Consider the following 57,671-nt stretch of genomic DNA (forward strand, 5'->3'; position numbering starts at 1 on the left):
TGTCCGCCGCGACGCGAATCACGACTTTGCCGAAGTTTTTGCCTTCAAGCAGCCCAATCAACGCCTCGGGTGCGTTTTCGAGTCCGTCAGTAACCTGTTCGCGATAATGGATTTTACCTTCCTGTACCCAACGCCCCATCTCGTCCTGGAACTCTTTAATACGATGTCCGTAGTCCTGGCCGATGATAAAGCCCTGCATGCGAATGCGTTTCTTCAGCAGGGTTGCCATCAACAGCGGCAAACGATCCGGGCCGTCCGGCAGACCGGTTGCGTTGTAGCCGCTGACCAGCCCACATACCGGCACGCGCGCGGCGGTATTCAGTAGCGGCAGTACGGCATCAAAGACTTTCCCGCCAACGTTTTCATAATAAACATCTATTCCCTGCGGGCAGGCTGCTGCCAGCTGCGCGTCAAAATCCGCAGCATGATGATCCAGGCACTGGTCGAATCCCAATACCTCGACAGCATGGCGGCATTTTTCAGCACCACCCGCGACACCGATAACCCGGCAGCCTTTAATCTTGCCAATTTGCCCGACCGTTGCCCCAACCGGCCCGGTCGCCGCAGCCACCACCAGCGTTTCACCGGCTTTTGGCTGACCGATATCCAGCAGGCCCATATAGGCGGTAAAGCCCGGCATCCCGAGCACGCCAAGCGCCCATGATGGGTGCGAAGGGTTTTCTCCCAGCTTGACCAGGCCGCTGCCGTCCGAGAGTTCATACTCCTGCCAGCCGCTATAGCCCAGCACCCATTCACCCGGTTTGAAATCCGGGTGGTTCGACTGCTCAACCCGGCTTACCGTACCGCCCACCATTACCGCGCCAATCTCAACGGGCGGCGAATAGGAAGGCGCATCGCTCATGCGGCCGCGCATATACGGGTCCAGCGAGAGCCACACCGTGCGTAATAGCACTTGTCCCTCTGTCAGAGCGGGCAGCGGCTGTTCTTCTAAACGGAAGTTCTTCGCCACTGGCGCGCCGTGTGGGCGCGAGGCCAAAAGCCAGCGACGGTTTCGCGTGGAAGATTGACTCATAAATCACTCCTTTCTCGTGCAAATGTCTCTTGAGACTAGTCCCTTATCTGGCATGATGCTTTGACATTACGAGCCAGACTGATTGAGGCGGACAACCAGATAAATGCAGGTTTCATCGGTCTCATTAATAAACCGACAGTCATTGGGCGGCCCCAGTTCGAGACAATCTCCGGCCTTCATTTCATGCCGGGTATCCCCTTCCTGAAACACCAGCTCGCCAGACTGCAGCCAGATCAGCTGACGTGCCAGCGCGTAAGACGATGCGGGCATCGGCACATCGCTGCCGGGGGGAAGTTCCACCTGCACGAGATCGATAGGCAAATCGGTGCGCGGCGACACATGACGCCGCACGTAATGCGTTTGCGGATCGCGCCAGACCGGTTGATTCGCCAGGCGCAGGAGTTTGCCCTCCTGCATTTCCGCCCGCGCGATTAACGTGGACATGCTGATGCCAAAGGCACCCGATAACCGGGCGAGCAGCGTCGCCGTAGGGCTACTGTCCCCACGCTCTATCTTATGGATCATCGCGCGCGATACGCCTGCCCGTTCGGCCAGCTCGCTCAGGGACCAGCCTCGCGACTCACGTTCGATACGAATACGCGCGCTAATCCGTTGATTCATATTGTCTGTCATAGTATTCATCACGTCATACTATAGTGTATGAACAGTATTTCAATGGCAGTTTTTATAACAAAAAAATAGGGTATATACCGTAGCCGTAAGACGGCACTTTTGTGTACTATAGTGACATAAGCGTACCACTATAGTGAACAGTTCAGCCTGAGGGTTAATCATGATCGTTCGTCATGCCAGTAAAGAAGATTGCGCCGCCATCGGTGAAATATACAACCACGCGGTCCTGCATACGGCCGCCATCTGGAACGATAAAACGGTGGATACCGATAACCGAATCGCGTGGTTTGAAGCGCGCACGCTGGTGGGTTATCCCGTGCTGGTCAGCGAAGACGATGGCGTAGTAACGGGATATGCCTCCTTCGGCGACTGGCGGGCGTTCGACGGTTTTCGCCACACCGTTGAGCACTCCGTCTACGTCCACCCGGACCACCAGGGTAAAGGCATCGGGCGGTTGTTGATGAAGGCGTTGATTATTGAAGCGCGAAAAATTGGCAAACACGTCATGGTGGCGGGGATCGAAGCGCAAAACCATACCTCCATTCATCTTCATGAGACGCTGGGGTTTGTCACCACGGGACAGATGCCGCAGGTGGGGACCAAGTTTGGTCGCTGGCTGGATTTAACCTTCATGCAGCTGCAGCTTGACGAGCGCAGCGAACCGGATGCACTCCCATGAATCAATCGCTCACGCTGGCGTTCCTGGTTGCCGCGGGTATTGGGCTGGTGGTGCAGAACACGTTGATGGTGCGCATCACTCAAAGCTCGTCCACCATTCTCATCGCCATGCTGTTGAACTCGCTGGTTGGCATTGTGCTGTTTGTCAGCATTTTGTTGATTAAGCAGGGGTTCACCGGCTTTCATGAACTGGCGTCAACGGTTCGCTGGTGGACGTTGATCCCGGGCCTGCTGGGCTCGTTTTTTGTTTTTGCCAGCATTAGCGGGTACCAGAATGTGGGGGCGGCAACCACCATTGCGGTGCTGGTGGCAAGCCAGCTGATTGGCGGGCTGGTGCTGGACGTGCTGAGAAGCCACGGCATTCCGCTGCGCGCGCTGATCGGCCCGGTGTGCGGCGCGGTGATGCTGGTGGTGGGGGCCTGGCTGGTGGCCCGCCGCCAGTTTTGATCGTTACAGTATGGTGCCGCCTTTAGTTAGCTGTTCCTCACGCGCATCCATCTCTTCTTTGTGCTGCTTACCGTGGTGTGAAATCGCGGTGCGCAGGCGCTGCTGCTGGGTATAGCGGTCTTCCCGGCTCAGCTCTGCATCATCGCTTAATTCAATCAGCAATTCGTTCATGTGGGTAATCACGCTCTCTTTGATGGCGGCATCCACACGGGCTGTTACGTCGTTTAAATGTGACATTGTCACTCCTTGTTATTGCCGGGTGGCGGCTACGCCTTACCCGGCCTGATTTAGATCTGTAGGCCCGGTAAGCGCAGCGCCACCGGGCAACATTGTCAATTCAGCTTCGCTTTGGAGAAATCGCTGCCCATCAGGCTCACGCTGTAACCCGTCACGTTGCTTCGGGTCGCGAAGAAGGTTTTGCCGTTCGCGAGGGCAATCCACGGCGCCTGCTGGTAGAAAATCTCCTGCGCCTGGCCGTAGAGTTTCGCACGTTCGGCCGGATTGCTGGTCAGCTTCGCTTTATTCACCAGAGCGTCATAACCCTTGTCGCACCAGCGTGCGGCGTTGGATCCGGTTTTGATGCTGTCACAGCCCAGCAGCACGTCGGCGAAGTTATCCGGGTCGCCGTTGTCGGACATCCAGCCAAACAGCGCGGAGTCGTGCTCGCCCTTACGCATGCCGGAGAGATACTCGCCCCACTCGTAAGAGACAATTTTCGCCTTCACGCCCACTTTCGCCCAGTCGGCCTGAATCATCTCAGCGATACGTCGCGAGTTCGGGTTATACGGACGCTGAACCGGCATTGACCACAGGGTCACTTCTGCGCCCTTCTCCAGTCCGGCCTGTTTCAGTAATGCTTTCGCTTTTTCTGGATCGTAGCTGTAATCCTTCAAATCTTTGTTGAAGCCCAGCATATTTGGCGGGATCGGCGATTTTGCCACCGTACCCGAACCCATAAACACCGCGTTCACGATCGCCTTTTTGTCGGTCGCATAGTTCAGCGCCTGACGCACCAGCACGTTATCGAACGGTTTTTTCTCGGTGTTGAACGCCAGATAGCCGACGTTAAGCGCGTCGATTGAATGCAGCGTCAGGTCTTTGTTTTTCTTAATGACGTCAAACTGAACAGGCGACGGAGCCGGGATAATCTGGCATTCGTTGGTCTGCAGTTTCGCCAGACGGGTTTCTACGTTTGGCGTGATAGAGAAAATCAGGTGCTTGGTCGGGACCGCGCCGTCCCAGTAGTTCGGGTTTGCGACGTAGCGGATAAGCGAGTCCACCTTATACTGCTGAAGTACGTAAGGCCCGGTGCCGATTGGCCACGTATCGACGTTCTCAGGCGTGCCCTTTTTCAGCATCGTATCGGCATATTCGGCGGACAGGATAGAGGCAAAATCCATCCCCCAGTCGGCCAGAAACGCGGCGTTCGGTTCGCTAAGCGTAAACTGGACGTGGTAATCATCGACCTTTTTCACGTCCTGAATCAGCTTATCCAGCCCCACGTCGTTAAAGTATTCGTAATTGCCCTGCGAGACGTTGTGATACGGATGCTTAGGGTCTTTCTGACGCAAGACCGAAAAAATTACGTCATCCGCGTTAAAGTCACGGGTCGGCTTGAAGAATTTATTACTGTTAAACTTCACCCCTTTGCGCAGGGTGAACGTATAGGTCTTGCCGTCCGGAGAAATGGTCCATGACTCCGCCAGCGACGGAACCGGGGTGTTTTTCACTGGGTCAAAATTGATCAGACGGTTATACAGTACCTGAGAACTGGCGACAAAAGACGGGCCCGAACTGGCGATTTGCGGGTTAAACGACTCGGGTGAAGCCTCGGAGCAGTAAATAATGGTATCGGTGTTTGCCGCCCATGCGGCCCCTGCCGGTAAAAGCGTGCTCAACGCGAGAGCAAGCAGTGTTTTCCCTGTAGACATGGTTATAACCCTTTCAGTTTTATTATTGTGAACAGTAATAACAGCACAGCTGTTTTGACCTGACAAATAACGAAACACTATCAGGTTATTCTAAAGCAGAGTTTATTGCTGCTTTTCCAGTCAAGAAAAAAGGCGATTTGCCTTAAGTGCCATTATTCGTCAAGCACAACCGTCGCGATCAATGCCGTAAGAAATCGGCCCTTTTGGCGTCTCCTCAGCCGTTTGTTTGCGTCCCGGTTTCGTTAAAGTAACGGTGTGAAGAAGTCTATGGGATCAAATCGTGGCAAAAACACTTTTACGCAGCGGTAATCTGGATGATTTTCAGGCCGTTGGCGGCGGCGGACAGGCCGTTTTTGAATCAGCGTTGCAAATCCGTGAAGCGCTTCGGCTGCGCAAACAGCAGGCTATTGTCGACTGCCTGGCCATTCCTCAGGTGAACGATGGCGGCGATCGCGTTGACTGGTACTCCCCCGTTGACGGAACGGTATCCAGCTGGAAAGCCGCAGAGGAAGATGAACGTTACCGCGCCCTGCGCTACCTGGAAAACACCCTGGCCAGCGTAGAATCGCTGAGTAAAAAGTGTCTGCAGTCACCGAAAACCGCGCAACAGCTGTTTGGTTCCCTGCTGTCAAAAACCTTCCAGTTCCCCGGCGAAAACTTCCTCTATCTGGTCGATGGCAAACCGGTGATCTGCTTCTGGGGCTTCGTGAACCTTAACGAAAACGCCCGTGACGACGTGCTTGATTGCCTGAGGGAATCGCTGATCCCGGAACCTGCGCCCGTTGTCATTGACGATCCCGAGCCAGAGCCCGAGCCCACGCCGGTGATTACCTTTGAACAAGCCGATGAGCCGCTCGTGACGCCCGCGACCAGCGTGCGCATCACCGAGGACGCGCTGTACGAACCAGAACCGCCTCGCGTGATTGTGCCGACTGTAGCAGAAGAACCGGTCCCCGAAATTGTGCCGAAAAAGCGCCGCATCCCCCTGTGGTCATTGCCCGTCGCAGCGGTGATTGTTGCGGCAATAGCGACCCCATTACTCTGGCCAAAACAGGCACCCTCTGCTGAACCTGTCGCCGTACCGGCAGCACCTGTTGCCATTGCGCCAAAACCCATTAAGCCGGTGGAACAGCTTGCCATGAACCTGCCTCTGCACCAGGCCGAAGTGCTGGAGCCGAAGGTACAAGCGCCCGTCGCAAAACCAGAGCCTGTCGTGATTGCCGCGATCCCGAAAGATGCCATGGTGATGGAGGCAAATCAGGTCAAAGCAGGCTCGACACGGTTCCTGAACGGAACCTGGCGCGCCCTTCTCGACGTGAAAGATCCGGTCACCGGCAAGCCGCCGTCACTGCGCTACCAAATACAGAATAATAAAGGCACCGCACGCGTGGTTCACGGCGACAACATCGTTTGCCGCGTCGAGGTGTTCTCCGGGCTGCACAGCAACGGTGAGTTACTGATTAAAACGCGCGGCAACGCCCGCTGCACGGACGGCTCACGCTATCCCATGCCTGAAGTCGCCTGCAAAGCAGGCACCAGCGATGTGGCGGAATGTAGCGCACGTTATGATGCCAACACCGTCGTTCCACTGACGTTCAAGAAAGCAGGTGCGTGATCCTATGCTGGTAACTCTTTGCGACTATAAACAGAGCGTCACGCTCATTGCTAACAGCGGCGTACAGTTCCTTGATTTTGGCCTGACCCCGCAGGACACCGCCAGCAATGGTCGTTTCGTGCGTAAAACGGCAAATGGCCCGCTGCTGCGCCTTGATTTCGACCTGGTGAACGGCCGTTACACGCTCCCGGCAAGCGGCGGCAGTCAGCCGGAGGTGGTGAAGCCGGAAAGCACCATTCCACTGCATCAGTCTCTGACGGTACTGGACGGTGTCTGGCTCCCGCTACCGTTCCTGCGCTTTAATCCTCCGCGCACCTTCGTTGATGGCCCGGACAACTGGGCTCGCGTGCAGGTGCGTAAACTGGATACCCCGGATGCGGCAGGCAATACGCATCGCGTGACCCTCGCGCTCGACAGCCAGATTGCAGAACACGCCACTTCCGCGCTGTCGCCTGTCGAAAACGACATTCTGAACGGCACCCGTTTCGCCCTCGCCTGGCGCGATGAGGAAGTGGAAAACTTCCTCGATCAGACCTGGATTGACGGCTGGCTGCGCGAAGCCTTTACCCAGTTTGCGGACGGCGTTGAAAAACGCTCTGAGCGCGAGTTGTACCAGGCAATGCGCAGCTTTGAATATCAGGCACACTGGCTCAATCTCCTGTCGATGCTCGGCGAGCAGTTGACCGTGCCTGAAGTGAAATTTGTCACCCACACGCTCAGCACCCCTGCCATTCCGGTCGACCTGATCCTCGACGTGGGCAACACCCACACCTGCGGCGTCATTATTGAAGATCATGGCGATGCGAACGATGGGCTACGCCAGACCGCCGAGCTGCAGGTCCGCTCGCTAAGCGAACCGCAGTTCCTGAATGAGCCGCTCTTCACCAGCCGCCTGGAGTTCTCCGAAGCGCGTTTCGGCAAGCAGCACTTCTCCGTGGAAAGCGGCCGTGAAGATGCCTTCGTCTGGCCGTCAATCGTGCGCGTGGGAGACGAAGCGCGCAAACTGGCGATGCAGCGCCTGGGTACCGAAGGTAACAGCGGTATCTCCAGCCCGCGTCGCTACCTGTGGGACGAAACCCCGGTGGTTCAGGACTGGCGCTTCAGCCAGATGAACAGCAAAACCCAGCGTGAACCGCTGGCGACCGCCTTCCCGCTGATGAACCTGATGAACGATGACGGTGAGCCGCTCTTCACCCTGCCTCAGGATGAACGTCTGCCGGTATTTTCCCCGCAGTACAGCCGCAGCACGTTAATGACCCATATGCTCTGTGAGCTGCTGGCACAGGCGCTGGGGCAGATCAACAGCGTCGCCACGCGCTTGCGCCTGGGCTTCCCGGCGTCTCCGCGTCAGCTGCGCACGCTCATTCTTACCCTGCCCTCGGCCATGCCGAAACAGGAGCGTGAGATTTTCCGTCGTCGCATGTTTGAAGCCATTGCTATCGTCTGGAAAGCGATGGGCTGGCACCCGCAGGATGAAGATTTTGCCAGCCGCAAACAGCAGGAAAAAAGCGTGGTGCCGGTACCTGAAATTCAGATGGAATGGGACGAAGCCAGCTGCGGCCAGCTGGTCTGGCTGTATAACGAAGCCATCTCCCATTTCGGCGGCCAGACAGAAGCGTTCTTCGCTTCCCTCGCCCGTCCGGATCGAGAGCCTGAACCGGGCATTCAACCCGGGCGTTCACTGCGCGTGGCCTCCATTGATATTGGCGGCGGTACGACGGATATGGCGATTACGCACTATCAGTTAGACGACGGTTCCGGTAACAACGTCAAAATTACCCCGCAGCTGCTGTTCCGCGAAGGGTTTAAGGTCGCCGGAGACGACACGCTGCTGGACGTGATCCAGCGCTATGTGCTGCCTGCGCTGCAAACCCAGCTGCAGAAGTCCGGGATTGCGGACGCTTCCCTGCTGATGGCGTCGCTGTTTGGCGATTCCGGACGCATTGACACGCAGGCCGTGCTGCGCCAGCAAACGGCGCTTCAGCTGTTTATGCCGATTGGACATGCGATCCTCGCCGCGTGGGAATCCAGCGACATTGACGATCCGCTGGCCGGACTGCATGCCACCTTCGGCGATCTCCTTGCGCAAAAACCGACGCGCAACGTCCTGAACTATCTGCAGCAGGCGATCGACCATGCGCTGCCCGCGGGGTCAGAAGCGTTCGATCTCTTTGCCGTTCCGCTGCACGTTAATTTCCGCGAGATGCAGGATGCCATGCTGGCCGGACAGTTCACGCTGGCGTCTCCCCTTCATGCGGTGTGCGAGGCCATTTCCCATTACAGCTGCGATATTTTGCTGATCACGGGCCGCCCGGGCTGCCTGCCGGGTGTCCAGGCGCTCATCCGCCACCTGCAGCCGGTGCCGGTCAACCGCATCGTCTGGCTGGATAAGTATCAGGTGCATGAATGGTATCCATTCAGCCAGCAGGGGCGTATCGGCAATCCTAAATCTACTGCCGCCGTCGGTGCGATGCTGTGCAGCCTGGCGCTGGATCTTCGCCTGCCGCGTTTCAACTTTAAGGCAGCCGACATTGGCGCATACTCGACGGTTCGTTATCTGGGCGTGCTGGATAACACCATAAATACCCTGCGCGAAGAGAACGTCTGGTACCAGGATATCGATCTCGATAAGCCGGGCGCGAAGCTGGATGCCCGTCTCCATTTCCCGCTACGCGGGAACGTCACGCTCGGCTTCCGTCAGCTTGCAAACGCCCGCTGGCCAGCGACGCCGCTGTATACCCTGAGCATTAACTCTGCTGAACTGGCAAAAGCCATTGCAGGCGACGGCGTGCTTAACGTTCGCCTGAAGCTGCGCGGCGGCAGCAAGCACGAAGGGCCGGAGTCCTTCGAGCTCAGCGACGCCTGGCTACAGGACGGCACGCCGGTTCCCCCGGACGCACTGACCTTTAAACTGAATACCCTGGCCGATCGCCGACACAGCGGCAGCCACTACTGGATTGACAGCGGGAGCGTATACCTGAAATGACTGTGACGACTGCCACCACTCAGGCCTTAATCGGGTGGATTAACGACACGCGCCTGCACGCTCCCATGCTGGATAACGATGCTGATGCCCTGCTGTCACGGGTCACGTCCGCCCAGGCGCGTGAGCAGGCCATTGACCGTGCCCTCCTGAGCCAGAGCAGCATCGGGCTGTACGGCCATTCCCAGGCGGCGAAATCGCATTTACTCACGTCATTGTGCGGCAGCGGTAATGGTCGTCTGAACGTGTCACCCGGCCAGCGCACGTTCGACTATTTTTCGCATATCAATCCCGGCCATGCGGCAACGAATATGGCCATTCGCTTCACCCGCGAACAGCGGGATATTGCCGATGAGGCGTTTCCGCTGCGTCTGCGACTGGTGACCGAAGCCGAACTGGCCCAGCTGTTTATTGCGCGCATCACCCTGCACCCGCAGATCCGCCCGGTGGATAAATCCGTGATTGAAACGCGGCTGGAGAAGTGGCGCGCCTTGCGTCAACCGCAGGGCGTTCCGGGGATCACCGCACAGGAAGTGGGTGCAATCGCCCGTTTCTGGCAGAGCACCGTTCCCGGCGGGAAACAGCATATGGACGATGCCCTGTGGCACCAGTTCGCACTGCTGATCCCTTCGCTCGATCTCAGCACGCGCGCCAGCGTCTGGTCACTGCTGTGGGGAGAACAACAGGAGTTAACCCAACAGTGGCTTAAGCTCGCCCACGTTCTGCATCAAACCAGCCATGCCACGCTGCTTGCGGCCCCCCTTAGCCTGCTGGTGGATAATTTTGGTCTGCCGAGTGAAGGTTTCCTGACTCACGGGGCGTTAACCGCGCCGGAGGCGCAGGAAGCGCTGCTGCACCCGATCAGCGACGGTGACGTGCTAAATGCCATCAGCATTCCAGTTGATATCCTCGCCTTCCTTACCCGTGAGCTGGTGCTGCCGGTAGAGGGATGCGTCATTGATAATGTAGATATTATTGATATTCCTGCGCTGTCTGACGACGGAGCATCGTTGATGACGCAGGCCAAATGCCTGTGGCTGCTGGAACATTATCGTCAGCAGCTACAGCCCGATGTACTGGTCATCTGTAACGCCACCGCACATCATCAGCAGACGGCTAAAGCTGCGCGAACCCTTCAGAACTGGGTCAAAGAGACGCAGCCTGCGGAAGAATCCGCTCTCCCGGGTCTCGTGTGGGCAATTACGCCGCACGACGCGCGTTTTACGACGAAACAGAATCTGGATGAAGCCGTCCAGCACCTGCTGGGCCAGCCGGGTCTGCGCTGGGGTACGCTGCAGGCGCTGGACAGCCACAGCATGCAGCGCATGATTGAGTGGCTTTCTCAGGCCACGCTGCCGTCTCAGCGTCACAAGCGGCTCCATAAGCTAAAAACGCTTTTACAGCAGGATCAGGCGGCACTCATGCAACCTTATCTTGCCCCGGTCACTCAGGATGCAGGGGAAAGACGTTCTCAGGCCGAAAATATGGTGAGAATGCTGCCAAGCAGCGCCGCACGACACGGTGAACTGCTTGAAGGGCTTTTACCGCCGCTCAAAGCCTTTGAAACGCTGCTGGCAGTACAGCAGCCGCGCGAGGAGCAGGTCAACGGGTTGTTCACCGACGTTATTGACCTGTTCGCGGAAAATACGCAGGAAAGCACCGGTACCGTTCAGACCAAAGATAAAGCACGCCTCGCGCACAAGGTGTGGATTAACCATCTGCGTCAATGGAGTCGCAACGATGCCGCCGCCGCCCGGTTAGGCCTTGAACCGGCGGTTTTACAGCAGGTTGCCGATGTACTCATCGTCGCCAGTTATCGTCTGGATTTACCTCAGCAACTGCAGCGGATCGTTGAGACGGATAAAAGTAGCGCCGCGCAACTGCATGCGGTGATGGGCAATTTCATTGGCTGGCTGGGTTACGACAAAATGCCGGTTACTGGGCGTCCTGCAAGCCGCATCCGTAAAGGCAAGGCAATCTTTGTTACACCCATCGTGAGCAGTGCCACCCCGCGTCTCGCGCGTCTGGGCGAGCAACCCATACATGCCGCAACAGCATATGTGTACGACTGGCTGGTTGCGCTTTATAGCCGCGCGATAGAGAACATTGATTACCAGCATCCGCATGATGTCCAGCCTGGCGCGCGTCAGGCCTTACAGGCATTATTGCGCTGAACGCTGATTAACAATGTAGCCGCCTTTCTTGCCGGGTGGCGTGGCGCTGCGCTTACCTGGCCTACATTCTTCACCGTAGTAGGCCCGCGCAAGCGTCGCGCCGCGCTCATCACTCCGTCATACAACCGGCTCGCGTCTGCGCCAGCGCAGATGGATTTTCCCACGACATTGAGTGCCCCGCCGCAGGGATGATTTTCACCTCAACGCCCTTCTGCTTCAGATTCTCCACGTCGCCATCAGGCAGCGACTGCTCGCCGAAAATCAACGTAACCGGACAGGCAAGCGACAGGAATTGTGTTGCCCAGTCAGGTTCAACACCGTGCACGAGACTCGACGCGCCTCGCCAGACGGCATAAGGCGCATTGCTTTTCAGGCAACCCGCCCACGCCGTCGTTTCCGCGCTCAGCATCACGTCATAACCCTGCGTCAGAAACTGTTGCTCGGTTTGTGCGGCAATTGACCGGCTGCACATTCCCCCACCCGCATGAAAATTGGGTTCTGAGACCATCAGTCCCTTCACGCGCGTTGCCAGCAGCCCCGCCGTTTCGATAGCAATGCTGCCGCCCATGCTGTGGCCGTATAACCAGAAGGCATCCAGTTTAAGGTGATCAATCAATTCCGCCACAACGTACGCCTGCTCGGTAGTTTTATAGCTGTAGTGCTCAGGCTTATCGCTGTAGCCGCTGCCGGGCAAATCGATGAGAATCGCTCTGCGCGCGCCAAAAAGCGGGTCATGAACGACACGGGGATATTCATAGGAAGAGGCGCAGCCCAGCCCGTGAATGAACACCACGGGATCGTCGGTGCCGGGCAAGTCATGCCAGCGCACGGTGCAACCGGCCTGCTGCGAGTAAAAACTGTTCATAAGCACTCCTTTCACGATGCACTGTGTATTTATACAGTTATCGCATCTGGAATGCCATATTCATCTTTTAAAAATGGAAGCGTGCTTCAGAAAAGCGAGATCAACAGCGCAACGGGAAAGCTCATTGGCCACGTCGAGCCCACCAGAAAAGCGCTGAGCAGGCGGATACGTTTGCGGTCTTTGGAGAGGAACCAAGTAATTAATGCGCAGATAGAAGCCATGATTGCGTAAAAAACCAACATCTTTTGATACAACGTCATTCTGTATACCAGAGCCGAAAAAATAACCGCACGCAATATGCGTCATATGTTGATACAGATCAAGTTTTTTCGTTACAGAATAACCACTTAAAATTTATGGATAATAACAATTGAGTATCTTGCGTAACAAACAGGGAGAGCAGGCAATACTCCTTACCTATAACACGCATATTAAATGCACTTTTTGACAAATCCTCTGTTTTTGAAAGGCGTCTAATAAAGGCAGACATTCATGGGAGGCCAAATGCTACGCATTCCGCAGAGTTGTATTCATACCCGTTCCACCCCTTTCTGGAATCGAGACACCGCCCCTGCCGGGATCTTTCAGCGTCATCTCGACACGGGTACCCGTCCGGGCGTTTATCCGCGCCTTTCCGTTATGCAAGGCGCCGTACGCTACTTAGGCTACGCCGATGAACTGACGCCCGAGCCTGACAGCACATTGATTATCAAGGCCGGGCACTTCGGTGTTTTTCCGCCGGAGAAATGGCATCACATCGAAGTTATGTCCGATGACACGCTGTTCAACATCGACTTTTTCGTCGAACCCGAGGCACTGAGGTCGCTTTAAGTGGCTTTCACTTAAGAGGAAATCATTATGCTACGTATTCCTGAGAATTTTGTTCATACCCGCTCCACGCCATTCTGGGATAAAGACTCAGCACCAAAAGCCCTTTTCACTCATCATAATACTAAAGCCAGCGTCTACGGCCGTTTGTCCGTGATGCAGGGCGCGGTGCGCTATTTTGGCTTCCCGGATGCAGATGCAACAGAACCGGATTTGGAACAGGTGATCGAGGCGGGATCGTTTGGCATCTCACCGCCGGAAAAATGGCATCGCATTGAGTTATTGACCGACGATACCTATTTCAATATCGACTTTTTTGCCGATCCTGACGTTACGCTTCAGGGCGCAGGTATCGGGAAAGTTGTTAATACAAATAAGGAGTAATGTCGTGAGTAAAGCAACGTACACCGTGACCGTGACCAACAACAGCAACGGCGTCTCGGTGGATTATGAAACTGACGCACCAATGGAGTTGCTCATCCCCGACGTCGCCGCAGACGTGGTGAAAGATTTGGTGAATACCGTCCGCGCTTACGATACGGAAAACGAGCACGAGGTATGTGGCTGGTAAATAAAATGCCCGGCGATACTGGCCGCCGGGCAGGGTTTTTAGTGTTTTATCATCACATGCCGGACAACCGTATAATCCTCAAGCCCGTAGACCGACATATCTTTGCCGTAGCCGGATAATTTCATCCCCCCGTGCGGCATTTCGCTCACCAGCATAAAATGGGTATTCACCCAGGTGCAGCCGTACTGCAGGCGCGCACTCAGGCGATGGGCGCGGCCCACGTCTTTGGTCCAGACTGATGATGCCAGACCATATTGCGAATCGTTGGCCCAGGCAAGTACCTGCGCTTCGTCGTCGAATTCCGTCACGCTGACGACCGGACCAAACACCTCGCGTTGAACAATTGCATCTTCTTGTTTCGCCCCAGCCAACAGGGTTGGCTGGAAGTAGTAGCCCGCCCCCTCGTGTTTACTCCCGCCGGTCACCACACGGATATGGCTCAGCGCTTTTGCCTCGTCAACCGCGTTGCACACGCGTGACAGGTGTGCGGCAGAACTGAGTGGGCCAAGTTCTGTCGACTCGTCCTCCGGCGCCCCCATTTTCAGGCTGGCGACGGCGGCCCCCAACTTCTCAACCAGCGCGGCGTAAATGCCCTTCTGGGCATAGATACGGCAGGCAGCGGTGCAGTCTTGTCCGGCGTTGTAGAAACCGAACGTGCGCACGCCTTCCACCACGGCGTCCAGATCGGCATCGTCAAAAACAATCACCGGTGCTTTGCCGCCCAGCTCCATATGGGTGCGCTTAATTGAGGAAGCCGTGTGGCTGATAATATGCTCGCCCGTGGCAATCGACCCGGTGAGTGAGACCATGCGGACTTTTTCATGCCCGGTGAGCGGGTCGCCGACGGTTTTACCGCGACCAAAGAGAACGTTAAGTACGCCTGCCGGGAAGATGTCTCTGGCCAGCTCGGCCAACTTTAAGGCCGTCAACGGGGTAATTTCAGAAGGTTTGATCACCACGCAGTTGCCTGCCGCCAGCGCGGGGGCCAGCTTCCAGGCAGCCATCATCAGCGGGTAGTTCCACGGCGCAATGGACGCGACGACGCCGATCGGGTCGCGGCGGATCATTGACGTATGCCCTTCAAGATACTCGCCGGCGGCCAGTCCATTCAGGCAGCGAGCCGCGCCCGCAAAGAAGCGAAACACGTCGACCACCGCCGGGATTTCGTCCCCCAGAGCGCAGTACAGAGGCTTTCCACAATTAAGGGATTCGAGCCGGGCGAACGCTTCAGCATGCGCTTCAATGGCATCAGCCAGCTTCAACAAACACTCGGCGCGGGTTTTAGGCGTCGTTTGCCCCCATTCCCCGAACGCGCGATCCGCAGCCTGAACGGCCGCATCGACCTGCGCCGCTGACGCTTCAGCAATATCCAGCAGTACGTCGCCGGTGGCAGGGTTATAGACCGGCTGCGTTTCCCCTTCACCGGCCACCAGTTCACCATTAATCAGCAGTAGTTTTTGCATAGCATTGTCCTGTTGAAATCAATGTTATTTCCCGCTTTCGGCACCGTTTTCGCCGTCGCGGGTTAGCCACCAGGCTCCCAGAATGGGGATGGTTGTGACCAGCATCACCAGCAGTGCAACAACGTTGGTGACCGGTACGTCACGCGGACGACCGAGCTGGTTGAGCAACCACAGCGGTAACGTGCGCTCGTGTCCCGCCGTAAATGTCGTCACGATAATTTCGTCAAACGACAGCGCAAACGCCAGCATCCCTCCGGCCAGCAGCGCCGAGCCAAGGTTAGGCAGCACCACATAGCGAAAGGTTTGCCAGCCGTCTGCACCCAAATCCATCGACGCTTCCACCAGACTCCAGGACGTGCGCCGGAACCGGGCAATCACGTTGTTGAAAACCACCACCACGCAGAAAGTGGCGTGTCCTACAACGATGGTGAAAAATCCCGGCTCAAGGTTGATGGTTTTGAATGCCGTCAGCAGCGCCAGGCCGGTGATAATCCCCGGCAGGGCAATCGGCAACAGCAGCAGCAGAGAGATCGCGTTTTTACCAAAGAACTCGCTGCGCCACAGTGCCGCTGCAGCAAGCGTGCCAAGCACGAGTGAAATACCGGTTGATAAGCTGGCGATTTTAAGTGACAACGTCACTGATTCAAGAATATCCCCACGCCCTGCCGCCACGCTGAACCACTTGAGCGTTAGCCCCTGCGGCGGGAAGCTGAAAGCCGCGTCCTCGGTATTGAACGCATAGATCGCGATAATCAGCAGCGGGAAGTGGAGGAAGATAACCCCGCCCCACGCGGCCACTTTCAGGAACAACGGTGCGCGATCAGAGTGCATCGAATGCTCCCAGGCGTTTCACGAACGCCAGATAAAGCGAGATCAGCACAATCGGAACCAGCGTGAATGCGGCAGCCATGGGCATATTCCCAATGGCCCCCTGCTGGGCGTAGACCATGTTTCCGATGAAATATCCCGGCGGCCCCACCAACTGCGGCACGATAAAATCCCCGAGCGTCAGCGAGAAGGTAAATATTGATCCTGCCGCAATCCCCGGAATAGCCAGCGGCAGAACCACGTAGCGGAAGGTTTGGCGCGGCCGCGCGCCCAGATCGGCAGACGCCTGTAGCAGAGAAGCGGGCAACCTCTCCAGCGCCGCCTGCACGGGTAGGATCATAAACGGCAGCCAGATATAGACGAAGACCAGAAAGCGGCCCAGCCCTGATGTCGACAATGTGTTACCGCCAATCGCCGGTAGCGTAAGCAGAGAAATCAGGAGCGGCTCAAGCCCCAAATGGCTGAGAAACCACTGTGCCACCCCATCTTTCGCCAGCAGCAGCGTCCAGGCGTAAGCCTTAACGATATAACTCGCCCACATGGGTAGCATCACCGCGATGTAGAAAAAGGCTTTCCACTTACCGCGGGTATAACGCGCCATATACCACGCCATCGGAAACGCGAGGATCGCGCTGGCGACAGTGACCGCAAGAGCCATCACCAGCGTGCGCAAGATGATGTCGTAGTTCGCCGGGTTGAAAAGTGCCTGAATGTTCGCAAAGGTGAGATCGGGCGTCACCGACATGGTGAAGTCGTCGAACGTATAGAAACCCTGCCACAGCAGCGTCAGAAGCGAACCCAAATAGACGATGCCAAACCACATCAGCGGCGCGAGAAGGAGCAGGAACAGGCCAAGCGACGGTTTGCGCCAGAACAAGGCGGTAATACGGCCTAACCTACCGTGCGGCGCGGGCGTGGGTGAAACGCTCATGTCCATTTCACCTCTCCTCATGAAGCAACACCATGGCCTCGCGTGACCACGAGGCCAGCACCTGCTGTCCGGGCGCAATCCCTGCCGGGAGCGCGCCTCCGGTAAGGTTTGCCTGGCTGACGAGCAGTTTCGCACCGTCAGCCAGACGCAGCTCGAAGCGCGTGGCCGCGCCCTGATACTGTACCGCCTGTACCACGCCCTGCACCTGAACGTCACCGCCCTCATTGAGACGAATATGTTCCGGGCGCAGCGAATACATCCCCTCCATCCCACAGACCTGACGGGCCAATGCGGTATCAAAAACGTTAGAGGTGCCAACAAAACTGGCGACAAACGGCGTGCGAGGACGCATGTAAAGTTCGCGCGGGGTCTCAACCTGCTCGATACGCCCGTTGTTGAAGACGGCCACCCGATCCGACATGGACAGGGCTTCTCCCTGATCGTGGGTGACGAAAATAAAGGTAATGCCCAGCTCCTGCTGAAGCTTTTTCAGCTCGAACTGCATTTGTTCGCGCAGTTTAAGGTCGAGCGCGCCTAGCGGTTCGTCCAGCAGCAGCACGCGGGGTTCGTTCACCAGCGCGCGGGCAATCGCCACGCGCTGACGCTGGCCGCCGGAGAGCTGTGAAGGCTTACGCGCGACGGCAAAACTCAGGCCGACCTTCTCCAGCGCCTGACCGGCCAGCGCGTAGCGTTTTTTCTTGTCGATACCTTTAACCATCAGCCCGTACGCTACGTTGTCGAGGATCGACATGTGCGGAAACAGCGCGCAATCCTGAAATACGGTGTTGACGTCGCGCTCCCAGGGAGGCAATTCGCTGGCTTCTTTACCGAAGATTTTTATCGCGCCGCCGCTCAGCTGTTCAAAACCGGCAATCAGGCGCAGGCAGGTCGTTTTGCCGGAGCCCGAAGGCCCCAGCATGGAGAAAAACTCCCCGTCACGAATGCCAATAGTCACCCCATCCACCGCTCGTACGTCGCCGTACAGACGGGAAACGTCATTAAACTCTACTGCGTACGTCATGTTCTGCTCCCGGACGTTCAACGACCGCCCATGATGGCAATGTAATCCTGCGTCCAGCGGCTGTAAGGGACAAATTTCCCCCCTTCCGCAATCGGCGTTTTCCAGAACATGATTTTTTCGAACTCGTTATAACCGTTTGTTTCGCAGCCTTTATCACCGAGCAGCGTGCTGGCTTTACAGCCTTCCGCGACCACCGGCAGCGAGCCAAACCAGGCCGCCAGATCGCCCTGCACTTTTGGCGTCAGCGACCAGTTCATCCATTTGTAGGCGCACATTGGGTGTTTTGCCTGCGCGTGCAGCATGGTGGTGTCCGCCCAGCCGGTCACCCCTTCTTTCGGGAAGACGGTGGCAACGGGCTGGTTCTCTGCCTTGAGGGCATTCGCCTGATATGGCCAGGCGCTGGAGGCCACCACGCCTTCATTTTTAAAGTCGCTCATCTGAACGGTGGTGTCATGCCAGTAGCGGTGGATAAGCGCGTGCTGATCGCGCAGCACCTTGAGCACAGCGGCGTACTGCTCTTCGGTGAGCTGGTACGGGTCTTTAATACCTAACTGCGGCTGAGTGGCTTTGACGAACAGCGCGGCATCGGCGATATAAATCGGGCCGTCGTACGCCTGCACGCGTCCCTGGTTGGTTTTACCGTCAGGCAAATTCTGTTTGGTGAATACCACGCTCCAGCTGTCCGGCGGCGTCGGGAAAGTTTTGGTGTTGTACATCAGCAGGTTTGGCCCCCACTGATACGGCGTGCCGTAGACTTTGCCGTCAACGTTAAACCATTCCCCTTTCACAATCCGTGCGTCGAGGGTTTTCCAGTTGGGGATCAGATCGGGGTTAATCGGCTGAACGCGTTTCCCCATGATCAGGCGCAGCGAGGCGTCACCGGAGGCCGTGACCAGGTCATATCCCCCTTTCGCCATCAGGCTGACCATCTCATCGGATGTGGCCGCCGTTTTGACGTTGACGGCACACCCGGTCTCTTTTTCAAACTGGGTCACCCAGTCATAATTTTTATCCGTCTGACCGCGTTCGATGTACCCCGGCCAGGCAATAATATCCAGTCGTCCTTCCCCGTTACCGATGGCCTTCGGCGGTTCGGCGGCTTGCGCGGTCATGATTGTCATGCCAAGCGCATACAGGCTGCTGCGGGCAAAATTTTTGCTCATTAGATATACTCCAGTCGCAATGAAATTTAGCGGCAGCCTTGCCGTAAAAATATCTCCTTAATTAAACGTAGACCGCGCAAATGCGCCGCACCTTTCGGCTAAAGGAAATTTCATCAAGGTGTGACCGAGGGCGCATTCCCCGTTAACTGGATTATAGACAAGGAGTTAGCAGAGGAAGGGAGTATGCAGATTTCCTATGATGCGGCGCTGAGAGATATTCGCAGCGCCGTCATAAAGATAAGGAAGGATTATTTAAAAGCCGACTACGCGATTTATTCCAGCATCTCGCTAATTAATTTTCCCAACTGAATAACAGCCTGTTCTTCCCGTTCTCCCCACGCCCAGGAGGTATTAAACCGGAAAAACGGCGTCCAGCTGTCTGAGGTTGAAAACATCTTACCTGGCGCAATGCTGATGTGGTGGACTAACGCTTTCTCGCTCAGCAGCCCGGCATCCAGCTGTGCCGGAAGCTCCAGCCATAAAAAATAGCCGCTGTCGTTGTGATGGATTTTGACGCCAGCAGGCATATGGCGCAAAAGCGACTGCCACCCCTGCTGTTTGCGCTCGGCCAGCGTGCGTCGCAGGCGGCGAAGATGGGCGTCATATCGTTTGGTCGCCAGATAATCCACCAGCGCCAGCTGCATGGGTGAGCTGGTTGATAAGGTGCTCATGAGCTGCAGCTGCTGAATGCGGCGCGCATGCTTTCCCGCCGCTACCCATCCGATGCGAAAACCGGCCACCAGACATTTTGAAAATGAGGAGCAGTGCAGCGTCATGTCCTGCCTGTCCCAGGCCTTGGCCGGAAGCGGTTTTTCACGGCCAAAATAGAGCTCGCTGTAGACGTCGTCCTCAATCAGGGTGACGTTATGCTTCGTTAGCAGCGCCACCAGCAGCGCCTTTTTCTCCGCACTCAGCGTGAAGCCAAGCGGGTTTTGACTGTTGGTCATTAGCCAGCAGGCTTTTACCGGATAATCATTCAGGGCCTGTTCAAGGGCATTCAGGTCGATCCCCTCGCGCACGTCGGTCGCTATCGACAGGGCCTTCAGCTTCAGACGTTCAAGCGCCTGGAGAGCACCATAAAAACAGGGATTTTCAACGATTACCCAGTCACCGGGTTCGGTGACTGCCTGAAGGCTTAGATTCAGCGCCTCAAGCGCGCCTGCGGTAATGACAATCTCTTCAGGAGAGATGTTCATCCCCTGCTGCGCGTAGCGGCGGGCAATGGCGTGGCGTAGATCGACGTTACCCGGCGGCAGGTTTTCAATCACGCTCATCGCGGTGGCGGTTTTACTGACGTTCGCCAGCGAGCGGTTAAGCTGCTGAAGCGGAAAGAGGCGCGGATCGGGAAATGCGGAAGCAAACGGCACGACGGAGGGATCGCGGCTGGCCTGCAGTACATCGAAGATATAGGTGTTGATGTCGACCACTTCATCGCGCATCACCTGAGCCGGAGGAGCAGGCTGTTGCGCAGTCGGGCGCGAGGCAACATAATAGCCCGATTGCGGTCTGGCGACAATGCGCCCCTGGCTTTCCAGCATCTGATACGCGTGGCCCACGGTCATGAAACTCATGCCACTGCTCGCCACCTGCTCTCGCAGTGAAGGCAGCTTATCGCCCGGCAGCCATACGCCAAGCTCAATCTGCGAGATAATTTGTTGCGCCAGACGCTGGTATTTTTTCATCAGATTCTCCTTATTGCCGACAGTGTATATCAGCAGGAGAAAAAGAGAAGATTTTGCTAACTGTTATGGAAAGCGTTGTTAATTACTTGCGGTACTCAGTGATATGGCTCTGGGCAGAACGTGCTGCGGCCAGGTGATCGAGCGTAACCATCGACGATTTGCAAAAAATGCATTTCGCGCCGTGAGGATTTTTCTCAGACACATCAAAAACTGAAGTACGGTACTGCGAGCCATGACAGCATGGGCAGCGAAAATGGATATAAGAAGTCATAGGATTCTCCTGTAAACGTAAAAACGTAAATTACTCATGAGCCGATCAGGCAATAATGGTTTTAAACAAAACTAATCGGAAAGTAGATAAAGACCCAAGAGAGGCTGCGGAGAGGCACAACGTGATGAGAACTGCTTTATAAAACTACGTCAGATATTTATTTGGACTCAAAACCAGAAGACCATTAACGCACGACGCAGACGACAACGCAAGCGGTTTAATGCGTAAAATTCATAAAAAGAATTTTCTTATTCTTAATTACCAACCTATATCAGATGAGTTAAATGACGACAGTTTTCGAACTGTTATGAATAAATTTTACTTTTCTGCCTCTGATAGTCGACTTTGCCCCCCTATACCATAACAGCACACCGTTTGACATTGAGGCTGTGCATGTTTAGTTTAGATGCTTTTCACCTTGCGCGGATACAGTTTGCCTTTACCGTATCCTTTCACATTATTTTCCCGGCAATCACCATCGGCCTGGCAAGCTATCTTGCTGTACTCGAAGGGCTGTGGCTCAAAACAAAAAATCCCGTCTGGCGCTCGCTGTACCATTTCTGGTCGAAGATCTTCGCCGTTAACTTTGGTATGGGTGTGGTCTCCGGGCTGGTCATGGCCTACCAGTTTGGCACTAACTGGAGTGGATTTTCACAGTTTGCGGGCAGTATTACCGGCCCACTGCTGACCTATGAAGTGCTCACCGCTTTCTTCCTTGAGGCCGGTTTCCTTGGCGTGATGCTGTTTGGCTGGAACAAAGTCGGTCCGGGTCTGCACTTCTTTGCAACCTGTATGGTGGCGCTGGGGACGATTATATCGACCTTCTGGATCCTCTCCTCCAACAGCTGGATGCAGACCCCGCAAGGCTATGAGATCGTCAACGGTCAGGTCGTACCGGTAGACTGGTTTGCCGTGGTATTTAACCCCTCTTTCCCGTACCGCCTGCTGCATATGTCGATAGCCGCCTTCCTCAGTAGCGCGCTGTTTGTTGGTGCTTCTGCCGCCTGGCACCTGCTGCGCGGTAACAGGACGCCTGCCATTCGCGCCATGTTCTCTATGGCACTCTGGATGACCCTGATTGTGGCCCCCATACAGGCGATGGTGGGTGATATGCACGGGCTGAACACCTTAAAGTACCAGCCCGCCAAAATTGCCGCCATTGAAGGCCACTGGGAAAACCCGCCGGGTGAACCGACGCCGCTGCTGCTGTTCGGCTGGCCGGACATGGAGCAGGAGCGCACCCGCTTTGGGCTGGAGATCCCGGCGCTGGGCAGCCTGATCCTGACCCACAGTCTGGAAAAACAGGTTCCTGCGCTCAAGGAGTTTCCGAAAGAAGACCGGCCTAACGCCACCATCGTCTTCTGGTCGTTCCGCATTATGGCAGGCCTGGGCATGTTGATGCTGCTGCTGGGAGTGGCTGCGGTCTGGCTGCGCTACAAAAAACGGCTGTATACCTCTCGTCCCTTCCTGTGGTTTGCCCTGCTTATGGGGCCATCCGGATTGATTGCCATCCTTGCCGGATGGGTTACCACGGAAGTGGGCCGCCAGCCGTGGGTGGTCTATGGACTGCAGCGCACGAAAGATGCGGTTTCCGCGCACGGCGATCTGCATATGAGCGTCAGCCTGCTGGCCTTCTTCGTGGTTTATACCTCGGTGTTTGGCGTGGGTTATAGCTATATGGTACGCCTGATCAAAAAAGGTCCTCAGCCTCATGAGTCATTTGCCACTGAAGCTGATGGTCGACCCGCTCGTCCCCTTTCCGCCGTTATCACTGAACGTAAGGAGAAGCCATAATGGGAATCGATCTCTCCCTTATCTGGTTTGTGATCATCGTATTCGCCACGTTAATGTACATCGTGATGGATGGATTTGATCTGGGAATTGGCATCCTGTTCCCCGCGACGCAGAACGGCGACGATCGCGATGTGATGGTCAACAGTGTTGCGCCGGTGTGGGACGGGAACGAAACCTGGCTGGTGCTTGGCGGCGCGGCCTTGTTTGGTGCCTTCCCGTTGGCTTACGCGGTCATCATCGACGCGCTGACCATTCCGCTGACATTAATGCTGATCGGACTTATTTTTCGGGGCGTGGCGTTTGAGTTTCGCTTCAAAGCCACACCGGCACACCGTCCGTTCTGGGATAAAGCCTTTATTGGTGGCTCGATTCTGGCAACGTTCACCCAGGGCGTGACGGTCGGCGCTGTGATTAACGGTTTCTCCGTTACCGGACGCACGTACAGCGGGGGACCCTTTGACTGGTTCACTGCCTTTAACCTGTTCTGTGGCGCAGGTCTGGTCATAGCCTATGCCCTGTTAGGCTCCACATGGCTGGTGATGAAAAGCGAAAATGCCCTGCAACAGCGGATGCGTGAGGTTTCAAAAACGCTGTTAATCGTCCTTCTGGTATTCATTGCGGCAATCAGTATCTGGACGCCTTTGGCGCAACCGGCTATCGCCGCGCGCTGGTTTACGCTGCCGAATCTGTTTTATCTGCTGCCCGTCCCGGTGCTGGTGGCGATCCTGAGCCTTTGGCAGTGGCGAAGCCTGAAGGATCCTGATAGCCATAATCTGCCGTTTGTGCTGACGCTGGGGTTGATTTTCCTCGGATTCAGCGGTCTTGGGATCAGCATCTGGCCCCACATCATCCCGCCGTCTATTACCATATGGCAGGCCGCTGCACCCCCGCAGAGTCAGGGCTTTATGTTAGTGGGCGCACTGTTGATCATTCCCATCATTCTGGTCTACACCTTCTGGAGTTATTACGTATTTCGCGGAAAAGTACAGCATGGGGAGGGTTATCATTGATGCAACAACCTGTCTGGAAACGTCTGATGTGGCTGGTCATCATCTGGGGCGGTAGCGTCCTGGCGCTGGCCGCCGTAAGTATGTTCTTCCGCATGCTGATGGCGGCGGCGGGATTTAAATCTCACTAACACCCTGTGCCGGGCACCGCGCTGTTGCCCGGCCTCTTCTCGCACTTTCAGATAAACCCCATTAACTCGCGCGGGCGTATGGTTACACTTGGAATAGATTCACAGCATTGATATTTAGAGAAGAAAAATGAAAAAGCTCGTTGCAGTAACTTTTCTGAGCCTGGCCCTGGCGGGCTGCGTTAACCCGGGTAAAGCGTCCGTTCAGCCGGAGCAGCTTCAAAACCACCGTTTTGTGCTGGAAAACGTCGATGGTAAAGCCATCACCAAAACGGCAACGCAGCCTGAAATAAGCTTTAGCGCACTGTCAGATATCAGCCTGATTAAAAACATCACTGTCTCAGGCGTGATGTGTAACAGCTATAACGGACAGGGGAAATTGTCCGAAGGCGCGCTCACCGTCAAAACGCTGGCGATGACCCGGAAACTGTGCACTGACCCACAGCTTAACGAACTGGATCAGGCCATCGGCGACATGCTGCGCAAGGGCGCACAGGTCGACCTGACTGAAGACCAGTTAACGCTGGCGACAGCCGAAAAAACGCTGATGTTTAAACGCGTTGAGTAATCAGTAGTTACCGCAAGATCCCACGGCAAGCGACTGTTCACTGCAGCGCTTGCCATTTGGCAACGCGCACATACCAATCGCAGACCCATCGAGCTGGCGAGCAACCGATAACGAACCCCCAATCATCGCGCAGTTGGCCTGGCCGGAGCTTGACATCGCGGCTCTCATACCTGGCGTAACGTGCGCCGCCGTTGCCTGCTGAACAGGTTCACTACTACATGCCGACAACAATAATGCGGCACACCCTACCCAAAACGCTGAACGCATGTTCTCTCCCCCATGAATAATGACAAACCTATGCATAATAGGCACCCGGCGCCGCATCGTCGAGAGTGGATGTGCGTATTTATGCGCTCCGGAAACAATTTCTCGCAATTTTTTCGGCAAAAGTTTGATCTACTCATTGATGCCGGGAATATCGAGGACACAAAAGCGAAAATCGCAAAACCTGAGCTTTGCTAAAATAAAAGAATAATTATCAGGGCTTGTTGCCGTTATACAGGCCCCTCTTTTTGCGCAATGTAAGGGTGTCGTCTTATGCAAACTATTGACGGTAATGGTGCAGTCGCGTCAGTTGCGTTCCGTGCCAGCGAAGTTATCGCCATCTACCCGATTACGCCAAGTTCCACGATGGCTGAACAGGCGGATGCCTGGGCCGGAAACGGGGTAAAAAACGTCTGGGGGGATGTCCCACGCGTGGTTGAAATGCAGTCCGAAGCAGGCGCGATTGCCGCGGTGCACGGTGCGCTTCAGACAGGCGCCTTGTCCACGTCGTTTACCTCCTCTCAGGGATTGCTGCTGATGATCCCGACGTTATACAAATTAGCGGGACAGTTGACGCCATTTGTGCTGCATGTTGCCGCACGTACGGTCGCGACTCACGCCCTCTCCATCTTTGGCGATCACTCAGACGTGATGGCGGTCCGTCAAACGGGCTGCGCCATGCTGTGCGCCAGCAGCGTCCAGGAGGCCCAGGACTTCGCGCTGATTTCGCATATCGCGACGCTGAAAAGCCGCGTGCCGTTTATTCATTTCTTTGATGGGTTCCGCACATCTCACGAAATCAACAAAATCGTTCCGCTGGCTGACGATACGATCCTCAATCTTCTGCCACAGGCTGAGATCGATGCGCACCGTGCTCGCGCCCTCAATCCGGAACATCCTGTGATTCGCGGAACTTCTGCAAACCCGGATACCTATTTCCAGTCTCGCGAAGCGACCAACCCGTGGTACGACACGGTTTACGACCATGTTGAACAGGCGATGAATGCGTTCGCCACCGCCACCGGACGGGAGTACAAACCGTTCGAGTATTATGGCCATCCGCAGGCGGAACGCGTGAACGTGCTGATGGGCTCAGCCATCGGCACCTGTGAAGAAGTGGTGGATGAACTGCTGACGCGCGGCGAAAAGGTCGGCGTGCTGAAAGTGCGGCTTTATCGTCCGTTCTCAGCTAAACATTTGCTCTCAGCGCTTCCGGAAAGCGCGCGATCCGTTGCCGTTCTTGACCGTACCAAAGAACCGGGTGCACACGCGGAACCGCTCTATCTGGACGTGATGACGGCCCTGGCGGAAGCGTTTAATAGCGGCGAACGCGAAATGCTGCCGCGCGTTATTGGCGGGCGCTATGGCTTGTCATCCAAAGAGTTTGGCCCGGACTGCGTGCTGGCAGTCTTTAACGAGCTGAATGCAGCGAAGCCAAAACCGCGCTTTACGGTCGGCATTTATGATGATGTGACTAATCTGTCCCTGTCATTGCCGGAAAACTCCCTGCCCTCGACCGCCAAACTCGAGGCGCTGTTCTATGGTCTGGGCAGCGACGGTAGCGTCTCAGCAACCAAAAACAACATCAAAATCATCGGCAATTCGACGCCGTGGTATGCCCAGGGCTATTTCGTCTATGACTCCAAAAAAGCGGGCGGGCTGACCGTTTCCCACCTGCGCGTCAGCGAACACCCTATTCGCTCGGCTTACCTTATTTCTCAGGCAGATTTTGTAGGCTGCCACCAGCTGCAGTTTATCGACAAATACCAGATGGCGGAGCGCCTGAAACCTGGCGGTATTTTCCTGATTAACACTCCGTACAGCGTTGATGAAGTCTGGGCGCGGTTGCCGCAAGAAGTGCAGGCGGTGCTAAACCAGAAAAAAGCCCGCCTCTTTGTGATTAACGCCGCCAAAATTGCCCGCGAATGTGGCCTGGCGGCACGTATCAACACCGTGATGCAGATGGCCTTCTTCCATCTGACCAACATCCTGCCGGGCGACAGTGCGCTGATGGAGCTGCAGGGTGCGATAGCCAAAAGCTACAGCAGTAAAGGCCAGGAGCTCGTCGAGCGCAACTGGCAGGCGCTGGCGCTGGCGCGCGAATCGCTGTTTGAGGTACCGCTGCAGCAGGTGAATGCAGCCAGCCCGAACCGTCCTCCGGTGGTGTCCGACGCGGCGCCGGATTTCGTGAAAACCGTAACGGCGGCGATGCTGGCCGGTCTGGGCGACGCCCTGCCAGTCTCGGCGCTGCCGCCAGACGGTACCTGGCCAATGGGCACCACCCGTTGGGAAAAACGCAACATCGCCGAAGCGATCCCGATCTGGAAAGAAGAGCTGTGTACGCAGTGCAACCACTGCGTGGCGGCCTGCCCTCACTCGGCCATCCGTGCCAAGGTGGTTTCTCCTGAAGAGATGGAAACCGCACCGGCCAGCCTGCACTCGCTGGATGTGAAATCCCGCGACATGCGCGGACAGAAATACGTTCTGCAGGTCGCCCCTGAAGACTGTACCGGCTGTAACCTGTGCGTCGAAGTGTGCCCGGCGAAGGATCGTCAAAACCCGGACATTAAAGCCATTAATATGATGTCGCGCCTGGAACATGTTGAAGAGGAGAAAGTGAATTATGACTTCTTCCTGAACCTGCCGGAAATCGATCGCAGCAAGCTGGAACGTATTGATATTCGCACCTCACAGCTGATTACTCCGCTGTTCGAATACTCGGGTGCCTGCTCTGGCTGCGGAGAAACACCGTATATCAAACTGCTTACGCAGCTTTACGGCGACAGAATGCTGATCGCTAACGCCACCGGCTGTTCGTCTATTTACGGTGGTAACCTCCCTTCCACGCCATACACTACCGACGCTAACGGTCGCGGCCCGGCATGGGCAAACTCGCTGTTTGAAGATAACGCCGAGTTTGGTCTTGGCTTCCGTCTGACCGTCGACCAGCACCGCGCGCGCGTGATGCGTTTGCTGGAGCAGTTTGCCGATAAAATCCCTGCAGAACTGAATGAGGCACTTCACTCGGAAGCCACGCCGGACGTGCGGCGCGAGCAGGTGGCTGAACTGCGCAACGCGCTGCAGGGCGTTGAGGGTGCGGAACAATTGTTGACGGATGCTGATGCGCTGGTTGAAAAATCTATCTGGCTGATCGGCGGCGACGGCTGGGCCTACGACATTGGCTTCGGCGGGCTTGACCATGTTCTGAGTCTGACTGAAAACGTTAATATTCTGGTGCTGGATACGCAGTGTTATTCCAACACGGGCGGTCAGGCGTCTAAAGCGACACCGTTAGGCGCTGTCACCAAATTTGGTGAGCACGGTAAACGCAAAGCGCGTAAAGATCTCGGCGTCAGCATGATGATGTACGGCCACGTTTATGTCGCGCAGATTTCACTGGGTGCACAGCTTAATCAGACCGTGAAAGCGATTCAGGAAGCGGAAGCCTACCCTGGCCCATCGCTGATCATTGCCTATAGCCCTTGCGAGGAGCACGGCTACGATCTGGCTCTCAGTCACGATCAGATGCGTCAGCTCACAGCAACCGGCTTCTGGCCGCTGTACCGGTTCGACCCACGCCGTGCGGATGAAGGCAAACTGCCGCTGGCGCTGGATTCACGTCCGCCATCTGATGCCCTTGCAGAGACGCTTATGCAGGAGCAACGCTTCCGCCGCCTCAACGCGCAACAGCCTGAAGTGGCAGAACAGCTCTGGAAAGATGCCGCCGCGGATCTGCAAAAACGCTATGACTTCCTGGCACAGATGGCCGGGAAAGCGGATAAATCGACCAGCGAATAACTCTACCTGCCCGGCTCGTCCGGGCATTTTTTTGTCATAAAAAATGCCCGATGTATTCACACCGGGCTAATCCAGATAATCACAGAAAACTATTTAGATAACTAAATAATATTCACATCAATTATGGATGAAGAAATCTTAAAGGCATATAACAACGGCGATCTTACCTTTTCTCTCGCGCAATTAATAATTTTAGTTTTGTATATTCCCGGTTAATACATTCATGAAATCTATCAAGATTTCAACAGTATTATTTAGTTGAGAATTTACTTAAAACGTAACAAATATAATTACGACTCCTCATTGGGAGTGATTTAGCATGAGACATCTTTCCTGTGTGGAAAGTTCATCTGGTAATTAAATAAAAATGATTGCAAAGGAATATCACTATGCAAAGAAAAGTACTGGCCCTCATGATTCCTGCGCTGTTAATGGCAGGCGCAGCACATGCAGCAGAAATTTATAATAAAGACGGCAACAAATTAGATCTGTACGGAAAAGTAGATGGTCTCCACTACTTCTCTGACGATGCGTCCAAAGATGGCGATCAAACCTATATGCGTCTGGGCTTCAAAGGCGAAACCCAAATCAACAACCTGATGACTGGCTACGCGCAGTGGGAATACAACGTTCAGGCTAACAACACCGAAGGTTCTGATAACCAGTCCTGGACGCGTCTGGCTTTCGCGGGTGTTAAAGTGGGTGATTACGGTTCATTTGATTATGGCCGTAACTACGGTGTGCTGTACGACGTGGAAGGCTGGACAGATATGCTGCCAGAATTCGGTGGCGACTCATACACCTACGCCGATAACTTTATGACAGGCCGTGCAAACGGCGTGGCAACCTACCGTAATACCGACTTTTACGGTCTGGTGCAGGGTCTGAACTTTGCGCTGCAATACCAGGGCAAAAACGAATCCGGTAATAACAATCAGGAAGGGACCAACAACGGTCGTGATACGCGTCATGAGAACGGCGACGGTTTCGGTATCTCTACCACTTATGATTTCGGCATGGGATTCAGTGCAGGCGCGGCTTCCGCCTCTTCTGCCCGTACCAACGATCAGGTTACACGTACAACCGCGGGTGGCGATAAAGCAGATGCATGGACTGCTGGCCTGAAATACGATGCCAACAATATCTACCTGGCGGCAATGTATTCCGAAACCCGCAATATGACACCATATGGTGATAACGAAGGTAATGTGGCTAACAAAACTCAGAACTTTGAAGTCACCGCGCAATATCAGTTCGACTTTGGTCTGCGTCCGGCGATTTCTTACCTGCAGTCCAAAGGTAAAGATCTGGGCAACGGTCAGGGCGATCAGGACCTGGTTAAATATGCTGACGTAGGTGCCACCTACTATTTCAACAAAAACATGTCCACCTATGTTGATTATAAAATCAACCTGCTGGACGAAGACGACAGCTTCTACAAAAATAACGGCATCAGCACTGACGATGTTGTTGCATTAGGCCTGGTTTACCAGTTCTGATCCTACGAGCCCGCAGCTTTCTGCGGGCTCAAAACATCGCTATAAGCCTTTTCTGACCAGCTCAGCGGCTTTGACGAACACCTCGTCTTCAACGCCATCGCCCTTCTGTCTGCCGAGTCTGACCAGTTCATCAACGATACTTTCACGATTGATTGGCTTCTGCGCTGAAACCAGCCCAATAACGGCGGCCCCAATCGCCAGCCCAACCAATCCCGTTTGTTCTTCTTTGTTCTTCATGATCGCGCTCCCGTGTCCAACAGAAAAGCGTAGCAGGAATACAGTAGAAAGAGTGTTTGTTACGCCAACCGATGCTCATAACGCAGAGAAGTGATAAAGCGCCGCCATCGCTACGATGCTCAGGATGACACTTAGCATAAAGTAGGTTTTAAAAGGCTGCTTTTGCGTTTTATGGCGAAAAAGTTGTTGACCCAGAATGGCACCAGGCCAACCGCCTGTCACCCCAAACGCCAGCAAAGTGGCTTCCGGGACTCTGCGCATGCCCTTTCGCCCCGCCATTTTATCCGCGCCATATATCGCCATCGTCAGCACATTGATGAGCACGAACCACATGACAACAGGATTCGAAGTAAAAAGGCTGCCAGTCGCAGCGGAAAACAGAAGCAGATAACAAAAACGATTGAGCGTCATAGCAGTGACCACGGGAATGTTGAGCGTATTCAGATGCCGCATTATACGCGATAACGTGAATGTATCAGGTTGATGCTATTATTCCGTAAAACATGCTGGCATTCGTCGCAACAATCCGTACCATACACGGCACACTTTCGCATGCTGGTTTTTTACTGCAGGCACTAACCCGTCTTTTTTACCCGTCAGACGAGGCACAAAATTGCGCAAAGGGTAATCGTCATCGTTATACCCTACCGGTGTCCGACTTAAGATTCGAGTAACAAATAAATGCAACAAAATCAAGAAGTTAACAAAAAAGAACAATACAACCTGAACAAGCTGCAAAAGCGTTTGCGCCGTAACGTGGGCGAAGCCATTGCGGACTTCAACATGATTGAAGAAGGCGACCGCATCATGGTTTGCCTGTCAGGGGGTAAAGACAGCTACACCATGCTGGAGATCTTGCGTAATCTTCAGCAAAGCGCACCGGTGAATTTTTCCCTGGTGGCGGTCAACCTCGATCAGAAACAGCCGGGGTTCCCTGAGCACATTCTGCCAGAGTATCTTGAAAATCTGGGTGTTGAGTACAAAATCGTCGAAGAAAACACCTATGGCATTGTTAAAGAGAAGATCCCGGAAGGGAAAACGACCTGCTCGCTGTGCTCTCGCTTACGCCGCGGGATCCTCTACCGTACCGCGACGGAGCTGGGCGCGACCAAAATTGCGCTCGGACATCACCGCGACGATATCCTGCAAACGCTGTTCCTGAACATGTTCTACGGCGGCAAGATGAAAGGCATGCCACCTAAGCTAATGAGCGATGACGGCAAACACATTGTGATCCGCCCCCTCGCCTACTGCCGTGAAAAAGACATTGAGCGTTTTTCTCAGGCTAAAGGTTTCCCGATCATTCCATGTAATCTCTGCGGCTCGCAGCCGAACCTGCAGCGTCAGGTGATTGGTGACATGCTGCGCGACTGGGACAAACGTTATCCGGGTCGGATCGAAACCATGTTCAGCGCGATGCAGAACGTCGTCCCTTCCCATCTCGCGGATGTAGAGTTATTCGACTTCAAAGGCATAAACCACGAATCAGAAGTGGTTAACGGTGGCGATCTGGCGTTTGACCGGGAAGAGATCCCAATGCAGCCTGCGGGCTGGCAGCCGGAAGAAGATGACAGTCAGTTAGAAGAACTGCGTCTGAATGTGCTGGAAGTGAAATAAAACGAAGCGTCTCAGAGAGATATCTGAGACGCTTTTTTCATTACTTCAGCAGACGAACGCGGCAGGCTTTGCCTTTAATTTTACCGTTTTGCAGCTGCTTCCAGGCTTTATGCGCCACCGACTGGCGAACCGCCACGTAAACGTGCGCCGGATGAACCGCAATCTTTCCGATATCCGCCCCGTCCAGGCCGATATCTCCGGTCAGCGCCCCTAACACATCACCCGGACGCATTTTGGCTTTTTTGCCGCCGTCGATGCACAGCGTCGCCATTTCAGCCTCCAGCGGGACAATGCTGATATTGCCCGGGGCATTCACCCAGTTCAGTTTAATCTGCAGCATTTCAGAAAGGATATTGGCGCGCTGCGCCTCTTCCGGCGCGCAGAAGCTGATGGCGAGACCGCTGTTGCCCGCGCGCGCGGTACGACCAATACGATGGACGTGTACCTCAGGATCCCAGGCCAGTTCAAAGTTAACCACCAGCTCGAGCGATTTAATGTCCAGACCGCGGGCGGCAACATCGGTCGCGACCAAAACGCGCGCACTGCCATTAGCAAAACGCACCAGCGTCTGATCGCGGTCGCGCCGCTCCAAATCCCCATGCAGCGACAGTGCGCTTTGACCAGCGGCGTTCAGGGCATCGCAGACCGACTGACAATCCTTTTTAGTATTGCAAAACACCACGCAGGAAGCAGGCTGATGCTGGCTCAGCAGCTTTTGCAGCAGCGAGATTTTGCCGTGCTGCGACGTTTCAAAGAACTGCTGTTCGATGGCGGGTAGAGCATCAACGCTATCAATTTCAATGGTCAACGGATTCTTCTGCACACGACCACTGATTGCCGCGATGGCTTCAGGCCAGGTCGCGGAGAACAACAGCGTCTGACGATCCTGCGGCGCAAAGCGGATCACCTCATCAATAGCATCACTAAAGCCCATGTCGAGCATACGATCGGCTTCATCCATCACCAGCGTCTGAAGGGCATCAAGCGAAACCGTCCCCTTTTGCAGGTGATCGAGCAGGCGTCCCGGCGTGGCAACAATAATGTGCGGCGCATGCTGCAGCGAATCACGCTGTGCGCCGAAAGGCTGCCCGCCACAGAGGGTTAATATTTTGGTGTTCGGCAGAAAACGTGCCAGACGGCGCAACTCTCCGGCGACCTGGTCCGCCAGCTCGCGGGTAGGACACAGAATCAGCGACTGCGTCTGGAATAACGCCGCATCAATATGCTGCAACAGCCCGAGACCAAATGCAGCCGTTTTCCCACTGCCGGTTTTTGCCTGCACGCGTACGTCACGGCCTTCCAGGATGGCCGGCAGCGCAGCCGCCTGTACAGGGGTCATAGTGAGGTATCCCAACTCGTTAAGGTTATCGAGTTGGGTAGCAGGCAGAACGTTCAGGGTAGAAAAAGCGGTCACAGTATTCTCTCGTGGTCATCTTTGCAGTCAGATGGCGCGTATCCTCGCAGATATCAGGGTTGGATGCGACATTTTAATCGGTTCTTCATCTGGCGGCGGGTCCGGCATTGGCTGAGGACGCGGGATGGGATCGGGCATCGGCGTTGGGTCGGTAGGTACCGGATCGGACTGGCGTGTATTCATGAATTGCAGCGCGAGTAGCATGCTCATCTCTTCCTCCAGGTTTTTTTGTTGACCCTTTTAGGGTAGTCGCTGGGGAACGGCAGGCAAAAAAAAGCCGACTATTAAGTCGGCGTCGTACGAATCAATTGTGCTATGCAGTAATTCAAAAAAAGGAAGTAAGACAATATGGAGCGCAACGCCCATCGCTTGACGTTGCATTCACCTGCGGAAGTAATATTGCACCTTGCGGGGTCGATGTTTATTGACTTCGCTCAATTAAAATGTCGTTTTGAAGCAATCTACTGATCGAAAAAGTGTAAATTTACAACCATTTACTGCGATGCAACCACCATGCAACACCGCCAATCAAAACCACTAACATGACGCAAAAGGCCGTAAAGCCATAGTGGTATTCTCCGCCGGGTATTCCGCCAAGATTGACGCCAAACAGCCCCGTCAGAAAAGTGCTAGGCAAAAAGACCATCGCCATGAGCGACATCGTATAAGTTCGTCTCGAGAGTGATTCCTGCATCACCTGGGCAATTTCGTCTGCCATCACCGCCGTTCGGGCAATACAGGAGTCGATCTCGTCCAGTCCTCGTCCGAGCCTGTCAGCAATGTCCTGCATTCTTCTACGCTGGTCATCGTTCATCCAGCTCAGCCGCTCGCTGGCCAGTCGCGCGTACACATCGCGCTGTGGCGTCATGTAGCGACGCATGACGATCAGCTGTTTGCGCAAAAGCGCCAGAAAACCGCGTGGGGGGATCTGCTGATCGAGCAGATTGTCCTCCAGATCGATAATCTTATCGTGCAGCTCTTCGATAAACTCGCTGGCATGATCGGTCAGGGCATCGCAGACGTCCACCAGCCAGCTGCCGCAATCCGTCGGGCCCGTGCCTTCTTTCAGATCGTTAACCACGTCATCCAGCGCCAGCACCTTACGCTGCCGGGTGGAGACAATCATCCGCTCATCCATATAGAGGCGCATGGCAACCAGTTGGTCGGGACGTTCATCCGTGCTGCCGTTAATGCAGCGCAGCGTAATTAATGTCCCCTCGCCCATTCTGCTGACGCGTGGCCTGAGACTCTCTCCTGCGAGCGCATCACGCACGTTATTGGGTAAGAGCGGCGTCGATGCCAGCCACTGGGCACTGTCTGGATGGGTGTAGTTCAAATGCAGCCAGCAGGGATGTTCACTATCAATATCATCGCTGTTTTCCAGCGGCCTCGCACCACCACGGCCATCGAACACCCACGCAAAAACTGCGTCAGGCACGTTAATTTCGGACCCTTTAATGCTCTCCACAGCGCCTCCCGCTTTTCATCTTTACGGTGTCAGTCTAGCTTTCGTCCAGGCTTAAGCAATAGATATGTTCAGCATCGCGCTGAATGCGCTCAGGAATTGTACTTTTCGCATCAAAGAAAAAGCCTGGCAAGCCAGGCTTTTTATCAGAGAGAGGGGATCGGGGAACGTTGACGCCGCGGTGAGGGCTCATCCGCGAGATGTCGCTGGTCAAGCCGGAAATTACGCGTGCGGGTTTGCAGTTCAATCACCTGGTTACGCAGCACATCGGAGGATCCGTTGAGTTCCTCCACCATGGCGACATTGCTCTGCGTCACGCGTTCCAGTTCAGACAGCGCCTGCGTTATCTGCGAAATTCCCTTTTCCTGTTCTGACGTGGAGGCAGAAATATCGTCCATTAACCGGCTGACGTTGTTCGACCCCGCCACGATATCCTGCATATTTCTCTCCGCTTGCGAGACAACGTTAACGCCCTGCGTCACGTTATTGCTGGTCACGTCAATCAGCGACTTGATGTTTTTCGCCGCTTCTGCGCTTCGGTGTGCGAGATTACGGACTTCACCCGCTACCACGGAAAATCCTTTGCCATGATCGCCCGCGCGTGCAGCCTCTACCGCCGCGTTAAGCGCCAGAATATTGGTCTGGAAAGCGATACCATCGATAAGGGAAATAATTTCCGTCATTTGCAGGGCACATTCGGTTATCGACTGCATGTTGTTAGCAACCTGCCCCATTAATTGTCCGCCTTTTTGTGCCTGTAACGTCGCGGCATTCGCTTGCTCACTGGCTAAACGGGTATTGTCTGCATTGTTTCGGGTACTCGCAGCCATTTGTTCCATGCTGGCCGCCGTCTGGATCAATGACGCTGACTGCTGTTCGGTCTTTACCGACAGCTCTGCACTGCGGGACGAGAGTTGCTCCGCAAGCGTCATGGCCGTTTGTGAAGAGGATCTGATCTCGCTGACCAGCGTTGCGATGTTACTGGACAAGCTATTAATCCCTGGAATCAAACGCCCTGCGCAGTTGTTGCCAAATTCAGGGATAGAGACGCCAAGATTGCCCGACGTCACTTCTTCAATACTTTTCTTCACAGTATTGATCGGCGTCACAAGATATTTTGTCATGTACGCCCAAAGTAAAATCAGAGCGATGAGTTGTGTAGTATTCACGGCAATAAAAAGTGACACGCCATTAGCAAACAATGCAATCACTCCGTTATTAACCAAAAAGAGACACAAAAGGAAATAGACAATAAAAGTTCTGACACTAATATTTCTTAGCATACTTTTTTCCTGGGGCTTTATATTTTTATCGGCATTAAAATTTATAGCATTGCACGATAACTTTGTCCTCACGATCTGCGCGAGTTTGTTGTTTCGCAGTTTGATTAGCGTGATTTCACTTAAGAGAGTATAAAAGCGGGTTTTAGAGGAAATGCAATGCTCGACATGCTGCCGCTCTGGTTTATGCCACCCGGACGCGATACTCTGTTCTTACGCCACGCGATAGATATTCATACGTATTTAAGAGGCATTGCATTAAAAACGGGATACTGTTTAGTCGCACTTAAAAGAGTAATTTGCTTAATATATTTTATATTCTTTATTAATTGATAACTCCGTAACTTTTGGCGTGGGATGACATAATGCTCAACGTATCGTGGGACCCTGTTTTAATAGCCATTTCTTATTTGGTGGCGTTTATCGCCTCATTTGTGGCTTTAGACTGCGCGGGTAAAATCCCACTTGCCCCCCGTAAGGCAGCACTATTCTGGCGTATGGCCGGTGGCGTGACCTTAGGTATCGGGATCTGGTCCATGCATTTCATCGGCATGCTGTCGATGAAAATGCCGATGATCATGAGCTACCACCTCTGGCTCACCGTCGGCTCGCTGGGTATTGCCGTCGTTGCTTCTACGCTTGCCATTAATATCGTCGTTCCCGGGAAATCGCTCTCCCCTTATCGACTGATCCTCGCCACGCTGATCCTCAGCGCGGGTGTCGTTTCCATGCACTATGTCGGCATGGCCGCATTAATGCTGAAGGGCAGCATTATCTGGGATCGACGCATTGTCCTCTTATCGGTGCTGATTGCCGTCATCGCATCCGGCGCGGCACTGTGGTTAGCCTTCCATTTACGGGAAAAGCGTAAAGGCGTGTACATCAACCGCCTTGCGGCTGCGCTAGTGATGGCTGCAGCCATTTGCGCCATGCATTACACCGGAATGAACGCCGCGCATTTCCCCGAAATGGAAAACACATTACCGGGCGGTATCAGTGAACTGGGATTATCAATTTGGGTATCCGTTACCACATTATGTTTGCTCGGTGTGATGTTGATTATCTCGCTGATGGATTCACACTGGCGGACTAACCGGCTGACGGATAATTTGCGCCAACTCAACCGACCACTGGAGTTGCAGGCACGTTTTGATGTGCTTACCGGACTTGCCAATCGTCACCAGATGGACGTGCGGATGCAGGACTGCCTGCACAGCGCACTGCTGAGCAAAAAGCCGTTTGCGGTGATATTTTTCGATATTGACCATTTCAAACGGATTAATGATATCTGGGGTCATCACGTTGGCGATGAACTGCTGATAAACGTGGCTCATCGCGTGACTGCACGGTTAACACGCGAAATGACGCTGGCACGCCTGGGTGGTGATGCTTTCATTTTGCTGGTCCCGGAATGCGATGACGACAAGCTGAACGCGCTGCTTTCCCCCCCGCTGAACGATATCCGCCGTCCACTTTCCCTTTGCGGGCATACGTTAACCATCACGCTCAGCGCAGGAGTAAGCCTCTATCCTCAACACGGTGAAACCCTGCATGAGCTAAAGCTTAAGGCCGATGCGGCGATGCATAACGTGAAAAAGCAAGGTCGTAACGGCTGGGCCATTTATCGCGCAGAGATGTCGACGACGGTTCCGGCTGAACCTGCCTTTTTGCAGGAGTTATCCCTGGCGCTGGAACGCGATCAGTTTGAAATGTGGTATCAGCCAACCTGGCTTGCAGAAGAGAACACCATTCACGGGTTTGAGGCACTGCTACGCTGGCGTCACCCGGAACAAGGTGTTTTACTGCCCAGTCTCTTTTTACCGTCGCTGGAACAAACCGGGTTGATCATTCCCGTTGGTAACTGGGTGATTGAAGCGGCCTGTAAACAGCTGAGTTTCTGGACTGAACAGGGGTTCAGCCAATGGACATTGTCATTCAACCTGTCGCCGATGCAATTTGAACAGCAGGATATCTTTCAGGTTATCTCGTCCATGCTGCAAAAATATAACCTGGCCCCCTCCCGGTTGATCCTTGAAGTGACGGAAAGCACGGCGCTAAATAACCTCGATCGCAGCATTGAATTGCTCACCGCGTTCAACCAGGCAGGGATTACCGTTTCGATAGATGATTTTGGTACGGGTTATTCGAATCTTCTCATGCTCAGCGTCTTACCGGCGAAAGAGCTGAAAATCGATAAAAGCTTCGTCAGTTCAATGCTTGAAAATGAGAAAAGCAGAAAGCTTGTAGAAACGATAATTACCATCGCCCGGACTCTGGAGATGAATGTCGTTGCAGAAGGAATTGAAACCGAAGCGCAGAGGACAATGCTGGCGAGTCTGGGTTGTGATTATCTCCAGGGGTTCCTGTACTCCCGCCCTTTACCTGCAGAACAGGTTCCGTGGCTGCTTCTGCAAAAAACATCTGAAAGACAGATTATACCAATCGGTAAAATTCAGGCGGAATCCCCTTTTATTTCACAAAAAAACCACGCCTGATGTGATTAAGTAAGGTATGTTTCAAAGGAGCCCACGCGAGTCAATTCCGGCGTGATCGTCAGGTATACCGTGCCGATGTACAGGAATTCCCTATGTCGCAATATTGCTTCGATGCGCTGAATGTTATTAAAAACCCGGTGTGGCTGATTTCACCCGTCGCAGAAAACATTCTATTTGCCAATACTGCGGCGACTAAACTTATGGGTGATAAAACGTTGACCGAGATGCGCACAGGGATCTATTCCGCTAATGCGCAAACCGCTCTCTCAATGTATGTTCCCGAACTTAAAAGCGAACTGGATATCGTCGAAATACTCACCGTCTGGCGAGACAATCATGAGAGTACGCTGAGCTGTCGTCTGACGCTGACGCATCTGGCACCTTATGGTGATGTGATTGTGTTTGAGGGGCTTTCGCAGCAGGCGCCTTCCGGGCTTAAAGCCAGCCGTTCAGCAACCTATCAGCGAAAAAAACAGGGATTCTACGCGCGCTTTTTTCTTACTAACAGCGCACCAATGTTGTTAATCGATACGGCGCGTGATGGTCACATTGTTGACGCCAACCTGGCTGCGCTTAATTTTTATGGCTACACCCATGAGGAAATGTGCCGTAAACATACCTGGGAAATCAACACGCTTGGGCGCGACATCTTGCCTGTTATGACGGAGATCGCCAGCCTGCCCGGAGGACATAAACCGCTAAATTTTGTCCACCGACTGGCGGATGGTTCGACCCGACACGTACAGACCTACGCCGGACCCATTGAGATCTACGGCGATAAGCTGATGTTGTGCATTATTCACGATATCACTGAACAAAAGCGGCTCGAGCAGGAGCTGGAACATGCAGCCCTGCGAGATTCAATGACCGGCCTGCTTAATCGCCGACAGTTTTACAACATCACAGAGCAAACCACGCTTTCTCACCTCCCGGCACAGCAGCAGTTTAGCCTGATGCTGGTAGATACTGACCATTTCAAAAACATCAATGACCTCTTCGGGCATCTTAAGGGTGACGAGGTACTCATTTCGCTTTCGCGCATGCTGGAAGCCTGCAGCCGTCCCGATGACTACGTTTTCCGCTGGGGTGGCGAGGAGTTCGTGCTCCTGCTGCCGCGAACATCACTTGAAACCGCGATGCAGATAGCGGAAACCATTCGTGCCGCAGTAGCACACATTACGATTCCTGGATTGCCCCGCTTCACCGTCAGCATCGGCGTTGCACGCCACAACCAGGGCGAAAGCATTGATGACCTCTTCAAACGTGTCGATGATGCGCTCTACCGCGCCAAGAATGACGGTCGCAACAAAGTGCTGGCCGCATGAAGCTGGAGTTGTGAAGAAAGCCCCGTTAGAATCCCAGCCAGGGCTGAAACAGACTTCAGGTGGGTAATCGATTAGATGGGAAAAACAGAAATACTCCTCACCTTAATTATTCTCTGCCTTATTATATTGGGTTTGTGGTTTATTTTTAGTGGTGAGATTTGGGTGCTGGTCGCCTATTTTGAAAATAGCCTTTATCCCACCATTGAAGCGCCGTAAGTCTCGTTTAACGCCTTGCGCCAGTGAGGTTTTACATTATAGTGCTCAATGTGCCGGGTATCCGGCTGAGATATTCAGGCCAGACAGTCCACTGCCAGGAAAAAATGATTTTCCGTCATAATGGCATTCTCTTTTACGCCCTGCTGTTCACGCCGGATAAACCAGCCTTCCTCCGGTGCCATGCTCAGGTAAAACACCTGGTTGATGCCGGGCGCATCAACCCGCATTGTCACACAACCCCTCTCCGCGCTACGACAGAGTTGCTCCGGCATAATACTCACGCTGCGATCTCCGTTTACCAGCCGGATGGTGGTGATGTCATACCGGCATATGCCGCTGTTAAGGCTGTAACCAAGAGTACTGAGGTCATGAATATGCTTTGTCGACACAATGACCTCAATTCCACTTCCCTCAAACCACACACGAATCTGCTGTGCCAGCGCATCCATCCGCTGACGGAATGCCCTGATTTCACCCTCCGCTGATTCGTGATCGGGCGGGATACTGTCATTTTTCTGCTGCACTCTTTTGAAAAATCGGTCTCCGGCTGACACGTTGCCGTCCCTGTTAACATTTCGTACACTGTTGAGCCAGATTCAGCGTGATATACGCCGACCGGCCATTTTCTTTTTTTCTCAACCGCCCCCTCACTTTCTTTACCGATAATCGGCTCATTCCTCCGTTTTTTGTTTCAGCATTGCATAGCGTGTAATCAGCTGTTGAAGATGCTGTTCCGTCTGGCTATGCAGCGCTGCAGGCCAGGACTGATTTTGCGGTAACACGGATAGCTGACGCAGCTGCTCCTCGACCGGCACAGCGCTGTTGAACGACTGCGACATGGCAAACACGGCCGATTTCAGCTCGCTGACCGTCATGTACTTCCCCTTCTGTTCATCAAGGGCATTCAGCCGCTTCGCCAGCTGCTCTAGCTGCGTCATTCCCTGATGCCAACCATTAAGATTGTCCTCAGCAAGAGCCGCGAGCGTGATCTGTTGCTGCCACTGCTGCACCAGCGGTTTCGCCTGTTCTGGCCACAGCGTCAGCGCCTGCTTCAGCAGTTCATCACCATAACTAATGGCCCAGTCCGGTTTTAACTGCACAAGCCGCGTGAGCTGCTGCTGTGTCTGCCTGATGCCCGTATCAGGCGAAGGAGAGGATTTACGGAAAAACCGGATTTGTTCATCCGAAAGCACTGAGGGTAACGGGGCAAGCGTTGCCGCAAACTGCATCTGCGCTGGGTCAGGCTTATGTATTATCTGCCATCCCAGGACCGTCGTGCCGGACAGTACCAGCATGCTCAGCATTCCGGCAATAAACGGCTTCCAGGGTTTTACGGGCGCTGGAGATTCCGTCTTCATTTGCACATGCGGCTGAGGGTCAGGTTCAATAACGTACACCCGCTTCACTCGATCTGCCTGCACAAGGGACACGGCCTCACCCGAGAGACTCACGCCAGCGTTTTCACTGTTTTCCAGCCGGACCGCTGCGTTATGGATCAGTATGCGCAGGTCATCAAGCTGGCTGGTATGCTTTAATTCCAAACGCTGTAACACGTCACCCAGCGCATTCAAATAAGCCTCTGCCTGGTACAGTTGGTTAAGGTCGGCATAGCTCAGCGTCAGGGTACGTATCACCTGCTGTAACCGCTTACTGAGGGAACTGAGAATTTCCATCCGGGCATGCACCGGCTGAGGCCACATGTTCCCCCACTGACGTGAGAGAAGCGCATCCAGAATCGCCAGTCCTTCATTCATGCCGTACAAACCGGACAAATGCGTGCGCGCAAGCGTATACCAAGCAGTGGTTTGCAGTTCCACCCCGTTGTGCTCAAACAGCGATAGGCAGAGCGTTTCCGCGTGCGGCCAGTTTACATCCGGACGTGCCGGATGCGTCAGCTTGCTCATTTCATCGCGCAGGGAAACATAATCGGCAAGCGTGCGCGAGTCACCGCCGGTTTTAAGGTGACGTTCAGGGTATATTGTCATGTTGGTTTCAGCCAAAATAAAAACTAGATTGCGGAGCGGGCATCCAGATACTGCTGCTGTTTGAGGTGGCGAATGAGCACGCGCCCTTCGGGGATAAACTCGGTGCCGTACCGTACCAGGCCGATGCCTTTGAGTTCGGCGTCAATGGCATAGCGCAGCTCGCCGGGGACGTTCTGCTCCAGCAGTACAACGTCTATCTTTTTCAGGCGTGGCTCATACTTGAGCAGGACAGCAGACAATGTGCCCATAAGCTCATGGGCCGTGCCCGGCATGCCCTGCAGGATTTTCGTCATATCGGGCAGCCCGTAATCAGGCAGATGTGCCAGCGTACCGGCGCGACAGTTTAGGACACGCTGCATGTTATCAAGTACCGAAAGGATGACCTGATTCTTCTCACTAACCTGATGCAGATCGTGGTCGCCCGTAAAGTTGCCATAGAGTATTTCATACAGTGAAGGATGGGATAACTCATTCATCATTCACCGCCAGCAGGGTCAACCAGTTATTGCCCGCTTCGATGACGCGTGCCTTATCTGGATCAAGGTCATCACGACTGAGCACCACGCGCCAGGTGTTGTTTGCCTGGTCCGGCGAAATAAACATCCCAGCCACCGCCACATACTGCGCATCTTTCTCCATTGGCATATCGACCATCACCGTTCCCCCCGGCTGCAGGCGGATATCTTTCTCAGCCACCAGATCTGATTTAATGGCCTGACTGTCAGCCTTAAACAGTGACGGATAGTCTGTACTGTCAAAGGTCTTGCGGTCCTTCAACTGGTAAATACGCACCACAGTGGACAATGCCACCCCACCGGCGTTGTGGTTCACCGCCTCGCGGGCGCGAATGTCGAGGTGCAGGGTTTTCACCTGTTTATAAAAGATTGATTTGGTGACGGCCACGGTGCCGTCTGTCACTTTTTGCGTCAGCCCGCAGCCCACCAGTATCAGTGTGATACCTGCGACCAGCGCAGCCAGAGGAAATTTACCAGCGGTACTCGCCATCTTCATCGGTCTCCCTACGGTGAATATTTTCCTGTACCCGCTCATAGCGGCCAAGATTGATGGTTATGATTTTGGGGTGCGTGAAGGTATTCGCACTATTCAGCGGCCGCATTACGGCAGTGCGCCCCAGCTGCACAGCACCTGTTTTGGGTTTCGTGCTCATCGTCGCGTCCGGCAGCAGGCTGCGATCGACACACAGCTGCAGACGAACATCGAGGCGCGAGCCGAGCCAGACATGCAGCAGCGCCATTAAATCCGTGTGAAGCTCCCCGCCCGGCAACCAGCCCTGCACTTCTGCCGGGTCGGTGGTGGTGAGGCGCATCAGCACCTGGCTGTTCACGTCAGTGGCGTAGCTGCCCATCACCGGACGGTTTGTCAGGGTGACAGGCTGGCTGACGCTCATCGTCAGCGGCTTCTTCAGCGGAACCCGGCGTTTATCGTGGTGCCAGATTTTCGCCTGTGTGTTGGGTGCCAGCAGACGCACCAGAGAGTCCATGCCTTCAGAAGTGCGCCCAGGCAGCAACATCACCGGCAGCAGCGCCAGAAAACGCGAAGCAGGGGCCGAGATACTGTCCGTGCAGCCGTCAATCCCGAGCCCCACCAGTCCCAGCAGATACTGCGATATATTGTCCTTGCCGCCCTCTTCGAAGCTCGCCGGGTACGAGTATTTACGCCAGATGCGGTAGTACTGGGTAATAAGCCGATGGTTGAAGATATCGAGAAAATCCGCGGTGGCTTCGTACCCTTCCCGGCGCTGGGTGATGTCATCGATATAGTGCGTCGGCAGCGGAGACTCCACGCCATAGAGCCCCATAAAGGTGGTACGTACTGTCGGCGGAAGATGCGGGTGCTCCGCAGCTTCGAATGATTTGATTTCTGAAGCCGGGAAGCCCATTCCAGGGTGTGGCCGAAAACGTACCGGTTCATGACGTACCTGCCAGGTGCTTCCCGTAACCGGTTTATCCGGCTGGCTCTGTTCCAACAACTGGCAGAAGCGGTAAAAGTTGATATATGGCAGTCGGTCGCCCAGACGCTCCATCAGCCTGGCAGGCGCGGACTGTGATTCTCTTTCCACCGGATGCATTTTCCTTCTGGCTGAACGATGAGGGTAAGCTGGTTGAACTGGTTCATGTCGGCATAGAGCGCGAAGAAACGGTTGAGCATTTCGCCGAACAGATGAATATCGCCCTCCCCCGTAAATCCGTTACTGTCGAGTGTCACTTCGATATCCAGCCCGCGCAGCAGGAAGCCCTGCTCAAAACGCTGAAGACGGTGATGCGCCACATTCTGAATCGCCTCCAGACGTCGGGTGTTCAGTTCATCCTCCTGCCAGTTATAGAGCGCCAGGGTCCCGCGCAGCACTTCGGCGGTACTCATTATGTTCAGGAACCCGGAGCCCAGGTGGCTCAGCACCCGCCAGTGAAAACGGTCTTCGGCTGGCGGGTAGACCGGCAGCGTGGGCTTACACAGGTTGCGCACCAGGAGCGGTGTACTGACCACCTGCTCACAGCGGTCAAGCAGCGTGCTCTGTAGCGCACGGCGGGGTAGCTGACCGTTGGTGCCGGTGATTTGCAGCGAGACGGCTTCACGCTCAAACAGGCGGTCATCTTCCCACTGGTAGCCACCCAGAATCAGCCAGGTGTCATGCAGCCCGGTCACGCCACGCTTCACACGGGTGTGGTAGTAACACGGTGGCGCATTGCGGCGCATCATCCCGCCCTTATGGCGGAAACTGCTGAACGGCACGTACTCTGCGTCATTCGTCCGGTTTGAGCCGGTCACCGAATCCACTGAATAAATCTCGGTATGCCCGTCCTGCAGTCGCTTAGGCCGCAGCAGGTATTCACTTTCCAGTCCGGTAATGGTGAGCGGGTCAGCCTCCAGCGTAAACAAGTTAATGACCGGCACGCAGTGCAGACGAACCGCGTCATCAGTGACCGGCAGGTCTGATGGCCATGGTGTGTTGAACACGACTTCGATGTCGAAGTACTCAGCTCCGACAGGCGGCGTAATACCGTCCAGCCCGTTGAGGTGAACAAACATAAACTTGTCGCGGAAGGTGAAGTACTCCAGCAGCAGCTGGTAACCACTGAAAGCGGTATCGCCCTTCGGCCACAGCCCGTCTTCCTCCGCAAATCCCCCCGGCGAGAAGTACCCGTCAAGCCGGATACGGTCAGTCTGCCCGGGTAGTCGCATATACAGGGCAGCCTGGCGCTTCGTCAGCATCAGGTGCAGCTGACTGCTGACAGGTGCATCAGCACCGAGATAGAGACTCAGATGACTGAGGTCAGCATGGGACCAGTCCGCCTGGGTGCTGCAGGCAAAACGCATCCGCAGTAACGAGCGCCCGTCCGGCTCAGTGGTCATAGTCACCCCTGAGATGTTCAGCGGGTTGAGCATCACATCGCAGGTAGTACGATAACGACAGACCGTGTTTTTCGGTCCCACCGGGCGGGAATACACTTCCAGACCCGCAGGCATCACTTCCGCCATCTTCACGGCCTGAAGCGCTGGCGTGAACGCCACCACCGAGAGTGACGGAATGGTCCGCAGGTAGTGTGGCCAGAGCATGCTGACCAGCCCTTCGGTCAGTTCCGGCAGGTCGTCGTCAATCTTCTCACGCAGTCGCCCCATCGAAAAAGCAAAACCTTCAAACAGGCGTTCGACATACGGGTCAGGTGTGCCGGCCTTATCCAGATCCAGCATCGCGGCGCGGTCCGGGTGGGTCTGGGCAAATTCTTTGGCCGCTTCACGAAGGTAGCGCATTTCCGCATCAAAATAGCGCAGGGTTAAATCTTCCATAAAACACCTGTTTGATTAATGTCCGAATGGTGAAGGGCCATTAATGAGTTGAAGCAGACTTAATGATATCGGGAAAAAAACAATATCAGCAGTGAGTGCTAACGGGGTAACGACAATATTGGTCGCCAGATTTACGGGGTGAAAATCGGTTCCAGACTCCAGCGAATAAAACTGAAGGCTGTACGTTCTACCCAAAGATTCAATTTTATCAAAAGTATAATTAAGGCTCGCTCTGGGAATAATCACTCCCGTGATATGTACGTCCCGGACATACCGGACACCGTTGATCCGGAAACCTGCATGCTGAACAGTATTTAACTCTTCTGTTGAAAGCATACTGGAGGATTTATTGACGTCGACAGGTAGTGCATCACTGAACTGAAGCACACTGTCGCTGCCTGACGGTTTGTTTATCCGAAACTTAAGGGTATTCTCTTCCCGACCTGATATCAGAGGAATTTGGGTTGCAAGTTTATTAAGGGACAGAAGTTCATCAGCCCCCTGGGTCAGAATGTATATATTTTTTTGACCGACAAAGGCAATACCTTCAGAAGGAACTTTAACAGGCGTTTTTTTGCTTCCCTGAACAGCAGAAACAGCAAGGTTTTTATACTGAAAAACACCGGTTACATTATCCTGAATCTGAATATGCCTCTCTGTTTTTGGCTCGGCGACCTTATTCCCTCCCCACAGGAGTGCTGTACAACCTGAAAGCAAGAACATCACACCTAAACAAGTAAGTATTCTAAGACGTTTCATTTTTTAATTTCCCTTGATTCTGATTTCAATCCTGAAGATATGACTCATTATCAGCCGCAAAGAACAGCGGCCCGGGCGGGGTCTATAGCGATCAACCCGGCCAGCAATTTGTCCATCAATGGGGTTAGCCGTACTTTGTCAGCCTCACTGCGACCGGCTTTCAGGCGCAGGAGTTTCAGATGACGGGCCTGTACTTCGAACAACAGTTCAGGTTCCCAGTTGCGGAGGGTCACTTCTCTGGCACGCTCACCCAGTTCGGCAAACAGGTGCACCGCCAGGTCGTTTTTACCGTACTGCTCGGCAATGCGTCCCATCAGCAGACGCAAGAGCCACTTCTGACGGTCGGTGGTCATACCCGGCCGGGTCTGTAACCAGCCCAGCGCGGCATCCGGGCCTTCACTGTCGGCCAGCGTCACGGCTTCTTGTTCCAGCGCCAGAATGTCATCGTTACCGGCAGTTCCCGATGCCGATGGTGTGTCACCGCCCCACCCGCCCGTGGTTTCCAGCACACTCTGCCGGATCCAGTTTTGCGTCACTTCGTCAGCAAATGGCGTGCCGTCACTGAAGGTCAGTATTTCCAGCCCGGACAAACGGGTCAGCAGCCCTTTCAGGTCAGCGGCAATAATGTCGGCCAGCGTATTCTTGCCGGATTTAGTCAGGGCCTGGTGGATATACCACTGCAAATCCAGCCACAGGTGATTGGCACCGCGAGAAAACGTACTGTCTGCAGTTTCCAGCATTTCTGTCCAATTCTGCTGTAGGTACAGCCGTTTGAGCAGCGCACGCTGGTCCGCTCTTGGTGGTTCGATGCGGGTGCGGCCCTGCGCATCCGGAGCCGGAATGGCCCGCAGGGTATCGTGACGCAGGCTTTTCATCAGATGGTGTGCGGACAGCCAGCCGTCCGGTTTTTCCCGCAGGTATTCGGTGAGTGTACGGGCCTGTGCCAGCAAATCCTGCCCAGAGGTGATACGCCCGATGGCCGGGGCATCGCTGTGACTGACCGTCGAAGGCATTTCGCTGGTACTGGCGTTCTGAGGCACAACCGCATCCACGCCCCCCGCTTTCTGCAAACGGTTTTCCAGCGCACCGTACAGAGCGTTAAGTTCCGGGCGGGTTTCATCCGGTTCATTTTCGGTAAGCTCCGCTATCAGCAGCAGCGCCCCGGTGGTGCGCATCGCATCGATCCTGACCACTTCCGGGTACAGGGAGAGCGAGTCCGTCATACGCGAGCCCGCCAACCATTCGAGTGCCACCTTGCGACTGCGGTCACGCTGCGGGTGCAGTTGTGTACCAAAGCGCTCCAGTAAACCGCCCAGCAGTTCAAGCCCTTCAGCCAGCCCCTGATCGCCTTCGCGGTGCAGCTTCGCCCAGCAGTACCAGGTCGCCACGCGAATATCTTTGGCTGTGGTGGTTAAAATTTTTTCTGCATGCCGGCAAATAAGCTCTGTGTTTGCACCTGAGAGCTTATTAATTTCCTCGCGTATCTGCTGGAAATCATCGTCATAGGCCGGGTCTTCGCCAGCGGGCGATGAAACGGACAGCGGCTGCAGCCAGTTGTCCCACTGCGCCACGCGCTCACGGGTTGCCGCAAGCAGTGGCTCCTGCTCAGTCTGGCAGGCGCTGAGTAAGGCATTGAGCGTGCTCATCAATATACGTCCTCTGTATCATTGCCTGCACTGGCAACCTGGTCTGATGATGTTGCACCGGAGGTGATGAAGATGGTTTCCGGCAGACGGAAATTACGCAATTTCAGCAGCGCCAGTGGCCCCTCGCCCGCCTCGGTACGCAGGGTGTAATTGAGCGTGCGTCCGTCCTGTGCTTTCCAGCTCAGACTGTAACTGCTGTCAACGCCCGGATAAGCACTTACCACAGCTTTATCGAGCAGGCGTATCCAGCCCCAGGCGCCAGGGATATCGGCGTACTGACGGGTTCCTGCCTGCGTGCTTATCCAGCTCAGGTTTGCACCGGGTGCTTCGGTATCCGCAGGCCAGGTGAAGCGCCTCCATGCCGGCAGTTGGTTCACATAAAGTAGCTTCTGGCTGTCGATAACCATGTCCGTCTGCATCACACCATCAGCGGTGCCCGGACGCAGTTCGAAGTTCATCCCGGCACTGCCTTCAGTGAAGGCCACATCTGAGATATGGCTCAGGGTGTTGATGGCATTGAGGAAGTCCGGATTAAACGCCAGCCCCTGCGAGTTGATGCTGTCCGGCACCCAGTGGTTACCCTCCTTATGCAGCACGCCTTTAAGACGAGTCTGCAGAAACTGGGCGATACGCCCGGAATCGGCATTGAGATATTTGGCGAGCAGCGGCAGGGAGACATCACTGCTGGCGTTGTTAAACGGATAGCGTCCGCCGAAGGCACTGTTCCATTCAGCCACGACCGCCTGTTGCCACTGGACATTAAGGCTGTCGGCCGCCGGTGTCAGTACCTGTTGCCAGGCCTGCTCCATCGGGTTCACAAACACCGTGCGCCCAAAACCGCTCCACTCCTGCCCCAGACCGGCGGCAATCAGACTGCCGTAGTCACGGGTCTCCGTCAGGTCAACAGCTTTGCCCTGGAAAACCGTCTGGGCAATAGTCTGGGTCATCGCCTGCGGGTCAGCAGCATTGGTCACCTGCTGCAGACGCAGGCGTACCTGTGTCACACGGGTAAGGAATGACTGCAGGCTTTGTTCCTGCGCCCCGGTGCGGTTCTTGCCCATGAGCGCCAGCACCGGGCCAAAGGTCGCATCCATCGGGCCGTGGACACCTGCACTCTGGTCAATGCCATCCTGGCTGTCACCGCCCAGCAGATTTTTCGCTGATTTCACCAGGGAGTCAGAAATGGCTTCGCCGGTCTGCCCGGTACGTCCCTGCACATTCAGGGTGTTCATCAGCGCCACCAGTGGTGACTGCCGTACGTCGGCCATCAGGGTCAACTGGTCAATGGAGTCTGACAGCGTGACGGCCTGGTTCCAGTGCAGGCTGTTGAGGAACTCAAGCCAGGCTCCGCCAAAATCGGCGAAGTAGCGCTCCGTCAGGCGATTTTTCAGCGCTTCAGGCGAGGTTTCATCCTGTTCATTCACCTGACGCTTGCTGTCAGTGAGTACCCAGTCGAGCTCATCCCGGCGCGCTTTCACCACTCTCTCAATGGCGGGCTGTACGGCCTGCTCCCAGGCCTGACGGGTAAACACACCCGGCACAATTTCGGTGGTGCTGAACAGACGCGATGCATCGGTATCGCCGGTCATGTCTTCGAGGCGCATATCGACATACAGATGCGCCACCTGAGAGAGCATCTTCTGGTAGAGGGTCGATTCGCTGTTACGTACCCCCATCAGGCGAACCAGCAGTGCGCGCGCCTGGCTGACCATGCTCTCATCGGCACGCAGCTTCCACTCCGGGTGCGTAACCAGTTGCGCGCCATAAAACGACAGCAGCGATGGAGCTATCCTCTGCCAGACACCGTCCTTCACACCATCACGCATCGGCCAGTCATTCATCAACGCAGAACTGAACCAGGATGCATCCATATGCTCCGGGCGGGCCAGCATCAGCCAGAGTTTGAGCTGGTCATAAGTGGTTCTGGCCATCTGCTCTCGCAGCGGGCTGCCAGGGGGCAGCGCATTAAAGGCATTCAGTTGTGTCTGCAGATGGTCAGCGGCGGCATCACGCAACAGGGGCAATGCGATGTCCTGGTAACGCGGCCAGAGTGCGGCCAGCAGGGCATCATTCTGGCTCAGCCCGGCCTGCTCAAACCACGGCACACCGTGCTCAGAGCGGTACTGCAGACGGGCCAGCGTTTTTTGCAGTTCAGACAGCGCGTGCAGGCGCTGCTCCAGGGGCTGATTCTGTCGGGCGGCAAGTGCGGCCTGGGTATTCGCACCGTCAATCTGACTGCGGTTGGTAACATACGCAAGCCCCATCCACGCAGCCCAGCCCACCATCGACAGGGCGACAACCGACGCAAACACTTTGCGCCAGGGAATGCCGGGCTTGCACGGACGCAGTCCGGCAGGGAGTGTCCTGACAGACTCAGGCAGGACACCCCAGCGTTTATCCATGCCCCAGTGGTGCGGCACAGCACGTTCGGCACCGGCTGAAGGCTGACTGAACACCACGCCGGCCAGTGGAAGCGGGCGGTACGGATTGAGCATCACCGACAGCGGTGCGGTCACGCTTTCCGGCTCACGAATGAGCTGGTCGGCCAGCGTCAGCAGGAAGTTATGTTTCACTTCACCGCAGGTCTGCTGAAGACCCTGTGAAGTCAAATCCGGCGTCAGGGCGGTGAGTTGCTCTGCCAGCCCTTCGGTACGGCAACCGGCAGGCAGCAGGCAGCCGGTCGCCTGCGTAATACGTCCTTCCGGCTTACCGGCGCGCGGATGCAGGGACCAGACATACAGCGGAAGCTTCCAGCCAAGCGTTTCCATACGTGCGCTGATGGCGTGAGACAGGGAATCCATGGTGCTTCCAGACGGTACCGGCAACGGCTGTTCCAGCCCTGGTGCTGAGAGCTGGTCAAACGCTGAAGTAACCCACACCAGCCCATCTACCGGACGGCGGCGCAGTTTGCGCAGTGCTGTAAGCCAGGCACTGTCTGCTGGCGTATTGAGATCACCGCCCCACAGCAACAGTGTGCCGCGGTCTTCCTGCCAGAGCTGGCCTGTCAGGCCAGGGGTCAGTTGCTCAACCTCAGCGACAGTGCCAGTGACCAGCAGAATGCGTGTTTTACGGCCCCAGCTACGACCGTAGAGGTTACGCATGGCGTCACGGATGGTGTCGACGGTGACGTTACGGGGGGCAGTCTGCTCAACACGTCCCTCATCAACGGGCAGAACATTTTTGCGTTTTGACTGAAAGCGATGCCAGCCCTGTTTGATGGCAAGTGTAATTGTTTTGCCATGGCGCAACAGCATCAATAAAAAGAGGGCACCGGCAATGACCAGCCCTTTAAGTAACGGAGTATGCAGCCCCATTTGATCGTCAAAGTGCCAGATACCCCAGGCAATTCCGCCTGATAAAAGCGCAGAGAAGCCCAGTCTTCCCCAGCCTCCGCGCCATGCTGAATCACCCGTGGTCATCGTTTCGGTTCCCTGTTTGCACTGTATTAATAAATTTCTGCTCACCATCTGTAGAAAGCATCAGACAGTCTGCTTTTTGTATGTTCACAATATCGCTGGCGACTGCTGCCATTATCCATGGAGAAAAGGGGCCGCTGAGCCCGGCATATTTTTCCAGCCAATGGAGCTGTTCGGGGTTCCAGTGTCCTGCGTATTTAGTTGCCGCTTCAAGCAAGTCAGGAAATAAATCGCCCCAAGCAACCTGATCGCCGACGACATTTTCTGTAACACAAGCCTGAGTCTGCGTTGAGAAAAACGTATCCAGTGATTTATCGATATTACCCATATCTAACAACATTGGCCGTAGCAGGCTGGCGTCATGTGCAAAATGATATTTAGCGGCAACATCATCTGATGTCAGCAACAAAGAGGCCAGAATGTCGCTATAATGCCCTTTCCCCTGAGTCTGATGCACCAGAATAAGATCCACATCCAAAGTCGGTGATTTAAGCCGCTCATCAAGCCAGATAAAGATCTTTGCGGTCTGTATATTCAAAACAGGAATAGGAAGCAAAGGAACTGAGTTCTGCCAGATCTTTGCAAATTCGCCCTGAAGTGTCAGGAGATCTCCCGGCGAGTCGGTCAGCAAAGTGACGCTGAGAGGTAAATCCGATGGAACCTTAACCAAGGCATCACTGACACATTCAAGTAGTTGTGAAAAGCAACTTTCGGCAGTTTGGTAATGTAAACGCCGCGTCAATGTTGTTCGTTGCATTTGTCCGGCAGGTGCCTGCAAAAAACGAGATGGCGTCAGAGCATCCGGAAAAATGACATCGCTATGAAGCACAGCAATGTTGCGCCCGGCCCATTCAGTCCATTGCTGCTGGGCGTATTCAGCCTCATTAGCCTCGAACTCATGCTTATCAAACGCACTATTAAAGAGCCACCCCCGCAGACAAAGAAAGAAAAACCAGATAACTATGGGACTGGCAGTTATGATCCAAAGATTGAATTCCTGTAAAAAACCTGCGAGCTTGTTAGCATGCAGGACGAACAGCATCACACACCCTACAAGCGCGATAACCCCCAACATAAGCCACAGAACATAGGAAGGTTCTTCAGGCTTTCCGGATACCGTTGATTTCTGACGCTCCCAGCTCATTAATTATCCTATTACACAATCCGGTGCGCTGGATATCAGCTGACAACCACATTCACAGCGGCAACCATCCAAAGCAATCGCTTTACCGTCTGAGGACCATTCAGGGGAACCTTCAATAATAGAGTTGATTCCATGACCAATAATCGGACAGCTAACTTTATCTCCGATCAGAGCAACTTTTTTACCATTAACTATCATGGTGGATGATGCAGATACAACCTGACCACCATGTGTAGTTTTATCACCGATCAACACGAAACCTTTGGACATGACAATCTTCCTTTTGCTATATAAATAAATATTTAATTGACTGGCTGTACATTCTCAGCAACCGTCCAGAAAACCAGATTAGGGTCTTTCTCTGGCGATATCTTCACAAATTACTGAGATTCAATAGTTCTTATTTCCTGCACAACAGCATCAATGCCAGTTCTAACCGAGCCGCAGTTCTTTTCGTCAGGAGAGTTATTCACATCCTTACAAACCATAAAATCACTCAACACTTTCACAGCACTACCTTTCTTTGGGTTGGATAGTTTCGGTTCTACAAACGGATAAGACGCGTCACCGTGCGACACAGTAACCGCACGATTCATTTCACCTTTAACCTCGAAGGAGGTGATATGAAAATCACCAGAAAGATCTATCTTTATTAAATCCCCCTTATCTATTGTCACTGAATAAAAGTAGTCATCACCGGCAGGATATTGTACACCTTCTAACCCTGCGTCGTATTTATTAAAAAGTAATTTGTAGTTATCACGACTGCTGTCAGTATTATTTTCTGATGCAGCATTTGCTGTATAAACATACCATGCAGGCTTTGCTTTTCCCTCAAGAAGCATTGCAATTTCTTGCCCACCATCAACAATATAAAATTGTTTTACTTTATACTTAACCCCATCCAAATAAGGCAATAATACATTATTAACATCTCCACTCTGCAGATTAATTGACAATATCGCAGAGAACCCATACCCATCATTATCTTCAACAGATGCAGTTGTGTATAAAGTGTCTCCGTTTTCAGAAAGAGAGGCAAAATCGCCAAGTGATTTAAGTGAATAATTTATGTTTTTTGGAAAATGGACCACTGTCAGCTTATTACCCTTCGAGCTCTTTGATAAAAGAGAAAAGTGCTTATCAAAAAGAGCAATAGTTACATTATGTTTATCGTCAAAGAAAACTCGGTGAGCTTTATCTGAGGCATTGCTTGCTGCCCCGGAAAACATGATTCTGGATACAGGAGCGTCAATGCTGTAAGAATAAACACCATTCCCGTCAGTAAATATACAATGGCCATCACTTGAAGAAATGATAACATTATTCATGGGTGCAACGTTGGAGTACACATCTCTCGGTCGAAACTGTATTCTCTTAACCCCGAACTTAACGTCAGCGGCCCATAGATAAGGACTTGCTCCACCTACCCCACCACAGATAACCCCGGTAGTCGCATTGAAATCCATGCCGCCGGATAAATTGTATCCAATTAGCATTCGATCTTTAACATCTGGACCATTCCATAAGTACAGATTGAGGTTCTTAATATCTCTAACAAGAAAATACTGGTTACTCGCAAGAGAATTTAATGAAAAAAGCAATGAACAAAAAACAACAAGAACTTTAGGGAAAGTTAATTGCATACGTAAGTACATTTTAATCTAGTCGTTAACGACACACCGAAAAACATAAGTAGACAGAATTCCATCTTTATCATAATTGAAAACGGAGTCCGTTTTGAAATTAGGTCTGTGCACTGGAAAAGTGATTATTTATTGATCACACAGCGGAAAACACCAACATCATAGACATAATCTTCATCTTCTGGTTTCGTATTAGGTGATAAAGACTGTCTGAAAATGGTTAACGCATATTGATCACTCCCTCCAACAGCTCCACGCAGCACTTTTTTCATTCCTTTATTTGGCCCCTTAGGGTCTTTAATCGGAGAATGCGAGTAGTAATCTGAAGCATACCAGTCATTAGTCCATTCCTTTCCACTTAAGCCCATATCATAAAGGCCCAAGGGATTTGGTGGGTACTTACCAATTGGGTAAATCGGAAGGCCTAACCCACCAGTGTATTTACTAAGATCATCATCTGTAGGATAATTTCTCCCTCGATCTATTTCTCCATTATCAGTTGCAAAGGGTAAGTACTTACCTTCTGATCGCGCGGCATACTCCCATTGAGCTTCTGTCGGCAAATCGATTTTTTTTCCTGACTGCTCCCCTAACCATAGGCAATAATCCTTTGCTTGCTGCCAAGTGACCCTAACAGAATAGCTGTCACTCAGAAGCGACGGAGAACCCTTGGCAAGAATGTTAACAGGAGGTGGGGTTTTACCAGTCACATCAAGATAAGTATTATAGTCTGCATTTGTGACTTTATATTTCGAGATCATAAAACTGCTAAGAGCGACCTTATGCAATACTTTATCATCCTGTTGAATACTAAAAGGTAATTTATCCCCAACCAGCGTTCCAAAGTCTCCCATCAGAAAATCACCAGCTTTAACACTCACCATGTTTGCAATTGATTTATCAACAAGCTTATTGGCTAACTCTGTCTTTTTTGATGAACCGTCACAAGCAACAATTGTAAAAACAAGGAGTAATAATATTCTTTCTACATTTCTATTTTTCATTACGACCTGCCTTATGCCATTTGAGTATTAACATTGTGGTGTTCATTAATCAATGCAATATATTGTTTCATTTCGTCGTGAGGAATTGGTTTAAAGGGTTCATCTGGATCAACTGTGCTAGGAAGCCTTTCATAGAGAGTATGGAGACTTTGTTCGTACTGTGTCGAGTAACGCCCCATAAATCCAAACTCCGTCATTCCTAAAAATTTTAACAACGCTTGCTCATTAGACTTGATATTTCCTTTTCCTGCTGCAGGGTTCGCCGTCATATGCTGCATCACATTATTATAATCCGCTTTACTCTGCACCCACTTGAAGCAGAGCATCACTGCGGTTTTTCTTAGCTGCATCACACCCCATTTACTGGCACTCTTCTTTTGATTTCTTTGATCTATTACATCCAATGCGTTAACATCCATTAACTGGAAAATTATGGCTCCTTTTGTTTCTGGTGGTGCGTATTTCAACTGATCTGGGTTAGCAATAATGCTTTTCATTAGTGCTACCCGCTTATCTTCACTATCTAGAGCTTGGTTGAACTGCCCTAAAACTCCATCAATGTCGTCCTTAATGCGATTAAACATCTCAGTTCCAATTTGAATCTTCTCCGCAGCTAATATTATTGGTATCGCACATAGTGACTGAAAAGTACCTAACGACATCATGTCCTCAAGTTTCTGATAATCCACGTTCCTAAGCATATACATAAAACCTTTCATAAAGGCAGCAAACGAATTGCCATCAACTTCAAATCCTAAAGATCCTTTTGCACCAATACCCCAGCATAGAGCCGCCTTACAATATATTCTGAAGCGACTGTTAAAATACATTACGTAGAAAACAGCAGTTCCTCCGGCACCAGCCTGAGCAGTTACACCCAGGGATAAAGTGGCAATCGCAGTGAACTTCTTCTCTTTGGTAACAATTGGCTCATTCTCTTCATGCTTAACATTACTGTCTTTTTCAGGATGCGGATCAAACCATTCAATAGCACCACTAACGTTGCCACCCGCCTGAACGCCAGCAAAAGCGCCAATTTCTCCACCAGCCTGGACATCCGGCAGTGGAATGGTTAAATTAATCTTCCTCTGACCTGGAGGTGGCGGAGGTGCAAGTTTCGCAGGGCTTCCCTTAATCCCATAGCCCTTTGCCATTTCTCCATTAAAATCAGCTTCCACACCCAGCTCAATCCCCAGGCTTGCCCCGACATTACCGGATAACACCGCATTTATCGTGTAGCGGATAGCACCCATGTTACAGACATCACCCACTAACCCCGCAGATGCTTTGGCAGGAAACAACAATGCAATACCAAGTCGATCGGGAATAAATAGTTCAGTCGATGCTTTCGCCTCACCCAGTGCAAAACTTGAGTGGCCTTCCATCTTCGCGGAGGCTTTCTTTTCTAAAGGGTTAAATTCAGCAGACAGCCCGGCCCCCTGGCTATAGCGCATCAGCTGTGCCTGTGCGCTGATGTCGACGTACTGATGATAAGTTGACTCATCGTCGGGCTTATCATTTTCTTTGGGCCAGGTAAGCCCTTTATTCATTTTTTTTGCCCAGTCAGTAAGTACAACATTACTGTCTTCTAATAGTTCATCTTCAAACTTAAGGCTGACTGACGCTTCTTTTAATTGTTTTATTAACTCTTCGTCATCAATCTTTCCCGAACGAACTGTTTTTTTCGTTTCATTCCCATTAGCATCGACACCAGTAATTTCTTTATCTTTATATTCAATGAAGCTGGCCTCACCGCTTTCCTTATCTACCTCGCTGAGCTTGTACTTCCGCCAGTGGCTGCGAATTTTGTCGGAGCGGACATAAGTACTCTTAAACCCGGTAGTCTTCTGGAGAGGAATCAACTCCATAAGGCCTATCGCGGAGCCCTTGTAGTTCTCATCAAGCAGTTCCCCCTCGGGAATCTTTGCAGTCAGCGTTTTATAGGTTTGTTCCTTTAATTTTTCGTTATCGTCACTTTGAGTTGTTGGTATTTCTCTGTAGCTTACTGTCATAAGCACGTTGTGGTTTTTTACCTGCCTG

At 53.7% G+C, this 57,671-nt stretch carries 53 protein-coding genes and 1 pseudogene (1 of these 54 cut by a window edge); 19 read left to right on the plus strand and 35 right to left on the minus strand.

The features are described 5' to 3' along the window. The coding region (locus tag ENTMO_RS24135) for an NADP-dependent oxidoreductase (RefSeq protein WP_010431499.1) at positions 1-1,033 on the minus strand (1,033 nt) is incomplete at its 3' end. A gap of 66 nt (positions 1,034-1,099) precedes the next feature. After that, positions 1,100-1,675, minus strand: coding sequence for a helix-turn-helix domain-containing protein (locus ENTMO_RS0112990; protein ID WP_010431501.1), 576 nt, complete (start codon positions 1,673-1,675; stop codon positions 1,100-1,102). A 151-nt stretch (positions 1,676-1,826) separates the two neighbouring features. Here ENTMO_RS0112990 and ENTMO_RS0112995 point away from each other — a divergent pair, with 151 nt between their 5' ends. Both ENTMO_RS0112995 and ENTMO_RS0113000 read left to right on the plus strand, forming a co-directional pair. Further along, entirely contained in the window at positions 1,827-2,345 is a 519-nt protein-coding gene (locus ENTMO_RS0112995) for a GNAT family N-acetyltransferase (RefSeq protein WP_010431503.1), read from the plus strand. Continuing rightward, entirely contained in the window at positions 2,342-2,791 is a 450-nt protein-coding gene (locus ENTMO_RS0113000; protein WP_010431505.1) for a DMT family transporter, read from the plus strand. Before ENTMO_RS0112995 ends, ENTMO_RS0113000 begins: the two co-directional genes overlap by 4 nt. Before the next feature lie 3 nt (positions 2,792-2,794). Here the strand turns inward: ENTMO_RS0113000 and ENTMO_RS0113005 are convergent, their stop codons facing one another. Beyond that, positions 2,795-3,028: a YdcY family protein gene (locus ENTMO_RS0113005; protein ID WP_010431507.1), complete on the minus strand. Its 234-nt coding sequence runs from the start codon at positions 3,026-3,028 to the stop codon at positions 2,795-2,797. Positions 3,029-3,123: 95 nt separating this feature from the next. Further along, positions 3,124-4,722: an ABC transporter substrate-binding protein gene (locus tag ENTMO_RS0113010; protein WP_010431508.1), complete on the minus strand. Its 1,599-nt coding sequence runs from the start codon at positions 4,720-4,722 to the stop codon at positions 3,124-3,126. 280 nt (positions 4,723-5,002) lie between these two features. On the opposite strand from ENTMO_RS0113010, the gene ENTMO_RS0113015 reads away from it, so the two are divergent. Genes ENTMO_RS0113015 through ENTMO_RS0113025 form a run of 3 tightly spaced genes read left to right on the plus strand, consistent with a single transcriptional unit; the run spans position 5,003 to position 11,494 of the window. Next, entirely contained in the window at positions 5,003-6,337 is a 1,335-nt protein-coding gene (locus tag ENTMO_RS0113015; RefSeq protein WP_010431511.1) for an SrfA family protein, read from the plus strand. A gap of 4 nt (positions 6,338-6,341) precedes the next feature. Continuing rightward, positions 6,342-9,323 carry a virulence factor SrfB gene (locus ENTMO_RS0113020; RefSeq protein WP_010431513.1) on the plus strand — a complete coding sequence of 994 codons (2,982 nt, stop codon included), beginning with the start codon at positions 6,342-6,344 and terminating at the stop codon, positions 9,321-9,323. Continuing rightward, a complete protein-coding gene (locus ENTMO_RS0113025; protein ID WP_010431516.1) occupies positions 9,320-11,494 on the plus strand; it encodes a virulence factor SrfC family protein in 2,175 nt (724 codons plus the stop codon). Before ENTMO_RS0113020 ends, ENTMO_RS0113025 begins: the two co-directional genes overlap by 4 nt. A 109-nt stretch (positions 11,495-11,603) precedes the next feature. Here the strand turns inward: ENTMO_RS0113025 and ENTMO_RS0113030 are convergent, their stop codons facing one another. Next, the gene (locus ENTMO_RS0113030) at positions 11,604-12,359 is read right to left on the minus strand and encodes an alpha/beta fold hydrolase (RefSeq protein ID WP_010431519.1); all 756 of its coding nucleotides are present in this window, start codon (positions 12,357-12,359) and stop codon (positions 11,604-11,606) included. 86 nt (positions 12,360-12,445) lie between these two features. Further along, entirely contained in the window at positions 12,446-12,619 is a 174-nt protein-coding gene (locus ENTMO_RS24645; protein WP_003856960.1) for a GhoT/OrtT family toxin, read from the minus strand. 244 nt (positions 12,620-12,863) lie between these two features. Here ENTMO_RS24645 and ENTMO_RS0113040 point away from each other — a divergent pair, with 244 nt between their 5' ends. Genes ENTMO_RS0113040 through ENTMO_RS0113050 form a run of 3 tightly spaced genes read left to right on the plus strand, consistent with a single transcriptional unit; the run spans position 12,864 to position 13,758 of the window. Then, positions 12,864-13,190 (plus strand): DUF1971 domain-containing protein, encoded by a 327-nt coding sequence (locus tag ENTMO_RS0113040; protein ID WP_029485087.1) that lies wholly within the window; start codon positions 12,864-12,866, stop codon positions 13,188-13,190. 27 nt (positions 13,191-13,217) lie between these two features. Next, a complete protein-coding gene (locus ENTMO_RS0113045) occupies positions 13,218-13,571 on the plus strand; it encodes a DUF1971 domain-containing protein (protein WP_010431527.1) in 354 nt (117 codons plus the stop codon). Positions 13,572-13,575: 4 nt separating this feature from the next. Further along, positions 13,576-13,758, plus strand: a complete 183-nt coding sequence (locus ENTMO_RS0113050; RefSeq protein WP_010431529.1) for a DUF1869 domain-containing protein — start codon at positions 13,576-13,578, stop codon at positions 13,756-13,758. A 38-nt stretch (positions 13,759-13,796) separates the two neighbouring features. Here ENTMO_RS0113050 and patD read toward each other — a convergent pair whose 3' ends face one another. The 7 genes from patD to ymcF form a co-directional block, all read right to left on the minus strand. Next, positions 13,797-15,221, minus strand: a complete 1,425-nt coding sequence (gene patD / locus ENTMO_RS0113055) for an aminobutyraldehyde dehydrogenase (protein WP_010431530.1) — start codon at positions 15,219-15,221, stop codon at positions 13,797-13,799. 24 nt (positions 15,222-15,245) lie between these two features. Next, complete coding sequence (locus ENTMO_RS0113060; protein WP_010431531.1) at positions 15,246-16,052, minus strand: ABC transporter permease; 807 nt, start codon at positions 16,050-16,052, stop codon at positions 15,246-15,248. Beyond that, positions 16,042-16,980 (minus strand): ABC transporter permease, encoded by a 939-nt coding sequence (locus ENTMO_RS0113065; protein WP_411326758.1) that lies wholly within the window; start codon positions 16,978-16,980, stop codon positions 16,042-16,044. Before ENTMO_RS0113065 ends, ENTMO_RS0113060 begins: the two co-directional genes overlap by 11 nt. 7 nt (positions 16,981-16,987) lie before the next feature. Then, complete coding sequence (locus ENTMO_RS0113070) at positions 16,988-18,001, minus strand: ABC transporter ATP-binding protein (RefSeq protein ID WP_010431536.1); 1,014 nt, start codon at positions 17,999-18,001, stop codon at positions 16,988-16,990. A 17-nt stretch (positions 18,002-18,018) separates the two neighbouring features. Then, the gene (ydcS, locus tag ENTMO_RS0113075) at positions 18,019-19,164 is read right to left on the minus strand and encodes a putative ABC transporter substrate-binding protein YdcS (protein ID WP_010431537.1); all 1,146 of its coding nucleotides are present in this window, start codon (positions 19,162-19,164) and stop codon (positions 18,019-18,021) included. Positions 19,165-19,436: 272 nt separating this feature from the next. Beyond that, complete coding sequence (locus ENTMO_RS0113080; RefSeq protein ID WP_010431538.1) at positions 19,437-20,846, minus strand: aminotransferase-like domain-containing protein; 1,410 nt, start codon at positions 20,844-20,846, stop codon at positions 19,437-19,439. A gap of 82 nt (positions 20,847-20,928) precedes the next feature. After that, positions 20,929-21,117, minus strand: a complete 189-nt coding sequence (gene ymcF, locus ENTMO_RS24650; protein ID WP_052302284.1) for a cold shock small protein YmcF — start codon at positions 21,115-21,117, stop codon at positions 20,929-20,931. 393 nt (positions 21,118-21,510) lie between these two features. On the opposite strand from ymcF, the gene ENTMO_RS0113085 reads away from it, so the two are divergent. From ENTMO_RS0113085 to hslJ, 4 genes are all read left to right on the plus strand, one after another. Further along, positions 21,511-22,911, plus strand: a complete 1,401-nt coding sequence (locus tag ENTMO_RS0113085) for a cytochrome ubiquinol oxidase subunit I (protein ID WP_010431540.1) — start codon at positions 21,511-21,513, stop codon at positions 22,909-22,911. Next, positions 22,911-23,921: a cytochrome d ubiquinol oxidase subunit II gene (cydB, locus tag ENTMO_RS0113090; protein ID WP_010431543.1), complete on the plus strand. Its 1,011-nt coding sequence runs from the start codon at positions 22,911-22,913 to the stop codon at positions 23,919-23,921. Before ENTMO_RS0113085 ends, cydB begins: the two co-directional genes overlap by 1 nt. Further along, positions 23,921-24,049 carry a DUF2474 domain-containing protein gene (locus tag ENTMO_RS24655; protein ID WP_010431546.1) on the plus strand — a complete coding sequence of 43 codons (129 nt, stop codon included), beginning with the start codon at positions 23,921-23,923 and terminating at the stop codon, positions 24,047-24,049. Before cydB ends, ENTMO_RS24655 begins: the two co-directional genes overlap by 1 nt. Positions 24,050-24,176: 127 nt before the next feature. Beyond that, the gene (gene hslJ, locus ENTMO_RS0113100; RefSeq protein WP_010431549.1) at positions 24,177-24,614 is read left to right on the plus strand and encodes a heat shock protein HslJ; all 438 of its coding nucleotides are present in this window, start codon (positions 24,177-24,179) and stop codon (positions 24,612-24,614) included. Here the strand turns inward: hslJ and ENTMO_RS24660 are convergent, their stop codons facing one another. Beyond that, the gene (locus tag ENTMO_RS24660) at positions 24,615-24,881 is read right to left on the minus strand and encodes a putative hemolysin (protein ID WP_010431552.1); all 267 of its coding nucleotides are present in this window, start codon (positions 24,879-24,881) and stop codon (positions 24,615-24,617) included. A 270-nt stretch (positions 24,882-25,151) separates the two neighbouring features. Between ENTMO_RS24660 and nifJ the strand changes: the two genes are divergently transcribed. After that, positions 25,152-28,676, plus strand: a complete 3,525-nt coding sequence (gene nifJ, locus ENTMO_RS0113105; protein WP_010431555.1) for a pyruvate:ferredoxin (flavodoxin) oxidoreductase — start codon at positions 25,152-25,154, stop codon at positions 28,674-28,676. A 389-nt stretch (positions 28,677-29,065) separates the two neighbouring features. Further along, positions 29,066-30,175 (plus strand): porin OmpC, encoded by a 1,110-nt coding sequence (gene ompC, locus ENTMO_RS0113110; protein WP_010431557.1) that lies wholly within the window; start codon positions 29,066-29,068, stop codon positions 30,173-30,175. A gap of 39 nt (positions 30,176-30,214) precedes the next feature. On the opposite strand, the gene ENTMO_RS0113115 is transcribed toward ompC, so the two are convergent. Beyond that, positions 30,215-30,412: a hypothetical protein gene (locus ENTMO_RS0113115; RefSeq protein WP_010431559.1), complete on the minus strand. Its 198-nt coding sequence runs from the start codon at positions 30,410-30,412 to the stop codon at positions 30,215-30,217. A gap of 75 nt (positions 30,413-30,487) precedes the next feature. Further along, positions 30,488-30,823: a DUF1294 domain-containing protein gene (locus tag ENTMO_RS0113120; protein ID WP_029485088.1), complete on the minus strand. Its 336-nt coding sequence runs from the start codon at positions 30,821-30,823 to the stop codon at positions 30,488-30,490. Positions 30,824-30,905: 82 nt separating this feature from the next. Between ENTMO_RS0113120 and ENTMO_RS26630 the strand changes: the two are divergent. Then, positions 30,906-31,019 (plus strand): annotated as a pseudogene (locus ENTMO_RS26630) (hypothetical protein); the annotation flags it as partial. A gap of 74 nt (positions 31,020-31,093) precedes the next feature. Next, positions 31,094-32,029, plus strand: coding sequence for a tRNA 2-thiocytidine(32) synthetase TtcA (gene ttcA / locus ENTMO_RS0113125; protein WP_010431562.1), 936 nt, complete (start codon positions 31,094-31,096; stop codon positions 32,027-32,029). A gap of 40 nt (positions 32,030-32,069) precedes the next feature. Here ttcA and dbpA read toward each other — a convergent pair whose 3' ends face one another. The 4 genes from dbpA to ENTMO_RS0113145 form a co-directional block, all read right to left on the minus strand. Next, complete coding sequence (gene dbpA / locus ENTMO_RS0113130) at positions 32,070-33,443, minus strand: ATP-dependent RNA helicase DbpA (RefSeq protein ID WP_010431563.1); 1,374 nt, start codon at positions 33,441-33,443, stop codon at positions 32,070-32,072. 27 nt (positions 33,444-33,470) lie between these two features. Beyond that, positions 33,471-33,626, minus strand: a complete 156-nt coding sequence (gene ynaL / locus ENTMO_RS24140; protein ID WP_269475491.1) for a proline-rich small protein YnaL — start codon at positions 33,624-33,626, stop codon at positions 33,471-33,473. Between the two features lie 301 nt (positions 33,627-33,927). Further along, entirely contained in the window at positions 33,928-34,911 is a 984-nt protein-coding gene (zntB, locus tag ENTMO_RS0113140) for a zinc transporter ZntB (protein ID WP_010431565.1), read from the minus strand. A gap of 143 nt (positions 34,912-35,054) precedes the next feature. After that, positions 35,055-36,032: a methyl-accepting chemotaxis protein gene (locus tag ENTMO_RS0113145; RefSeq protein ID WP_041951409.1), complete on the minus strand. Its 978-nt coding sequence runs from the start codon at positions 36,030-36,032 to the stop codon at positions 35,055-35,057. Between the two features lie 521 nt (positions 36,033-36,553). Here ENTMO_RS0113145 and ENTMO_RS0113150 point away from each other — a divergent pair. The 3 genes from ENTMO_RS0113150 to ENTMO_RS26145 all read left to right on the plus strand — a co-directional run bounded on the left by ENTMO_RS0113150 (position 36,554) and on the right by ENTMO_RS26145 (position 40,224). Beyond that, the gene (locus ENTMO_RS0113150; RefSeq protein WP_029485089.1) at positions 36,554-38,683 is read left to right on the plus strand and encodes a putative bifunctional diguanylate cyclase/phosphodiesterase; all 2,130 of its coding nucleotides are present in this window, start codon (positions 36,554-36,556) and stop codon (positions 38,681-38,683) included. Positions 38,684-38,775: 92 nt separating this feature from the next. Then, positions 38,776-40,008, plus strand: coding sequence for a sensor domain-containing diguanylate cyclase (locus ENTMO_RS0113155; RefSeq protein ID WP_010431572.1), 1,233 nt, complete (start codon positions 38,776-38,778; stop codon positions 40,006-40,008). Between the two features lie 75 nt (positions 40,009-40,083). Then, positions 40,084-40,224, plus strand: a complete 141-nt coding sequence (locus ENTMO_RS26145; protein WP_010431575.1) for an Ecr family regulatory small membrane protein — start codon at positions 40,084-40,086, stop codon at positions 40,222-40,224. Positions 40,225-40,298: 74 nt separating this feature from the next. Here the strand turns inward: ENTMO_RS26145 and ENTMO_RS0113165 are convergent, their stop codons facing one another. The 15 genes from ENTMO_RS0113165 to ENTMO_RS26270 all read right to left on the minus strand — a co-directional run. Beyond that, positions 40,299-40,778, minus strand: a complete 480-nt coding sequence (locus ENTMO_RS0113165; protein ID WP_010431577.1) for a hypothetical protein — start codon at positions 40,776-40,778, stop codon at positions 40,299-40,301. Positions 40,779-40,895: 117 nt separating this feature from the next. Further along, the gene (locus ENTMO_RS0113170; RefSeq protein WP_010431580.1) at positions 40,896-42,209 is read right to left on the minus strand and encodes a VasL domain-containing protein; all 1,314 of its coding nucleotides are present in this window, start codon (positions 42,207-42,209) and stop codon (positions 40,896-40,898) included. Between the two features lie 23 nt (positions 42,210-42,232). After that, positions 42,233-42,685 (minus strand): type VI secretion system baseplate subunit TssE, encoded by a 453-nt coding sequence (gene tssE, locus ENTMO_RS0113175; RefSeq protein ID WP_010431583.1) that lies wholly within the window; start codon positions 42,683-42,685, stop codon positions 42,233-42,235. After that, positions 42,678-43,214: a type VI secretion system lipoprotein TssJ gene (gene tssJ / locus ENTMO_RS0113180; protein WP_010431586.1), complete on the minus strand. Its 537-nt coding sequence runs from the start codon at positions 43,212-43,214 to the stop codon at positions 42,678-42,680. Before tssJ ends, tssE begins: the two co-directional genes overlap by 8 nt. After that, entirely contained in the window at positions 43,195-44,298 is a 1,104-nt protein-coding gene (tssG, locus tag ENTMO_RS0113185) for a type VI secretion system baseplate subunit TssG (protein WP_010431587.1), read from the minus strand. The genes tssJ and tssG overlap by 20 nt, the downstream gene beginning before the upstream one ends. Further along, on the minus strand, positions 44,253-46,016 hold the full coding sequence (gene tssF, locus ENTMO_RS0113190; protein ID WP_010431589.1) for a type VI secretion system baseplate subunit TssF: 1,764 nt from the start codon (positions 46,014-46,016) through the stop codon (positions 44,253-44,255). The genes tssG and tssF overlap by 46 nt, the downstream gene beginning before the upstream one ends. 15 nt (positions 46,017-46,031) lie before the next feature. Next, positions 46,032-46,775 carry a hypothetical protein gene (locus ENTMO_RS0113195; protein WP_010431590.1) on the minus strand — a complete coding sequence of 248 codons (744 nt, stop codon included), beginning with the start codon at positions 46,773-46,775 and terminating at the stop codon, positions 46,032-46,034. A 50-nt stretch (positions 46,776-46,825) separates the two neighbouring features. Next, entirely contained in the window at positions 46,826-48,421 is a 1,596-nt protein-coding gene (gene tssA, locus ENTMO_RS0113200) for a type VI secretion system protein TssA (protein WP_010431592.1), read from the minus strand. After that, complete coding sequence (locus ENTMO_RS0113205; protein WP_010431595.1) at positions 48,421-51,840, minus strand: ImcF-related family protein; 3,420 nt, start codon at positions 51,838-51,840, stop codon at positions 48,421-48,423. The genes tssA and ENTMO_RS0113205 overlap by 1 nt, the downstream gene beginning before the upstream one ends. Beyond that, positions 51,827-52,981: a hypothetical protein gene (locus ENTMO_RS0113210; RefSeq protein ID WP_010431599.1), complete on the minus strand. Its 1,155-nt coding sequence runs from the start codon at positions 52,979-52,981 to the stop codon at positions 51,827-51,829. Before ENTMO_RS0113210 ends, ENTMO_RS0113205 begins: the two co-directional genes overlap by 14 nt. A gap of 3 nt (positions 52,982-52,984) precedes the next feature. Beyond that, the gene (locus ENTMO_RS25285; protein WP_010431602.1) at positions 52,985-53,251 is read right to left on the minus strand and encodes a PAAR domain-containing protein; all 267 of its coding nucleotides are present in this window, start codon (positions 53,249-53,251) and stop codon (positions 52,985-52,987) included. A gap of 110 nt (positions 53,252-53,361) precedes the next feature. Beyond that, positions 53,362-54,627, minus strand: coding sequence for a hypothetical protein (locus ENTMO_RS0113215; protein ID WP_010431605.1), 1,266 nt, complete (start codon positions 54,625-54,627; stop codon positions 53,362-53,364). Between the two features lie 125 nt (positions 54,628-54,752). Beyond that, positions 54,753-55,631 carry a formylglycine-generating enzyme family protein gene (locus ENTMO_RS0113220; protein WP_010431608.1) on the minus strand — a complete coding sequence of 293 codons (879 nt, stop codon included), beginning with the start codon at positions 55,629-55,631 and terminating at the stop codon, positions 54,753-54,755. An 11-nt stretch (positions 55,632-55,642) separates the two neighbouring features. After that, a complete protein-coding gene (locus ENTMO_RS26265; RefSeq protein WP_010431611.1) occupies positions 55,643-57,643 on the minus strand; it encodes a hypothetical protein in 2,001 nt (666 codons plus the stop codon). Beyond that, positions 57,603-57,671, minus strand: partial view of a hypothetical protein gene (locus tag ENTMO_RS26270; protein WP_162829264.1) — the 3' portion only. It continues 195 nt past the right edge of the window; 69 of the gene's 264 nt are visible here — the last part of the coding sequence; its start codon lies off the right edge, out of view; its stop codon occupies positions 57,603-57,605. The genes ENTMO_RS26265 and ENTMO_RS26270 overlap by 41 nt, the downstream gene beginning before the upstream one ends.

It is taken from the genome of Enterobacter mori LMG 25706 (genome assembly GCF_000211415.1).
Classification (GTDB): domain Bacteria; phylum Pseudomonadota; class Gammaproteobacteria; order Enterobacterales; family Enterobacteriaceae; genus Enterobacter; species Enterobacter mori.

Coding starts and splice junctions, on each gene's coding strand:
- ENTMO_RS0112990 (WP_010431501.1), bottom strand. CDS start 1,675: ATGAATACTATGACAGACAATATGAATCAACGGATTAGCGCGCGTATT.
- ENTMO_RS0112995 (WP_010431503.1), top strand. CDS start 1,827: ATGATCGTTCGTCATGCCAGTAAAGAAGATTGCGCCGCCATCGGTGAA.
- ENTMO_RS0113000 (WP_010431505.1), top strand. CDS start 2,342: ATGAATCAATCGCTCACGCTGGCGTTCCTGGTTGCCGCGGGTATTGGG.
- ENTMO_RS0113005 (WP_010431507.1), bottom strand. CDS start 3,028: ATGTCACATTTAAACGACGTAACAGCCCGTGTGGATGCCGCCATCAAA.
- ENTMO_RS0113010 (WP_010431508.1), bottom strand. CDS start 4,722: ATGTCTACAGGGAAAACACTGCTTGCTCTCGCGTTGAGCACGCTTTTA.
- ENTMO_RS0113020 (WP_010431513.1), top strand. CDS start 6,342: ATGCTGGTAACTCTTTGCGACTATAAACAGAGCGTCACGCTCATTGCT.
- ENTMO_RS0113025 (WP_010431516.1), top strand. CDS start 9,320: ATGACTGTGACGACTGCCACCACTCAGGCCTTAATCGGGTGGATTAAC.
- ENTMO_RS0113030 (WP_010431519.1), bottom strand. CDS start 12,359: ATGAACAGTTTTTACTCGCAGCAGGCCGGTTGCACCGTGCGCTGGCAT.
- ENTMO_RS24645 (WP_003856960.1), bottom strand. CDS start 12,619: ATGACGTTGTATCAAAAGATGTTGGTTTTTTACGCAATCATGGCTTCT.
- ENTMO_RS0113040 (WP_029485087.1), top strand. CDS start 12,864: ATGCTACGCATTCCGCAGAGTTGTATTCATACCCGTTCCACCCCTTTC.
- ENTMO_RS0113045 (WP_010431527.1), top strand. CDS start 13,218: ATGCTACGTATTCCTGAGAATTTTGTTCATACCCGCTCCACGCCATTC.
- patD (WP_010431530.1), bottom strand. CDS start 15,221: ATGCAAAAACTACTGCTGATTAATGGTGAACTGGTGGCCGGTGAAGGG.
- ENTMO_RS0113060 (WP_010431531.1), bottom strand. CDS start 16,052: ATGCACTCTGATCGCGCACCGTTGTTCCTGAAAGTGGCCGCGTGGGGC.
- ENTMO_RS0113065 (WP_411326758.1), bottom strand. CDS start 16,980: ATGAGCGTTTCACCCACGCCCGCGCCGCACGGTAGGTTAGGCCGTATT.
- ENTMO_RS0113070 (WP_010431536.1), bottom strand. CDS start 18,001: ATGACGTACGCAGTAGAGTTTAATGACGTTTCCCGTCTGTACGGCGAC.
- ydcS (WP_010431537.1), bottom strand. CDS start 19,164: ATGAGCAAAAATTTTGCCCGCAGCAGCCTGTATGCGCTTGGCATGACA.
- ENTMO_RS0113080 (WP_010431538.1), bottom strand. CDS start 20,846: ATGAAAAAATACCAGCGTCTGGCGCAACAAATTATCTCGCAGATTGAG.
- ymcF (WP_052302284.1), bottom strand. CDS start 21,117: ATGACTTCTTATATCCATTTTCGCTGCCCATGCTGTCATGGCTCGCAG.
- ENTMO_RS0113085 (WP_010431540.1), top strand. CDS start 21,511: ATGTTTAGTTTAGATGCTTTTCACCTTGCGCGGATACAGTTTGCCTTT.
- cydB (WP_010431543.1), top strand. CDS start 22,911: ATGGGAATCGATCTCTCCCTTATCTGGTTTGTGATCATCGTATTCGCC.
- ENTMO_RS24655 (WP_010431546.1), top strand. CDS start 23,921: ATGCAACAACCTGTCTGGAAACGTCTGATGTGGCTGGTCATCATCTGG.
- hslJ (WP_010431549.1), top strand. CDS start 24,177: ATGAAAAAGCTCGTTGCAGTAACTTTTCTGAGCCTGGCCCTGGCGGGC.
- ENTMO_RS24660 (WP_010431552.1), bottom strand. CDS start 24,881: ATGCGTTCAGCGTTTTGGGTAGGGTGTGCCGCATTATTGTTGTCGGCA.
- nifJ (WP_010431555.1), top strand. CDS start 25,152: ATGCAAACTATTGACGGTAATGGTGCAGTCGCGTCAGTTGCGTTCCGT.
- ompC (WP_010431557.1), top strand. CDS start 29,066: ATGCAAAGAAAAGTACTGGCCCTCATGATTCCTGCGCTGTTAATGGCA.
- ENTMO_RS0113115 (WP_010431559.1), bottom strand. CDS start 30,412: ATGAAGAACAAAGAAGAACAAACGGGATTGGTTGGGCTGGCGATTGGG.
- ENTMO_RS0113120 (WP_029485088.1), bottom strand. CDS start 30,823: ATGACGCTCAATCGTTTTTGTTATCTGCTTCTGTTTTCCGCTGCGACT.
- ttcA (WP_010431562.1), top strand. CDS start 31,094: ATGCAACAAAATCAAGAAGTTAACAAAAAAGAACAATACAACCTGAAC.
- ynaL (WP_269475491.1), bottom strand. CDS start 33,626: ATGAATACACGCCAGTCCGATCCGGTACCTACCGACCCAACGCCGATG.
- ENTMO_RS0113145 (WP_041951409.1), bottom strand. CDS start 36,032: ATGACAAAATATCTTGTGACGCCGATCAATACTGTGAAGAAAAGTATT.
- ENTMO_RS0113150 (WP_029485089.1), top strand. CDS start 36,554: ATGCTCAACGTATCGTGGGACCCTGTTTTAATAGCCATTTCTTATTTG.
- ENTMO_RS0113155 (WP_010431572.1), top strand. CDS start 38,776: ATGTCGCAATATTGCTTCGATGCGCTGAATGTTATTAAAAACCCGGTG.
- ENTMO_RS26145 (WP_010431575.1), top strand. CDS start 40,084: ATGGGAAAAACAGAAATACTCCTCACCTTAATTATTCTCTGCCTTATT.
- ENTMO_RS0113170 (WP_010431580.1), bottom strand. CDS start 42,209: ATGACAATATACCCTGAACGTCACCTTAAAACCGGCGGTGACTCGCGC.
- tssE (WP_010431583.1), bottom strand. CDS start 42,685: ATGAATGAGTTATCCCATCCTTCACTGTATGAAATACTCTATGGCAAC.
- tssJ (WP_010431586.1), bottom strand. CDS start 43,214: ATGGCGAGTACCGCTGGTAAATTTCCTCTGGCTGCGCTGGTCGCAGGT.
- tssG (WP_010431587.1), bottom strand. CDS start 44,298: ATGCATCCGGTGGAAAGAGAATCACAGTCCGCGCCTGCCAGGCTGATG.
- tssF (WP_010431589.1), bottom strand. CDS start 46,016: ATGGAAGATTTAACCCTGCGCTATTTTGATGCGGAAATGCGCTACCTT.
- ENTMO_RS0113195 (WP_010431590.1), bottom strand. CDS start 46,775: ATGAAACGTCTTAGAATACTTACTTGTTTAGGTGTGATGTTCTTGCTT.
- tssA (WP_010431592.1), bottom strand. CDS start 48,421: ATGAGCACGCTCAATGCCTTACTCAGCGCCTGCCAGACTGAGCAGGAG.
- ENTMO_RS0113205 (WP_010431595.1), bottom strand. CDS start 51,840: ATGACCACGGGTGATTCAGCATGGCGCGGAGGCTGGGGAAGACTGGGC.
- ENTMO_RS0113210 (WP_010431599.1), bottom strand. CDS start 52,981: ATGAGCTGGGAGCGTCAGAAATCAACGGTATCCGGAAAGCCTGAAGAA.
- ENTMO_RS25285 (WP_010431602.1), bottom strand. CDS start 53,251: ATGTCCAAAGGTTTCGTGTTGATCGGTGATAAAACTACACATGGTGGT.
- ENTMO_RS0113215 (WP_010431605.1), bottom strand. CDS start 54,627: ATGCAATTAACTTTCCCTAAAGTTCTTGTTGTTTTTTGTTCATTGCTT.
- ENTMO_RS0113220 (WP_010431608.1), bottom strand. CDS start 55,631: ATGAAAAATAGAAATGTAGAAAGAATATTATTACTCCTTGTTTTTACA.
- ENTMO_RS26265 (WP_010431611.1), bottom strand. CDS start 57,643: ATGACAGTAAGCTACAGAGAAATACCAACAACTCAAAGTGACGATAAC.